43 protein-coding genes, 1 tRNA gene and 1 pseudogene (1 of these 45 cut by a window edge) are annotated in these 57,126 nt (G+C 47.4%); 17 read left to right on the top strand and 28 right to left on the bottom strand.

Going from position 1 to position 57,126, the window contains the following annotated elements; genetic code table 11:
- Window positions 1–122: 122 nt before the first annotated feature.
- The 3 genes from JK130_RS10845 to mutY form a co-directional block, all read right to left on the bottom strand.
- A tRNA-Phe gene (locus JK130_RS10845) sits at window positions 123–198 on the bottom strand.
- A gap of 137 nt (window positions 199–335) precedes the next feature.
- Window positions 336–608 carry an oxidative damage protection protein gene (locus JK130_RS10840; protein WP_218354344.1) on the bottom strand — a complete coding sequence of 91 codons (273 nt, stop codon included), beginning with the start codon at window positions 606–608 and terminating at the stop codon, window positions 336–338.
- A 35-nt stretch (window positions 609–643) separates the two neighbouring features.
- Entirely contained in the window at window positions 644–1,687 is a 1,044-nt protein-coding gene (gene mutY / locus JK130_RS10835; protein WP_218354343.1) for an A/G-specific adenine glycosylase, read from the bottom strand.
- Window positions 1,688–1,766: 79 nt separating this feature from the next.
- Here mutY and JK130_RS10830 point away from each other — a divergent pair, with 79 nt between their 5' ends.
- The 5 genes from JK130_RS10830 to arcA all read left to right on the top strand — a co-directional run bounded on the left by JK130_RS10830 (window position 1,767) and on the right by arcA (window position 7,462).
- Window positions 1,767–2,465, top strand: a complete 699-nt coding sequence (locus tag JK130_RS10830; RefSeq protein WP_218354342.1) for an alpha/beta fold hydrolase — start codon at window positions 1,767–1,769, stop codon at window positions 2,463–2,465.
- 144 nt (window positions 2,466–2,609) lie between these two features.
- On the top strand, window positions 2,610–3,329 hold the full coding sequence (gene trmB, locus JK130_RS10825; protein WP_218354341.1) for a tRNA (guanosine(46)-N7)-methyltransferase TrmB: 720 nt from the start codon (window positions 2,610–2,612) through the stop codon (window positions 3,327–3,329).
- Window positions 3,329–4,414: a methyltransferase gene (locus tag JK130_RS10820; RefSeq protein ID WP_220099530.1), complete on the top strand. Its 1,086-nt coding sequence runs from the start codon at window positions 3,329–3,331 to the stop codon at window positions 4,412–4,414. Before trmB ends, JK130_RS10820 begins: the two co-directional genes overlap by 1 nt.
- Before the next feature lie 111 nt (window positions 4,415–4,525).
- On the top strand, window positions 4,526–5,959 hold the full coding sequence (gene glgA / locus JK130_RS10815; protein ID WP_218354340.1) for a glycogen synthase GlgA: 1,434 nt from the start codon (window positions 4,526–4,528) through the stop codon (window positions 5,957–5,959).
- A gap of 795 nt (window positions 5,960–6,754) precedes the next feature.
- Window positions 6,755–7,462: a two-component system response regulator ArcA gene (arcA, locus tag JK130_RS10810; RefSeq protein ID WP_218354339.1), complete on the top strand. Its 708-nt coding sequence runs from the start codon at window positions 6,755–6,757 to the stop codon at window positions 7,460–7,462.
- Between the two features lie 81 nt (window positions 7,463–7,543).
- On the opposite strand, the gene pmbA is transcribed toward arcA, so the two are convergent.
- The gene (pmbA, locus tag JK130_RS10805) at window positions 7,544–8,875 is read right to left on the bottom strand and encodes a metalloprotease PmbA (RefSeq protein WP_218354338.1); all 1,332 of its coding nucleotides are present in this window, start codon (window positions 8,873–8,875) and stop codon (window positions 7,544–7,546) included.
- Between the two features lie 71 nt (window positions 8,876–8,946).
- Between pmbA and yjgA the strand changes: the two genes are divergently transcribed.
- Window positions 8,947–9,498 (top strand): ribosome biogenesis factor YjgA, encoded by a 552-nt coding sequence (yjgA, locus tag JK130_RS10800; protein WP_218354337.1) that lies wholly within the window; start codon window positions 8,947–8,949, stop codon window positions 9,496–9,498.
- A gap of 83 nt (window positions 9,499–9,581) precedes the next feature.
- Here the strand turns inward: yjgA and tldD are convergent, their stop codons facing one another.
- From tldD to JK130_RS10750, 10 genes are all read right to left on the bottom strand, one after another.
- Window positions 9,582–11,024 carry a metalloprotease TldD gene (gene tldD / locus JK130_RS10795; protein ID WP_218354336.1) on the bottom strand — a complete coding sequence of 481 codons (1,443 nt, stop codon included), beginning with the start codon at window positions 11,022–11,024 and terminating at the stop codon, window positions 9,582–9,584.
- Entirely contained in the window at window positions 11,014–11,835 is an 822-nt protein-coding gene (locus JK130_RS10790) for a carbon-nitrogen hydrolase family protein (RefSeq protein ID WP_218354335.1), read from the bottom strand. The genes tldD and JK130_RS10790 overlap by 11 nt, the downstream gene beginning before the upstream one ends.
- A gap of 24 nt (window positions 11,836–11,859) precedes the next feature.
- Window positions 11,860–15,756 carry a YhdP family protein gene (locus JK130_RS10785; RefSeq protein ID WP_218354334.1) on the bottom strand — a complete coding sequence of 1,299 codons (3,897 nt, stop codon included), beginning with the start codon at window positions 15,754–15,756 and terminating at the stop codon, window positions 11,860–11,862.
- 10 nt (window positions 15,757–15,766) lie between these two features.
- Window positions 15,767–17,233, bottom strand: a complete 1,467-nt coding sequence (gene rng, locus JK130_RS10780; RefSeq protein WP_218354333.1) for a ribonuclease G — start codon at window positions 17,231–17,233, stop codon at window positions 15,767–15,769.
- Complete coding sequence (locus tag JK130_RS10775; protein ID WP_218354332.1) at window positions 17,230–17,814, bottom strand: Maf family protein; 585 nt, start codon at window positions 17,812–17,814, stop codon at window positions 17,230–17,232. The genes rng and JK130_RS10775 overlap by 4 nt, the downstream gene beginning before the upstream one ends.
- A gap of 21 nt (window positions 17,815–17,835) precedes the next feature.
- Window positions 17,836–18,318 (bottom strand): rod shape-determining protein MreD, encoded by a 483-nt coding sequence (gene mreD / locus JK130_RS10770; protein ID WP_218354331.1) that lies wholly within the window; start codon window positions 18,316–18,318, stop codon window positions 17,836–17,838.
- A 3-nt stretch (window positions 18,319–18,321) separates the two neighbouring features.
- Entirely contained in the window at window positions 18,322–19,200 is an 879-nt protein-coding gene (gene mreC / locus JK130_RS10765) for a rod shape-determining protein MreC (RefSeq protein ID WP_218354330.1), read from the bottom strand.
- Between the two features lie 39 nt (window positions 19,201–19,239).
- On the bottom strand, window positions 19,240–20,283 hold the full coding sequence (locus JK130_RS10760; protein WP_218354329.1) for a rod shape-determining protein: 1,044 nt from the start codon (window positions 20,281–20,283) through the stop codon (window positions 19,240–19,242).
- 226 nt (window positions 20,284–20,509) lie between these two features.
- Window positions 20,510–21,007 (bottom strand): hypothetical protein, encoded by a 498-nt coding sequence (locus JK130_RS10755; RefSeq protein WP_218354328.1) that lies wholly within the window; start codon window positions 21,005–21,007, stop codon window positions 20,510–20,512.
- A gap of 116 nt (window positions 21,008–21,123) precedes the next feature.
- Entirely contained in the window at window positions 21,124–21,678 is a 555-nt protein-coding gene (locus tag JK130_RS10750; protein ID WP_218354327.1) for a histidine phosphatase family protein, read from the bottom strand.
- A gap of 424 nt (window positions 21,679–22,102) precedes the next feature.
- On the opposite strand from JK130_RS10750, the pseudogene JK130_RS16835 reads away from it, so the two are divergent.
- Window positions 22,103–22,219 (top strand): annotated as a pseudogene (locus JK130_RS16835) (DapH/DapD/GlmU-related protein); the annotation flags it as partial.
- Window positions 22,220–22,257: 38 nt separating this feature from the next.
- On the opposite strand, the gene JK130_RS10740 reads toward JK130_RS16835, so the two are convergent.
- The 4 genes from JK130_RS10740 to JK130_RS10725 form a co-directional block, all read right to left on the bottom strand.
- A complete protein-coding gene (locus JK130_RS10740) occupies window positions 22,258–24,147 on the bottom strand; it encodes an acyltransferase family protein (RefSeq protein ID WP_218354325.1) in 1,890 nt (629 codons plus the stop codon).
- Window positions 24,148–24,273: 126 nt separating this feature from the next.
- Entirely contained in the window at window positions 24,274–25,467 is a 1,194-nt protein-coding gene (locus JK130_RS10735) for an MFS transporter (protein ID WP_218354324.1), read from the bottom strand.
- A 570-nt stretch (window positions 25,468–26,037) separates the two neighbouring features.
- A complete protein-coding gene (locus JK130_RS10730) occupies window positions 26,038–28,566 on the bottom strand; it encodes a glycoside hydrolase family 3 protein (protein WP_218354323.1) in 2,529 nt (842 codons plus the stop codon).
- Window positions 28,563–29,807, bottom strand: coding sequence for a sugar MFS transporter (locus JK130_RS10725; protein ID WP_218354322.1), 1,245 nt, complete (start codon window positions 29,805–29,807; stop codon window positions 28,563–28,565). The genes JK130_RS10730 and JK130_RS10725 overlap by 4 nt, the downstream gene beginning before the upstream one ends.
- Window positions 29,808–30,366: 559 nt before the next feature.
- Between JK130_RS10725 and JK130_RS10720 the strand changes: the two genes are divergently transcribed.
- The 7 genes from JK130_RS10720 to JK130_RS10690 all read left to right on the top strand — a co-directional run bounded on the left by JK130_RS10720 (window position 30,367) and on the right by JK130_RS10690 (window position 41,623).
- Window positions 30,367–33,327: a TonB-dependent receptor gene (locus JK130_RS10720; RefSeq protein ID WP_218354321.1), complete on the top strand. Its 2,961-nt coding sequence runs from the start codon at window positions 30,367–30,369 to the stop codon at window positions 33,325–33,327.
- A gap of 167 nt (window positions 33,328–33,494) precedes the next feature.
- On the top strand, window positions 33,495–35,039 hold the full coding sequence (locus JK130_RS10715; protein ID WP_218354320.1) for a tryptophan halogenase family protein: 1,545 nt from the start codon (window positions 33,495–33,497) through the stop codon (window positions 35,037–35,039).
- A 30-nt stretch (window positions 35,040–35,069) separates the two neighbouring features.
- Complete coding sequence (locus JK130_RS10710) at window positions 35,070–35,780, top strand: SapC family protein (RefSeq protein ID WP_218354319.1); 711 nt, start codon at window positions 35,070–35,072, stop codon at window positions 35,778–35,780.
- A gap of 1 nt (window position 35,781) precedes the next feature.
- Window positions 35,782–36,786 carry a cupin-like domain-containing protein gene (locus tag JK130_RS10705; RefSeq protein ID WP_218354318.1) on the top strand — a complete coding sequence of 335 codons (1,005 nt, stop codon included), beginning with the start codon at window positions 35,782–35,784 and terminating at the stop codon, window positions 36,784–36,786.
- A 19-nt stretch (window positions 36,787–36,805) separates the two neighbouring features.
- Window positions 36,806–38,284 (top strand): tryptophan halogenase family protein, encoded by a 1,479-nt coding sequence (locus JK130_RS10700; RefSeq protein WP_218354317.1) that lies wholly within the window; start codon window positions 36,806–36,808, stop codon window positions 38,282–38,284.
- Between the two features lie 127 nt (window positions 38,285–38,411).
- Window positions 38,412–39,413: a LacI family DNA-binding transcriptional regulator gene (locus JK130_RS10695; protein ID WP_246587762.1), complete on the top strand. Its 1,002-nt coding sequence runs from the start codon at window positions 38,412–38,414 to the stop codon at window positions 39,411–39,413.
- A gap of 242 nt (window positions 39,414–39,655) precedes the next feature.
- Window positions 39,656–41,623: a BCCT family transporter gene (locus JK130_RS10690; protein ID WP_218354310.1), complete on the top strand. Its 1,968-nt coding sequence runs from the start codon at window positions 39,656–39,658 to the stop codon at window positions 41,621–41,623.
- Between the two features lie 619 nt (window positions 41,624–42,242).
- Here JK130_RS10690 and JK130_RS10685 read toward each other — a convergent pair.
- From JK130_RS10685 to JK130_RS10655, 7 genes are all read right to left on the bottom strand, one after another.
- Window positions 42,243–43,181, bottom strand: a complete 939-nt coding sequence (locus tag JK130_RS10685) for a transposase (RefSeq protein WP_218354308.1) — start codon at window positions 43,179–43,181, stop codon at window positions 42,243–42,245.
- A gap of 318 nt (window positions 43,182–43,499) precedes the next feature.
- The gene (locus JK130_RS10680; protein WP_218354307.1) at window positions 43,500–44,093 is read right to left on the bottom strand and encodes a single-stranded DNA-binding protein; all 594 of its coding nucleotides are present in this window, start codon (window positions 44,091–44,093) and stop codon (window positions 43,500–43,502) included.
- 275 nt (window positions 44,094–44,368) lie between these two features.
- Window positions 44,369–46,477 (bottom strand): TonB-dependent receptor, encoded by a 2,109-nt coding sequence (locus JK130_RS10675; RefSeq protein WP_218354305.1) that lies wholly within the window; start codon window positions 46,475–46,477, stop codon window positions 44,369–44,371.
- 223 nt (window positions 46,478–46,700) lie between these two features.
- A complete protein-coding gene (locus JK130_RS10670) occupies window positions 46,701–48,263 on the bottom strand; it encodes a sodium/sugar symporter (RefSeq protein WP_218354304.1) in 1,563 nt (520 codons plus the stop codon).
- Window positions 48,264–48,312: 49 nt separating this feature from the next.
- On the bottom strand, window positions 48,313–49,455 hold the full coding sequence (gene galK / locus JK130_RS10665) for a galactokinase (protein ID WP_218354303.1): 1,143 nt from the start codon (window positions 49,453–49,455) through the stop codon (window positions 48,313–48,315).
- Window positions 49,445–50,500 (bottom strand): UDP-glucose--hexose-1-phosphate uridylyltransferase, encoded by a 1,056-nt coding sequence (locus tag JK130_RS10660; protein ID WP_218354302.1) that lies wholly within the window; start codon window positions 50,498–50,500, stop codon window positions 49,445–49,447. Before JK130_RS10660 ends, galK begins: the two co-directional genes overlap by 11 nt.
- A 115-nt stretch (window positions 50,501–50,615) precedes the next feature.
- Complete coding sequence (locus tag JK130_RS10655) at window positions 50,616–51,662, bottom strand: aldose epimerase family protein (RefSeq protein ID WP_218354301.1); 1,047 nt, start codon at window positions 51,660–51,662, stop codon at window positions 50,616–50,618.
- A gap of 298 nt (window positions 51,663–51,960) precedes the next feature.
- Here JK130_RS10655 and JK130_RS10650 point away from each other — a divergent pair, with 298 nt between their 5' ends.
- The 3 genes from JK130_RS10650 to JK130_RS10640 all read left to right on the top strand — a co-directional run bounded on the left by JK130_RS10650 (window position 51,961) and on the right by JK130_RS10640 (window position 55,241).
- Complete coding sequence (locus tag JK130_RS10650; RefSeq protein ID WP_218354300.1) at window positions 51,961–52,962, top strand: LacI family DNA-binding transcriptional regulator; 1,002 nt, start codon at window positions 51,961–51,963, stop codon at window positions 52,960–52,962.
- Window positions 52,963–53,047: 85 nt separating this feature from the next.
- Entirely contained in the window at window positions 53,048–53,698 is a 651-nt protein-coding gene (locus JK130_RS16670) for an RDD family protein (RefSeq protein WP_218354299.1), read from the top strand.
- Window positions 53,699–53,798: 100 nt separating this feature from the next.
- Entirely contained in the window at window positions 53,799–55,241 is a 1,443-nt protein-coding gene (locus tag JK130_RS10640) for a M20/M25/M40 family metallo-hydrolase (RefSeq protein ID WP_246587761.1), read from the top strand.
- On the opposite strand, the gene JK130_RS10635 is transcribed toward JK130_RS10640, so the two are convergent.
- The 3 genes from JK130_RS10635 to JK130_RS10625 all read right to left on the bottom strand — a co-directional run.
- Window positions 55,235–56,137, bottom strand: a complete 903-nt coding sequence (locus JK130_RS10635) for an alpha/beta hydrolase (RefSeq protein WP_218354298.1) — start codon at window positions 56,135–56,137, stop codon at window positions 55,235–55,237. The genes JK130_RS10640 and JK130_RS10635 overlap by 7 nt on opposite strands.
- A gap of 18 nt (window positions 56,138–56,155) precedes the next feature.
- The gene (locus JK130_RS10630; protein ID WP_218354297.1) at window positions 56,156–56,779 is read right to left on the bottom strand and encodes an HAD family hydrolase; all 624 of its coding nucleotides are present in this window, start codon (window positions 56,777–56,779) and stop codon (window positions 56,156–56,158) included.
- A gap of 67 nt (window positions 56,780–56,846) precedes the next feature.
- On the bottom strand, window positions 56,847–57,126 hold the 3' portion of the coding sequence (locus JK130_RS10625) for an MFS transporter (RefSeq protein ID WP_218354296.1). It continues 1,067 nt past the right edge of the window; 280 of the gene's 1,347 nt are visible here — the last part of the coding sequence; its start codon lies beyond the right edge, outside the window — the gene reads right to left on this strand; the stop codon is at window positions 56,847–56,849.

Raw genomic sequence — 57,126 nt, 5'->3', positions numbered from 1 at the left:
CCTTTAGAATAATGGTGCCTCGACCCGGGATTGTAACGCGTGGTGCAGCCACAGGGGTACGCCAGCGTGTTCCGATAACCCAGATCTAAAAAAGCCCGCATAGATGCGGGCCTTTAGAATAATGGTGCCTCGACCCGGGATCGAACCAGGGACACGCGGATTTTCAATCCGCTGCTCTACCAACTGAGCTATCGAGGCAAAACTGTTTAGCGTTGGGGCATTACTGCCTCTCTCGCTGTGGGTGTGCATTAAACGGATTTCCGACCTTTAAGTCAACCGTTTTTTAAAAACTTTTTACTGTTTGCGCACAATCTGTTCGATATCTGTTATTTTGATTATTTTTCAGGCGGCACATAGCCTTCGATGGTCGGCTCTTCACCCCGAAACAGATACCCTTCCATCTGTTCTTCCAAAAATTTACGCGCGTTGGGTTCCATCATATTCAGTTTGTTTTCATTGATCAGCATGGTTTGCTTTTTTTGCCAGTCGGTCCACGCTTCTTTAGATATATTCTCATAAATACGCTTGCCCAGTTCACCGGGGTAAAGCTGAAAATCCAGTCCTTCGGCTTCTTTGTTCAGACGTTGACAATGTACGGTTCTGCTCATGGCGAATTCCTATTTAAGCGATTAGAAAGCGAAATCTACAGCATACGCTGAATTTGTTCGATAATTTTCTTGGTGGGTGCAGCCAAACCTACTTCAATAGGTTCATTAAGAGGAAACCAGCGTGCGGACAACTCTTCAGCCACGTTCATAATATTTTGCTGCTGTGCGATTAACAACACCGGGGTAATGTCCAGATGAAAATGGCTAAAAGTATGCCTGAAGCTGGTTAATGTATGCTGGTTAAAGTTGGTGAGGCCATATTCTTTAGCCACCTGCTCTACCGACTGCTGAGATTCAATAAAGCCATACAATCCACCCCATAATCCGGATAAGGGTCTTTGGATCAAGTATATCTGGCCGGCAACCAACAACGCTACCAAATTAGTGTTTTTTACAGGTTTGTCTTTTTTAGGTTTTTTACCCGGAAAATCAGCTTGTCGGCCTTGAGCATACGCCAGGCATTCAGACTGCAGTGGACACGCATCACATTTCGGACGGCTGCGGGTACAAACCATTGCGCCCAGGTCCATCATTGCCTGAGTATAATGCTGACACCGTTCTGATGGCAGGTTTTGTTCGGCTAACGACCATAGAGTATTTTCTACTTTCTTTTGCCCAGGCCAGCCTTCTATGGCGTAGTAGCGAGCCAACACCCGCTTTACGTTCCCGTCGAGAATGGCGTGGCGCTGCGCACAAGCCAGCGACAATACCGCACCGGCGGTAGAACGACCAATGCCCGGCAAAGCTATCACCTGCTCCAGGGTTTGCGGAAATTTACCGTTATGGTCCTCAACAATCTGCTTTGCGGCCTTATGCAAATTGCGAGCGCGAGCATAGTAGCCCAACCCGGTCCAGTGATGAAGCACATCATCTACCGGCGCCGCGGCCAACGTCTGAACATCAGCAAACGAGGTCATAAACCGTTCATAATAAGGAATTACTGTAGCAACCTGAGTTTGTTGCAACATAATTTCAGATACCCAGACGCGATAAGGCGTAACCTGTTGTTGCCATGGCAGATGTTTACGGCCATAAATGTCGTACCAGTTAAGTACCTGATTTGAAAAGGTGTGAGTCATTAAACCATATCGTCGAATCTTAAATACTAACACCTATGATATCATGACTGTCTATTAGGTCGGGACAAACGGAGGACGCGTGACAGACGCACCGGTTTTATTTTTGCCAGGAACGCTGTGTGATGAACGGGTTTGGTTGCCTGTGTGGCGCCAAATGTCACTTTCGAATCGTCGTTATGTGCCGCTACAATGGGCGTCGAGCTTCGATGAAATGCTGGCATTAACCGACGATCGCGTTTTGCCCGACGAAAAAGTACATGTCGTTGGCTTTTCTATGGGCGGGTATGTGGCAGCTAGTTGGGCGTTACAAAATCCGGCTAACGTGGCCTCACTCACATTAATCGGATACAACCCGGAAGGGCTTGGAAGCGATGAAATAAAGCGGCGCCGAGAGCTTGTTGCTGCACTACAAAAAGGCCAACCGATAGTACAAAGCCCTGCCTACACAGCGCAGTTTGTTTCGTCTGACTTTATTGACGATCCTCTGGTTGCCGGAGTTATGCAACAAATGGGACAGGATTTGGGCACCAGCACGTTATTGGCGCACATGCAAAGTACCACGCCGCGCGAAGATTTAACGCCCAGACTAAGAAAAGCCCCCTTTGCAATTAACCTGATTGCAGCTCGTCACGATCTTATTGCGCGGTACGATATCCTAAGTGCTATCGCTACCCAATTGAACGACTGTACGTTGTTTTCAATCGAAGATTCGGCGCACATGATGTTGTTAGAGCGCCCCGGCGAGGTCAGCTCTGCGCTTAATCAAATACTGTCTTAAAAAGACAAAATTGTGTTTAAAAAGACCTTTGCCGTTTATTCAGAATGTTTATTAACTCGCTTATAAGCTCGAGGTGTTGCTTGCAATGTCCCGGTTAGGCTGGATAATGCGCTACATTCACATTTTTGCCATCGTACAGTTATTATGGGTCAATACAAAAACGAACACGAAGCCGCTGCCGCTGGTGTTTATGTTAGCAAAGTCAGAAGTTTTGTTAAGCGCGAGGGTCGACTGACTCGAGGACAAGCCAAAGCACTTGAAGATCACTGGCCGGCTATGGGCATCGAATATACAGGTCAACCTCTTGATTTAACCGAAGTGTTTGGCCGAAGTGCACCGGTAATACTAGAGATTGGTTTTGGGATGGGCAAGTCTCTGGTTGAGATGGCAGCCAACGCTCCTGAGCAGAACTTTATTGGTATTGAAGTGCACCGGCCTGGCGTAGGCGCAGCGCTGGCCGAAGCTGGCGAGCGGGGACTTACAAATTTGCGGGTCATGGAGCATGACGCGGTAGAAGTGCTGAATCATATGTTGCCTGCCGAGTCTTTACGTCGTCTGCAATTGTATTTTCCCGACCCATGGCATAAAAAACGTCATCATAAAAGACGTATTGTACAACCTGAATTTGCGCAAACGATTCGTCGCTGTCTGGCTATTGGTGGGCATTTTCATATGGCTACTGATTGGGAAAACTACGCCCAATACATGGCAGAGGTTATGAGTCAGGCACCGGGTTACGTTAATACCGCTGAATCCGGTGACTATGTCGCCCGTCCAGATTACCGCCCTATTACTAAGTTTGAAGTTCGGGGCCAAAAACTGGGCCACGGGGTCTGGGATCTTATTTATGAGCGTACCGAATAATGCTAAGTCCACAAAGCCAACTGCTTGAACGCAACATCGAACTATTCCAGGAAGGCAAATGGTTACTTGTTAATCCCGCAGATGCCTACTTTACTGATCAGCTAACCGACTATCCACTTGATATATTACACCAGTACTATGATGTATATTCAGAAAGTGTTCGGGTAAATTCAGCGCATACCTTTGATAGCCGTGATGTAGCCAGTGACCCTGACGGATTTTGCCTTAATCAGCAAATTGGAGAGCATCGACATACTTTCGCACCCTTTGCAGACAGTAAAAAATCTTATACCGATGTGCTGATTTATTTGCCTAAAGCCAAGGCGCATCTTGCTATGTTGTTACAAATGGCTGCCAGCGTATTGAGCCCGAACGGTCGCGTGCATTTAGTAGGCGAAAACAAAGGTGGCATTAAAAGCGCAGATAAACTGACCTCCCAGTACGGGTCTACCGAAAAAATTGATTCGGCCCGCCACTGTAGTTTATTAACCACGCATATAGAACAAGAAGTCGAATTTTCTGCGGCCAGCTGGCTTGATACCAACACTTTTTCGATAGGTGACAATGAGCTTCAGGTGGTATCGATGCCAGGCGTATTTAGTCACAACCAGCTGGATGAAGGAACTGAGTTACTTTTACAAAAACTGCCTTCATCGCTGCGCTCTAAAGTTCTTGATTTTGCCTGTGGTGGCGGGGTGATTGGTTCATATTTAAAGCAGCAGTACCCGCATTTTGATGTCACATTGCTTGACGTTAGTGCTTTGGCTCTGTATTGCACGGCACGCACGTTAGCGGCAAATCAGCTTACCGGAACACTTATTGGTGCAAATGGTTTGCACGGTGTCGAAGGCCGATTTGACCATATAATCACAAATCCACCCTTTCATACCGGGATAAAAACAGACTATAGTATCACTAAGCGCTTTATCAGTGATGCTAAGCGGGTGCTAGTAAAATCTGGCGCGTTGTATATGGTCGCTAATCGCTTTCTTCCCTATCCGGGTTTACTGGCTGAACATTTTTCTCAGGTTCGTACATTAGCCCAAACCTCTCGATTTTCAGTTTATCTGGCATTGGCGAAGTAGCGGGAGTGAGTATCAAATTTGGTGTAGAAGAATAGCGCTACTGACGTTGCAGGGGTTCACTGCACTGGTATCGCTTTTGTTATTATCGTAATTTGGGTCGAGGCTTTTACTGTGAAGATTATTTTTACAATTTCTGAGGTAGAGGAACTGGTAAAGACGGGCGGATTGGCGGATGTAGGCAAGGCACTGCCTTTAGCCCTTAAAGATGCTGGTCATGATGTCTCAATCATAATGCCTTATTATCAAGCCATTCGGCATCAGTTTACGCTGGCTACAGCCTGTACTCAACAAACGCTGTTTACACAAAACAAAGTTTATCCTTTTGATATTCGCCAGTTAAAATGGAATGATATCGATGTTTATTTTGTAGACTACCCACCTTACTTCGATCGTGGCGACTTATACAGCAGCACTTACCAAGCCTATCAGGATAACGGAGAGCGGTTTAGCTTTTTTTGTGGTGCAGCATTAATGACCATGCAATCGCTGGCCCTTAAGCCCGATATTATACATTGTCACGATTGGCACACGGCCATGCTGCCGTTTTTACTTAAACATGATAGCAGCGGTGAATTTACCCAAACCAAAAGCGTATTTACTATCCATAATGCCGCTTTTCAGGGTGTGCACCAGCTAGATAGCATTCCTTTTTTGCAGCAGCACCCGGCTATTTCAGCTCAGGTTCATGGCGGTTATATCAATATGCTGCAAACCGGCATTGAATACGCCGACAAAATCACAACGGTAAGCCCCAACTATGCTCAGGAACTATTAACCAACTTAGGCAGTCATGGTTTACACGATCGTTTGGTTACCCGACACAAGGATTTATCGGGTATTTTGAATGGTTGTGATTATACCCAGTGGAACCCGGCAACCGACCCCCACCTGCCAAAAAACTACAGTGCTGACGATATAAGTGGCAAGCAGTATTGCAAGCAAATACTACAACAACAAACCGGACTGCCTGATAAACCCCACACACCGCTTATTGGTATGGTATGTCGTCTTACCGAGCAAAAGGGCTTTGGCTATATACTGCCCATGTTAGATGAATTAATGGAACACAATGTTCAGCTGGTTATTGTAGGCACGGGCGACCCCAGTGTTTGTATGGACCTGGACGAATATGCCCATAATCATCCTCACCAGTTTGCTTTTATCAACGGCTTTAGCACCGAACATGCTCATTGGGTAGAAGCCGGCGCTGACTTCTTTTTAATGCCTTCGCAATTTGAGCCCTGCGGATTAAACCAGATGTATAGTCTAGCCTACGGTACGTTGCCGATTGTGCGTGCAGTAGGCGGACTCAAAGATACCGTTATCGATCCTAAGGATGATGCGCAAAACGCCACAGGCTTTGCGTTTTCCTTGCCCAGTCCTGAAGGTCTTTTAACCTGTATTCGTCGTGCTTTATTGTTTTACTACGAACACCCTGATCGTTTCAAAGCAATGCAGCAACGTGCTATGCATACCCGCTTTACCTGGCAAAAAGCAGCCAGCGAATACTCATCGCTGTATCAACAAATGCAACCTGACGAATAAAAACTTTCATGCTTGCGTCTTTTCATCGCCGATACCGGTTAACATGGTGAAAAGGCGCATTATGCCAACACCGCTTTGACGCTCTCCTTATCATCAATCCTGTAGCACTTTTTAAAAATACAAAACTTTGCGAGTCAAATTGCATAACTAATGCAGGTAGTTTGGTTGCTACAAAGCAAATATCCGGGAACCTTTTGCGTTTCGCAGCAAATTAATGAGATACTAATGGCTACTGGGGCCGCGGTTGAAGCAGCTTGGTTATTTTATTTTAAAATAAGATACAATTCCGTCCACACGATTAATTCAGAAGCAGGCTTAGGCAGATACATCCTGATCACTCGCTTCGTAGTTCATGTTTTAGACAATTAATTACAAAGTTTGTAAACTCGATAGCAAAGTTAAACCTGATTGGAACACATTAATCTGGACAACGGGTTTATAGCCGAACGCTTTAGCAAATTGCTTTATGGCAGAATTGTACGGCACAGTTATAGGTCGTAAATTTGGGCGAAACCAATATGCCCAGTAAATTTCAGCAATTTCAAAAACCTAACGGTTTTAATTTGCCTTTTTAACCTGCTTAAAAGACTGATGGAATTTGTAGTTGTTTTGCCTGTCCAACATAGCATAGTGAAAAAAGCCACCGGATTAACTGTTGTTGCCCTTGTAAATTAGTTACAAACCCTTATACCGTAGGTCAGTATTTAATTCGGCATTGACTTGCAAACACCGTTATAAAGAATAAAACTTAAACAGATTGTTGCTTAAACCGATTGTTAAAGAGTGTGAAATATCATGCAGACGCCAAATGTATTAATTGTTGAAGATGAAGTGGTAACTCGTACCACCCTAAAAAGCTTGTTTGAAGCTGAAGGCTATAATGTTTTTGAGGCCGAGAACGGCGACCAAATGCATGATTTTTTCGAAAACCACGCCATCAACCTGGTGATTATGGATATCAACCTACCAGGTAAAAACGGCCTGATTCTAGCGCGCGAAGTTCGCGATCGTAAAAATGTCGGCCTTATCTTTTTGACCGGTCGTGACAATGATGTCGATCGTATTTTAGGGCTTGAAATTGGTGCAGATGATTATCTGACGAAACCTTTTAACCCACGCGAGCTGACAATTCGGGCGCGTAACTTACTGACTCGTACTACCAACACCGCCGAAGACGATGACCTGCCTAGCCGCGTAAGCTTTAATGGCTGGACACTAGACGGCGACAGTCGTTCGCTAATATCTCCAAGTGGTAAAGAATTCCGCCTGCCGCGCAGCGAGTTCAGAGCATTGCATTTATTTCTAAGTAATCCGGGTAAGATTTTAACCCGTGAACAGCTAATTATGGAAATGACGGGTCGCGAGCTACGTCCTAACGACCGTACGGTTGATGTGACAATTCGCCGCATTCGTAAACACTTCGAGTCAGATCCAAGTGATGAAGAATTGATTGTAACCATTCACGGTGAAGGCTACCGTTTTTGTGGTTCAGTAGACAGCTAAGCAACCGCTAAAGCTTTATTTCAATAAAAAACGCAGCTTTACGCTGCGTTTTTTATTGGCTTTGTTTCTACAAGCGTTCGTTTAGTTTCCGGCAATTTTCATATTGTCGATTAACACTGAACCGGTTTGTACCCCACCGCGTACATCTCGGTCGCTGCCAATAGCACGAATATTAGCAAACATATCTTTTAAATTTCCGGCGATAGTGATTTCGTGTACAGGATATTGAATCACACCATTTTCGACCCAGAAACCTGCTGCGCCACGAGAATAGTCACCGGTTACGGTACTTACTCCCTGCCCCATTAGTTCGGTAACAAGCAACCCTGTATCCATTTCTTTTAACAGCTGGGCATCGGTGTGGCCGGTATCGCCCACAATCCAGTTATGTATGCCGCCGGCATGCCCCGTAGACTGCGTATTCATTTTACGCGAGGAATACGTGGTAAATAAATACTGGGCTAAACATCCCTGATCAACCACTGTGGCATCGTGAGTAGCTACGCCTTCAGCATCAAAGTTGGCACTGGCTAAACCGCCTTTTAAACGCGGCTTTTCTTCAATATTCAGCCACTGCGGAAAAATTTGCTCGCCAAGTTTATCCAGCAAAAAGCTTGAACGACGATACAGGCTGCCACCACTGATAGCACCAACGTAGTGACCAAACAGCGACGAGGCTACGTCTTTTTGCATAATGACCGGTACATTGGCGGTATTGATTTTTTGTGCGCCCAAACGTGCGATGGTCGCTTCAGAAGCCTCGCGTCCAATTTTTGTCGCAGCGTCCAAACCATCAGGTTTACGGCTGATAGTATAGGCGTAGTCACGCTGCATATCATCGCTCTGAGCGCCAATCATCATACAGCTCAGGCTATAGCGGGTACTTGGGTAACCTGCATTGATACCGTGTGTATTACCATATACCCGCATGCCGTGATTAGCATTGTAGCTGGCGCCATCTGAATTAATAATGCGCGGGTCATAATCCAAAGCCGCAGCTTCGGTTTCAATAGCCAACTGCATGGCATGCTGAGGATCTAATTCTTGTGGGTGGTACAAGTCAAGATCAGGAAATTCTGTTGCCATTAACTCGGCGTCTGCTAACCCGGTACACGGGTCTTCGCTAGTGTAACGGGCTATGTCGATGGCTTTTTCTACGGTTAGGGCGAGCGCCTGGGGGCTAAGGTCAGCCGTTGAAGCGCTGCCTTTATGTTTTCCAACATAAACGCTGATACCCAGGCCACCATCGTTGGTGAACTCCACATTCTCGACTTCTTTCATACGCGATGATACAGCAATGCCCTGCACTTTTGACATACTGGCTTCGGCTTGGGTTGCCCCTTTGCTTGTCGCCATTTTCAGTACATCGTCTACTACGTTTTGAATTTCTGCGATTTGCTGTTCAATTTGCATAGTCAGTTTCGCTATCCCAGTCTGTGTGTCACAATTAGAAGTATTAATAGTGTAACACTTATGAGACCCAAATGAGCGACCGCAAGCATCATTCACCAGAAGATTCTTTTTCGACTTTCAAAGAGACGAACGAGAATGAAGAGCCGCTGAGTAAAACCGAATTAAAGCGTCAGTCGGCCCAGTTTCAAAAGCTTGGCGAGCAGCTGGTAAAACTCACACCCGCGCATCTTGAAACCATTCCTATGGACGAGCAGCTGGAAGAAGCGGTAATGATTGCCCGTTCGGTAAACCGTAAGAAAGACGGTTATCGGCGGCAGCTGCAGTTTATCGGAAAATTACTGCGCCAGCGCGATGTAACCCCGATTAATCAAGCGTTGTTGATGTTAACGCATCAGCATCAGGCCAATAATGCGGCTTTCCACGAACTTGAAAAAGCCCGTGATGATGTAGCCAAAAATGGTGATGAAGCCATTCAGCAATTGCTCGAAGAATACCCCGAACTGGACCGTCAAAAATTGCGTCAGTTTCATCGGCAGATAAACAAAGAACAAGAAAAAAACGCCGCGCCTAAAGCCTACCGCGAATTATTTCAATATTTAAAGCAGGTTATTGTCGAAGATTAGATTCTTGTGGCCAATACAAAAAACCGCCAGTACAACAATGTGCATGGCGGTTTTTTTATAACGCAGATAAAACGTAACGTATTTTAGGCGGTCCCACCTACCGTCAGTTTATCAATTTTCAGGGTTGGCTGACCAACCCCTACCGGCACTGACTGGCCGTCTTTACCGCATACACCCACACCCGAGTCCAGTTCGGCATCATTACCTATCATAGATATTTGCTGCATAACTTCTGGCCCGTTGCCAATAAGCGTTGCGCCTTTAACAGGAGCGGTAATTTTACCATTTTCGATAAGGTAGGCTTCAGCGCTTGAGAACACAAATTTTCCTGAAGTAATATCCACCTGACCACCAGCAAAATTCGGTGCGTAAATGCCCTTATCGATGGTCTGGATAATTTCCTGCGGGTTGTACTGGCCGCCCATCATGAAGGTATTGGTCATGCGCGGCATCGGCAAGTGCGCATATGACTCTCGACGGCCGTTACCGGTAGGCTTCACACCCATTAAACGCGCGTTCATTTTGTCCTGCATGTAGCCGGTTAATATGCCATCTTCAATCAGTACGTTACGCTGAGTCGGTGTGCCTTCATCATCGACTGATAACGAACCTCGGCGGTCTTGCATGGTTCCATCGTCGACTACCGTGACGCCCTTAGCCGCCACCTGCTGGCCCATTTTACCGCTAAACGTCGACGCCCCTTTACGGTTAAAATCGCCTTCAAGGCCATGGCCTACAGCTTCGTGCAGCAACACGCCTGGCCAGCCATTACCAAGTACCACGGGCATAGCGCCCGCCGGTGAAGCTATTGCCTGCATGTTTACCCGCGCCATGTGCAGGGCATCATCGGCCAGCTTTTCGTAAACCGGGCGCCCATCGGCCTGTGAAGCAAAGAAGTCGTAGGTATGGCGGCCACCGGCGCCGGCACTGCCCCGCTCGCGACGGTCGCCTTTTTCCAGTAACACAGAACAATTAAGTCTGACCAATGGACGAATATCGGTAGCCAGCGTGCCATCTGATGCCGCCACTAATATTTCTTCATAGACACCGCTAAGGCTAACCACTACCTGGTTAATCCCTTGCTCTTGCTTTCGAATATAAGCATCAACCGCTTTGAGCAAAGCAACTTTGTCGGCCTCGACCATCCCCAAAATAGGATTTTTTTCATCGTATCTTGCCGGGTAGCTTTGCTGATGCAAACTACTTACCTGATGCGTGCCACCAGCCGGAGCGATAGTCCGTGCTGCCTGGCATGCTTTTTCAAGCGCTGCCGGGCTAATCTCATCAGAGTAAGCAAAACCTGTTTTTTCGCCACTGATAGCCCGCACGCCAACACCGCGCTCAATATTGTAGCTGCCTTCCTTGATAATACCGTCTTCCAGTACCCAGCTTTCGTGTTGACTTGACTGAAAGTAAAGATCTGCATAATCGGTATCATGACGATGAATCTGACCCAACGCCTGTTCCAGCGAAGAAAGCTCCAGACCCGAGTCGGTAAGTAAGTGCCTTGCTACGTTATTTAACAAAATCGCTCCTGAATTTATTGTGTTGCGCCACTGGCATATTTTGCTTCAGTAGGTCGCGATCACCAAGATTTACCGATGTGCTTACCACGCCCGGCTCTAAAGTTCGCTCGGCCAGTATTTCGCCCCATGGCGAGTAAATAATACTATGCCCAAAGGTTTCACGGTCATTCGCATGGTCACCCGTTTGATTAGGCGCTACCACGAAACATTGTTTTTCGATGGCTCTGGCGCGGACCAGGGTATGCCAGTGAGCATGACCAGTATACCGGGTAAATGCCGCTGGTAGCACCAGAATATCGACATCGCCCATAGCATTAAACAAGCCTGTAAAGCGAACATCATAACATACTGCCAGCCCTATGCGGCCGATTGGAGTATCACAGACCACGACTTTGTCGCCTGCCTGAGTATGTTTTGACTCTTTATAGCTACCTGTTTTGTCTTTTACCGAAACATCAAAAAGATGGATTTTTTTATACTCATCAATAACTTCTCCATCAGGTCCCACTAACAAACAAGACGCTGTAAATTTATCTTGCGTATCGCCTTGCAAAGGAAAAGTACCGGTAACCAGGTAAACCCCGTATTGTTTTGCCATTCGCTGCATGGCCTGGCCAATTTTTCCGGTGTAGCGCGGTTCGGCGATAGAAAGTAAAGTGCTGTCTTTGGTACCAAAGCAGGCAAAGCATTCAGGCAGTACGACCAGGGTGGGTTCCTGAGTGTCCAGTTGCGCTATTTGTTGTTCAACAAAGCGTAAGTTTTCATCCACATCAGGTTCAGATGTCATCTGAACGGCGACCAGATTTACCATGTTATACCTCCAGTGTGATTGCTGTTAGTCAGGTTGTGCGCCAGAAACCGGTGTCGAAACCGACTTTTTCGATTGGGTAGGTAGCTCAATATCTTTACTGTCGCGGCCCACTTCCTTAAATTTCGGGTTAGTCCAGTTACCCGTTACTTTGTAATTTACGTTTGAAATAACCTTAGCTGAGGTGAGTACCTGATCTAAGGCCAGCGCCGCCAATGCCGTGGTGGGCGTAGCTAAAAAGTATACCAGTACCGGTAAATTGCCGGTGACATTGGGCGTAAATTCAACATTGTAATTAAGCTGCTGCGCCAGTAAATCGGTATAGCCTTTAATTTCTATCTCGCCAGCCCCTCCATCTATTATGGTGTCGCTGGTGGCGGCCTTCCCATCATGTACACTCAGGGTACCGCGCATATCGTCATAGAAAAACCCCTTAGCAAATACATCCCGAAAATCCAGGCTCAGTTTTCGCACTAATGAATTTAAACTGAATAACGTGAAAATACGCGACCCCTGATCACTCAAATCACTCAGATAACCATCAGAAAGTCGCCATTCGATCCCACCATCAATATGAGCTAAATCAAAGTCCATAGGAGACTGCGGCCAACCCAAACTAAATTTCATATCAGCGCCAGAGTCTTTAATGCCCGAATCAACGCCTAAATCAGCCAACAGCGCGCCAATATCGTTGCTGTTTACGGTGCCGCTTAGCTGAGTATGATTGTTTGCACCGTGCCATTGTCCGCTGGCTTTTAACAGGCCGTTGTCACTGTTAATTTCAAGGTTTTGTATATGCATTCCGGCCGCACTGCGGGTAATGTTTAGCGTAACCTCTCCCAGCGGGCGCTCAAGCACTATGCATTGTTTGCAGTGAAAATTTATCGGTGGAAAGTTTGTAACGTCGAATACTGAGGCGCTGTTTTTCTCGGGCTTTGATTGAGCGTTATAGGTTTCTGTTTGCTCAAAATCTGCCGTGTTTTTCCAGTCACCCAGGTCAATGTAATCTGCCTCAACTTTTATGCCCCGCTCAAGCCAGTCATTATACAGAGCTATTTGTGCTTTAAGCTGTTTGGCATCAATGTCTAAATTCCAATCAAGATTGCTTTGTTTGGCGGTAATATTGACAGCTTCAAGCTGTTGTCCGGCGATAAGCAGTGTCGGGGTTTGTATAAACAAACGCTCGGGTACACCAAATAACGGCGGCTTCGTCGGCCTACTGGTATTTGCTGTAAGATTAGTGGTATCCGAACTCTGATTTAGCAGTAATTTGACCGTATCGTACCATTTACTGAAATTGACCTCAGGCAGGTTAGCCGAAACACTGAACCCTATCCCCATGCCATCAAAATCGCTGTTACCCAACGCTAAATGAGCACGTGAAAATTGCATTTGCGCATGCGGTAAAATTCCGTCAAAGACAATCTCCTGACCCAGCTTTGCATGAATAGTTGAGGCTTTCTGATTGCCCTGGCTACTTAAAGCCAAACGCTTGATGCTGTCTTGCTGTTTGGTAAAAGGAGTGGGTAACGACGAGCTAATGCCGGTTAGCTCAGATTGTATGCTGGCGCTGTAGTTAAAACCTGTTTCGGGCAGCTGCAGCGTGACATTCCCTTTCCATTGCGAGTGGCCATCAACATAGCGCTCAAAATCCGGGTTTAAATACGCCAGTAATGGTTGTATTTGCCAGTCTCCGCCAATACCAATATCGACCTGGTAGGCGTTGTTCTGCATCCCGCCGGTCACATCTAGTTCAACAGGCTGCCCAAACAGATTACCGCTAAAATCATCTGTATTGATGTTTTCGTTAATAAAGCGTACTTCACCACTTGCCTGATCAAGCGTTAAGCCGATACTGGCTATATGCACCTGATTGCCCTGAAGTCTGGCACTACCGGCTGCTACTACGTGGGGGTTACCAAACGGAATATCCAGATTCAGACTCGCCTGTACCTGTCCTGCTACCTGCACATGTTCATTTAGTACCATACCCAAAGAGTCACTCAGCGAGCTATTAACCATCAGATTCGTTAATTGAGCTCCTGTACCCACGCCCTGAGCGTCAATAAGCAAGTGCGCGCCTTTTGCCAGGCGCGGAATACGAGCGGTGAGATTTTGTACCCGGATATCATTCAGCCTGGCTTCGGGGCTGGTCATGGTTAACCCGTCGTTTTCAAACCACAGCTGAATATTGGCCTGTTGCAGCGCCGGCCAGTCTTCAGAAAATAAAAAGTCTGCTTGCTGTAACTCTACCGCCGCCTGAAACACTCCCTGATTGCGTTCAAACGGGTAATCTTTGGGCTGACCATGCCACAAGATGCTGGCTTGCTGAATATCGCCATTACCGGTAAGTGCTTTGGTTAGATAATCACTGGTATTCTGGCCCATCAGCGCCGCTGGAAAAAGCTTATAAGCCTGATTCAGGGGGATACCTTTTACTTGCGTTAGCAGCGACAAATCGGTGGATGAGGTATCAAGGCGTAAACTTTGGGTGAGTGAAAATTGATTGGTATCAAGCACCAAATCATCATAGCTGACCATCCACGCCGGCTTGGTTGTAGCGTTTCCGGACTGCTGATATACGTAAACTTTGGCGCGTAAGTCATTCAGTATTATATTTTCTGGCAGAAGATTGTCGGCCTCAATATGCCCGTCACGGGCGAACAGGTTCACCACCCCGTGATTTTGTTGCCAGTAAATGCCAATATCAATGGCATCTACCCCAGGAATACTGCCGTGTTGTTGCCAGCTGACATCAAGAAGTTTTGCACTTAAGGCCAGCCCATTTTCATCAGCCTGCAGCTGCATTGTCGCCAGTTGGCCGGTGGGGTTGAGTTCACGAACATCATCATCAGCGGTGTCGCTGGTGAACAAAGGCAGTAACACTAAAAAAGGATTCACCGGGGTAGGTTTCATGGTATTGAGTATGGCTTCACCATTTGCATTAATTTGCCCTACCAAATCGGTAACCAGCTGCTGCGAATTTGACTCTATAATGAGTTTATCAAGGCGCAGCAGCCAGCGATTGTCCACCGGCAGTGCTTGTAAGCTGCCGCCGCGAATCCCGGTGCTAACGCTCACTTCATCCTGACCGCCCCACTCTAACCGGCTTTCATCAAAGCGGGTGAAAAAGGCACTAAACTGGCTGTTTTCAAGCTGCGCCCACACCTCTAAATTTGCACGGCTTTCTTTTAAAGGCCGACGGGTGTCAATCAGTGCACTGGCCCAGGGCGAAATATCCATATCTTCGGCTTTGGCATACAGCACGCCACTTAAGGCGTCTTTATCGCCGGTCAAATCGATTTGAAAAGACGCAGAGTTGGTGGCCAGTTCACGCACCTGCAAAGCTCCGGCTCCTTGATGATGCCGACCCCGGTTAAGCCACCTTAAAGAAGAAACATCCACCATCTGGGTGCTGTTATTACGGGTAAGGTAAAGAGTACTGTCGGTAACTTCAAAATACTCAAGCTGCTCCAAAAACAAACGAGTAAGCGCATTTTGAATAGACGGTTGGGAGTTATCGCTTTGTCCAAGCCGGTCGGTATTAATTCGAAGCTGCAGGCCTGATAAAGTAAACTGGTTTGACGCCAACTGGCGTTGCCAAAGTGAGCGCCAGAAGTCCAGCTCAATATCAATATTTTTAATATCAAGCCCAATCGGCGACATCGCGCTTTGCTGCAGGCTGACCCCTTTTAGCACCATTGCCGGCCCGGTTTTTTGCCAGTCAGCCTGCAAAGAGTCTATGGTCAGGTTAACCGAATAACGCTGACTCAGGTAGTCTTCGATATGTTGCTTTTGTTGTTCCAGATGCGGCAACGCCAGACGCAAGCCACTGAGCAGCACCGCAAACAGTACCAGCAATACTGCCAGTACCAGCCATAGGGTTTTGATACCCAGGGCAAGATAATCAGAAAGCTTGTTCACACCCAGCCTTTTACATCATCACAACGTCGTATTTGTCCTGGTTGTACAAAGGCTCGGTTTGAACTTTAATTTGTTTAGATACAAACACTTCTAGTTCAGCCAGCATATGCGACTCTTCACCCAAAAGGGCTTCGGCCACGCTGGGTGAGGCATAGACCACAAATTTGTCTGCATCGTAAGCCCGGTTCACCCGAACAATTTCACGCATAATTTCAAAACAAATAGTTTCGATGGTCTTTACCGAACCGCGCCCCTTGCACACCGGGCATTCACCACACAGTACATGCTCAAGACTTTCACGGGTGCGTTTGCGAGTCATTTCAATTAACCCTAACGAGGTAAACCCATGGATATTTATCTTGGCACGATCTTTACTTGTGGACGTCTCCAGACTATGTAAGACCCGGCGCTTGTGATCAGGTTCAACCATATCGATAAAGTCGATAAGAATCATCCCTCCCAAATTTCGCAGACGCAGTTGCCGGGCAATCGCCAGGGTCGCTTCAATATTGGTATTAAAAATGGTTTCTTCTAAATTACGGTGCCCCACAAAGGCCCCGGTGTTAATATCAATGGTGGTCATGGCTTCGGTCTGGTCAATAATTAAATACCCCCCCGATTTCAAATCTACCCGCCGCTCTAAGGCTCGCTGGACCTCGTTTTCAACATCGTACAAATCAAAAATTGGCCGTTCACCGCGATAGTAATCAAGTTTGTTGCTTAATTCAGGCACGTATTCTTTGGTGAACTCAATAAGCTCCTGATACGACAACTTAGAATCAATACGTATTCGGTCAAGCTCGGTCCCCACAAAGTCTCTTAGTACTCGTCGGGCCAGCGGCAGATCTTCATACAGCACATTTGGCTTTTTCTTTTTCATACGCTGCTGAATTTTATTCCATAACCGGCGTAAAAAGGCAGCATCCTGTGCCAGCTCAGTTTTGCTCACACCTTCAGCGGCCGTTCGTAAAATAAAACCGCCCTCGTCATCGCAAAACTCTTGCACCAATTCTTTTAAACGTTCGCGCTCTGCTTCATCTTCAATGCGCTGTGACACACCCACATGGGTAACGCTGGGCATAAAGACCAAATACCGGGACGGAATAGTAATGTCTGTGGTCAGGCGTGCACCTTTGGTACCAATAGGGTCTTTAACCACCTGCACAACAATTTCCTGACCTTCACGAACCAGTTCGCGTATATCCTGTTTTTGAATATGCGACCCTGACATTTCGCCTTCTAACTCAGTATGCACAATAATGTCTGATGCATGTAAAAAGGCGGCTTTTTCAAGACCAATGTCTACAAAAGCGGCTTGCATGCCCGGTAATACGCGGCTTACTTTGCCCCGATACATGTTTCCTACCAGGCCTTTTTTAGTGTGCCGTTCAACATGAATTTCCTGCAAAATGCCATTTTCAATTAAAGCCACCCGAGACTCGGAAGGGGTGACATTAATCAGTAGTTCTGCGCTCATACGGTCACTCCAAACTGTTGTAATAACACCCGGGTTTCATACATGGGTAAGCCTATAACACTACTGACACTGCCTGTTACCGATTTGACAAACTGCCCACCGCGCCCCTGAATAGCATAGCTGCCTGCTTTGTCGGCCGGTTCACCTGATTGCCAGTACTGTTCTATGTCGGTCAGCGATAATTCAGCAAACTCAACCTGTGTAGTGACAATCAGCGACTGCTGGGTTTGTTCGTTGCGCGCATGCACAGCGGTTAATACCCGATGCGTATTGCCCGACAAACGGCTGAGTATGGCAATACTGTCAGATTTATCGACGGGTTTGCCCAGACTTTCACCGTCAAACTCAATAAGTGTGTCGCTGGCCAGGACTACAGCGCTGGTTTTCTCAGTAGTGGAGAGTCGCTGCCATGCTTCGGCGGCTTTTTCGCAAGCCAGGCGTGCAACCATATCTGCCGGCTTTTCTGCCGGCAATGCCGATTCATCAATATCAACCGGTAAACATCGGTGGCTGATGCCCATTTGGTCAAGCAAGGCCGTGCGGCGGGCCGACGCCGACGCCAGAATTAATTCAGGTGCCATGGCAACTCCTTGTAGGGTGGGTCAGGTGATACTAAGTTGACGACGGGCTTTGCGTAGCACCCAAAACATCCAGGGCCACAGTACCATTGATGAAATTACCGGCCACAGGTAGGCAAACTGAAATGGAATATCGGTAAGTAAATGCTGTAACCAGAACAGCATCAGGTGGTAAAACGAACTCAGTAAGCCAATAATAATAGCCTGTTGCCAAACAGAGTAGTTGCGCAAACGCTGATAATTGGCGGCAAGTACATACACCGCGACACTCAATGCAAAACTGTGGATGCCCAGCGCTGACCCCAGCAAAATATCCATGGCCAGCCCGGTTAAAAACGCTACACCTACATTTACCCGGTGCGGCAACGCCATCGCCCAGTAAACAAGAACAATAAGTACCCAGTCAGGGCGGTACAAATCAGCCTGAATAGGCAGCGGCATAATTTGCAGTACCAGCGCAATTAAAATACTCAGTAAAATAGCGTAATAACGAGCTTTTATAAGCATAGGTTAGCCTTTTGGTTGCCCCGTGACCTGACGCAATGCGCTGCCTTCAGGTTGACGAGGCGCATCGTGTGGCCACAACAGCAATAAGTATTTAAGCCGGTCTAGCTGGGCCAGCGGGCGCACTTTCACCGTAGCAAATGGACGGCTTTCATCATGCACTACCGACTCAACCTGAGCCACAGGATACCCGGCCGGAAAGACTTTTCCCAAACCAGACGACATCAGCATATCGCCTGGTTGGATATCTACGCTGTGCGGCACATGCTCTAAAAACAGCTCGTCCATATCGCCGTGGCCACTGGCGATAAACCGAATATTATTGCGTACCGAGCGTACAGGAATTGCGTGGGTGACATCTGAGATCAGCACAACCCGGCTATTGGTACTGCCTACTTCCATAACCTGCCCTACCACCCCGCGATCATCTAATACCGATTGGGATAAATACACCCCATCAATTGCGCCTTTGTTAATCACGATTTGCTGGCTGAATGGGTTGTTGTCTACGGCCATCAACTCCACCACCATTTTGTGTACCTTGGGCTCTACCGGCACATCAAGTAATTTGCGCAGCTGTTCATTTTCAGCCTGTAATATTTCAAACTGTTGTAGCTGCTCACGCATCATCAGATTTTGATTGGTCAGTCGGCTATTTTCAGATACCAGTGCCTGATTTGAGGTAAGCCGCTGTGCACTAAAGTTGAGCATAACACTGGGCAGGTTCGCCAGATACTGTAGCGGGCTCATTATAGAGTTAAGGTACACGCGGGTAGATTGAAATGCTGCCAGTTTATGGTCGGCCACGATCAACAAAACCGACAAGGCCAGGGCAAGCGCAAGTCGGTTGTTTAGCGACGGTCCGCGAGTAAATATAGTATCCATGACACCCGGTCAGGTTAGCGCCCGAAGACGCACCTGATGTTATTCGTAGGTGAACAGGTCGCCGCCGTGCAGGTCAATCATATCGAATGCCTTACCGCCGCCACGTGCTACACAGGTCAAGGGATCATCGGCAATTACCACCGGAATACCGGTTTCTTCCATTAATAGCCGGTCCAGATCTTTTAATAATGCCCCGCCTCCGGTCAGTACCATACCGCGCTCAGAAATATCCGATGCCAGCTCGGGTGGAGACTGCTCTAAGGCAACCATCACTGCTGAAACGATGCCGGTTAAAGGTTCTTGTAATGCTTCAAGAATCTCGTTCGAATTCAGTGTAAAGCCGCGTGGTACACCTTCAGCTAAGTTACGGCCTCGCACTTCAATCTCACGCACTTCTTCGCCTGGGTAGGCGGCGCCAATTTCATGTTTAATACGCTCGGCAGTGGCTTCACCAATTAACGACCCAAAATTACGGCGAACGTAATTAATAATGGCTTCGTCAAATTTGTCACCCCCAATGCGTACCGAAGAAGAATACACCACACCATTTAAAGAGATAATGGCAACTTCAGTGGTACCGCCACCAATATCGACCACCATTGAACCGGTGGCTTCTGATACCGGCAAACCAGCACCAATAGCTGCCGCCATGGGTTCGTCTATCAGGTAGACTTCACGCGCGCCAGCACCTAGTGCTGACTCACGAATGGCACGTCGCTCTACCTGAGTAGAGCCACATGGCACGCACACCAGAACCCGTGGGCTGGGACGCATAAAGTTATTGTCGTGAACTTGTTTAATGAAATGCTGAAGCATTTTTTCAGTTACAAAAAAGTCAGCAATTACGCCGTCCTTCATGGGCCGGATTGCGCGTATGTTACCCGGCGTACGACCTAACATACGTTTGGCTTCAGCACCTACGGCCGCCACACTTTTAGGGCCACCAGCGCGCTCTTGGCGAATAGCCACAACTGAAGGTTCGTTTAGTACAATACCCTGATCTTTAACGTAGATCAGCGTATTAGCTGTTCCGAGGTCGATGGACAAATCGTTCGAAAACATGCCCCGAAGCTTTTTAAACATGAAATGCTCATTCCTGTAACTGTATGCCGGGCGCTTGGTTCGGGTGAGGATTTTTAGCGCCCGCTAAGAAGAAGATACCGATTGTTACACTTTAACAACGGGGGCAGGTTTGGGCAAGCGAACACCTCAGGTAAGCAGGGTATTTACCCGTGTTTTTTCTGCGCTCAGTCGTTTTTGACGCTACCAGGTTTCAATGTGTTCAAAAAACAACCAACCAGCCTATTACCTAGCCGTTAAAAATGACCTGGCCGCGATCAATGACATAATCAAACCCACTACCCCGACTATAACCAAATCGACAAACTGCACCAGAGTTGGGCGTGTCACTATCGGCGGCTATATATTTGGCCCGAATTTTAAAGCCTTCTACCTGTAACGCGGTATTCGTTAACACCCGCCATAGGCGTTCGCACTGAGCATTGCCGGTAAGCACTTTAGGCAAACCATTGATTGCCACGTTTACGGGCTTTCGACCTACTTCCCTGCCCGCTTTGTTATAGTGAATCAGCATAATAGCGGGGGGCTGATTTTCAACCTGCCATTGATAACGGGTTCGGGTTGCACTGGTTTGCATTTTTTCAGACAACATTTTTAGCGTCCGGTACTTTGTGTTCGGTTCGGTGGTGTTCAGATAAACAATCAGTACCAATAAAATAGCGGCAAAAGTAGATACAACTATAATGTTGAGCCAAAAGCGGCGGGAGTCAGACCGAGTGCGTTTCATTTTCACACATTTTTTTACCCCTAAATTTGGGTGGTGTTATACCAAAGGAAGCCATTAGTGCTGCTCACAGGTTGAGTATATTAATCTCTGTCTTTTTTTGCACATGCAAACAAGCCTTATTTTTCTAATCGAATCACTCCCCAGTAGCGATGATCTTTTTCAGTGACCTTCCACCCCAAAGCCTGAAGGTAGCGTACCAGGAAACGATTGGTCAGTGCGTGGGCAAAAACACAAATTTTTGAATGCTGTTGTGCACGTACTTCTAACAGGTTTGCCGCCCGGTATATTCGTTGCCGGGCGTGCAGGTAAGACTCAAATGGGCCTGGGCGGCCCCCAAACCATAGCAACCGGTTTAAGTATACCCAGCTCCATGCTTTTATTTTAAGCGGAAGCCGATAGCGGGGTATCTGCATTTCATTAAGCAAAGCATTAATTTCTGTTATCGGGTGATGGGTATAGCGCGCTGCAGACAATTGCGCACGTCGCAGTTTACTGGCCATAATATAATGCTGACTTAAATTTCGCTGACACCGAGGCAGGCTATGTTGATGCAGTACAGCACGATTGTAGTTTCTAACCCAGTTTGAAAACCCCGCGCTGGACAGCCGGAAATTGTGTTCAGAAGCGGGTCGGCCATGACGTATCAGTAAAATTTCCTTTTTTTGATGCATCGCAAGTGGGTCAGGTGTTTTACAATGAAGACAAATGTACCTTACTTCAGATGTTATGCAAAATGCTTTGCCAGAACGTCGTCATGGCGATATTCCCTACTATATTCATCACTTTGAGCAAAGTGATCATGCGCACCAGATAAACGCGCAGCATTGGCGGGCTTTTAATTGCGCCAGTAAAACCCAGCGTGCGGCAATACAGCGCCAGATTTTTAGTCAGCATAACCCCGCTCTTATTGAGCCTGCTTTTTTTTGCGAAACGCCGGCCTTAATGCAATTTGGCCAATCGGTTTTTATAAACCACAATACCGCGCTGCTGGGCGCTCATTCTATATCGATGAATGACGGGGTTTTAATAGGCCCCAACTGCATTGTATCAAGCAGGCCTATAGCGGGCTATCCCGACCCGGCGGCCACTGTCACTATCGAGTCTGACGTATGGGTTGGTGCTAATGTATTGGTACTGCCTGGAGTGACTATTGGCAAACAGGCTATTATCGGTGCCGGCAGTGTGGTGAGTCAATGTGTAGCGGCGCACACTACATTTTACAATGCCTCGGTTTTTAAAGGCTGATGCCGCTATCTCAGCTTTTCAGGTAATAATTCAATAATACGCTGCGCGCCCGTTACCGAAGGATGATTGTCGTCAAAGTATAGTGCCTGGCCTGCGATAACAGCCATACACTTTTGCTTATTACACAAAGCCTTTACAGGGTTTAAAAATTTCACATTAGGCGGATACTGGGCTTGTTTAAAGTGCTGTAAAATAAACGCGTTTCGCTTTTGGTAATAGGCAATTGTGGCCCCGGGTAAATGCTCGGGGCTCTCGTCGGTAATTTGTATGTCAGCCAGCATTGACATCACCGGTTTGGGAAGCTCGGGAATCGGCAGGGTTATAAATACTGTTTGTTTTGCCGCAGCCAGGGTGTGAATAGTGGCGTCTAACGATTTCACAATTCGCTGCGCCCGGGCATTATTTTTGATAGCAGGTACTTTAGGGTAGACCTCACCATGCTCTCCCGCCAAACTCCAGGAATATCGGTGATTAATAAGCACATGCTCAATGCGGTTATCTTCAGCGATAGCTTTCACCGACTCCTTGTACCAGCGTGTACACCGGCTACTGCCCGCGGCGTGTAGCAACGATGGCGAGCAGCCTGAAAAGCTAAAATGCTTTATGCCCTGATCTTTTTGTTTTAACTGCAATGCCAGGGCGTAGGCAAGCTCTACGGTGTGGCTGTCTCCAAATACTGCCCAGCGTATGTCTTTTCCAAAATATTCACACGCTTCGGTTGGGTTCTGATATTCATCAATATGGCATTGTTCACGTTTGGGGCTGGCCGTGACCGAGTTTAACGCTTGTTGCATAGGCGCAGAAAACCGCTCAATTACGCCCTGATAAATGACTACGGTGCTGCCCATAATAATAACCAGCAAACCCAACCATAGTGGCTTGGCCTGCCATAGATCAAAAAGATGTTCTAACCGGCGCCACTTAATATTTTCGATAAACCGGTAGCTGATAAACCCCAACAGCACGCATACCAACATGCCCGGAATCCACCAGTAGGTAATGTCGTAACGATAACCCAGTACCACCACCGGCCAATGCCACAAATAGATAGAATAAGACCAGCGTCCCAGCGCCTGAAATGCCCTGTTGTTCGTTAATATACTGTCTTGACGCGCCGCAACGAGTACCAGATAAGTACCGGCCACCGGGACCAGTGCCATATACCCCGGCCAGCTTATCGACTCATCAACCAGAACATAGGCTGCCACAATCAGACCGATTCCTGATACATTGAATATACGGCTGTATTTTTGGTTTTGCGATAGCGGGTATAAAAACGCAAGTCCACCCAATAACAACTCCCACGCCCTGGCCGCGAGCAGATAATACGATGCACTGGGCCACAATACTGAAGTTAACGCGCTGTATATAAATAAACCACCGGTAAGCAGCAATACGCCACGTTTAATACCGGCGATTGCCCCCAGTCTGCTTAACCCCAGCAATACCAGCGGGTAAAGCAAGTAAAACTGCCATTCTACTGCCAGTGACCAGGTGTGTAATAACCATTTTTGATGCGAAGCTGCATCAAAATAACCGGCTTCCTGCCAATACATGAAGTTTGAGATGAACGCCACACTGCCCCAGGCATGTTTGCCCAGAGCGGCATATTCTTCTGGCAGTAAAATAAACCAGCCTAATACCAACAGTGTCAGGCAAAGTATCGCCAAAGCCGGAACAATACGGTTCGCCCGGGCCAGGTAAAACTTCAGCAGTCCAAATCTTTTTTCATCAATGGCTCTGACCACAATGCTGGTCATCAAAAAACCGGAGATAACAAAAAAAACATCTACCCCGGCAAAGCCGCCTGGCAACCATGCTGGTTTAAAGTGAAAAAGAACCACTGCAATAACGGCAATCGCTCTTAAGCCGTTAATATCGTAACGAAAGTTCAAAATGTATCAGGCCATTAATTGTAAAAAAGTTAAGCAATTAACTTTTGTTGATATGAATATAATACAGTGCATCAATTGGACCAGATTTATTGTCAGGCCCTACCCATACTACGCTTTAACAGAGTTTTAAGGTGTAAGCGGTAACTGTATGTTGCGTCCGACTTTAAGGCCAAGCAAAGCCTGACTGATACTAAAGGCCACACAAATAAACAAAGCTAATTGCCAGCCACCTACCCAGTCGTAGACAGCGCCTAAAGCAAACGGCCCGGTGGCTGCGACACAATAGCCGGTAGTCTGGGCCGCACTAGAAAGTGACGATGCCTGATCGCTGGTACGGGTACGCAGCCCAATAAAAGATAACGCCAGAATGAAATTGGCGCCAATTGCAAAACCAAGTACCGCTGACCAGGCATAAGCAAATTGGGGAAATAGCATTAATCCGGCAAATCCTACCAAATTCAGAGCTGTCATCGATACTGATAACCCGCGTTGGTCGTGCAGGCGCTTCATGGCAGGTACAATCACAAATCCGGGTAATGCACTGGCAAACTGAAAAATACCGTGAATATTACCGGCTTGGGCTTCACTAAAACCAGCCTCGTTCACTATTGCAGGAAGCCAGCTGACTACCGAATAGTACAAAAAGGCATTACAGCCGAAAAAACCACAAAGTTGCCAGGTCAGCCGATGACCAAAAATAGCTTTTCCGGCCCCCTTATGCGGACCTTCGTCAGGGGCACGTTGCTTAGCGTCTTTGAGTTGATTTAACCACAATAACGCCGAAACAACCGGCATTCCTACCATTGCCAGTAACGCAAACTCCCACTCGGGCCCGCCATTAGCCAGGGGGATGACCGCTGCAGACCAAGCCGCAGCGACTATCCCCATTGCCAGTACGTAGGATGACGTCAGCAGGGCTATATGGTTTGGAAAGCGTAATTTTACTACCCCGGGTAATAAAACATTCCCCGCCGCTATTCCGGCGCCAATTAATACCGTACCACCCAGCAACCCATACAATCCTGCGATAGAGCGCACCAGTACGCCTACCGCTATGACTACCAGTGCTAAAAACAGAGTACGTTCAATACCAAAGCGCCGTGATATGGCCGGTACCAGAGGCGACACCAGCATAAATACCAATAGTGGCAAGGTGATTAGTAACCCTACCGTAGATGCACTTAAGGTCAGCTCGTTTTGGATAGCCACCATTAAAGGCGCTACGCCCGTAAACGGGGCCCGCAAATTGGCTGCAATGAGCATAACCCCGGCAAACAGTACAAATGGAAAAGCAGAAGAAAAAGAGGAGCGCGGACTCATAAAGTGGTTTCATCACACCTAAATATAATAAGGGGCGTATTGTACTGGTTTACGCCGTAGCTGCACCTTTTTGTCGATAAGTTTACCGTGAGCCCTGATATCGCCAAGAATTTTGTTACGTGGATGTTGTTGCATGGACAGTCGCGTGTTACGTGGACAGTCACATAGTTTGAGTTATTGCTTGGACAGTCACCCGTTACCCACGTCGGCACGAGTTTGTCGACTGGACAGTCACATATTATTGGTGGAAATAGGACAGTCATATAAGAGCCTGTGCACCACTGGCGGAAATAGGACAGTCATAGCAGAACTCGTGCACCACGACCTATAATGAGACTTGTGTTACGTGGACAGTCACATAGTTTAAGTTGCTGCCTGGACAGTCATGCTACCTGGACACCCACCCCAAATGTTTTCTCTGGACAGTCATGTATTGCTGTCGCGAGTTATTGCCTGGACACGCATAGTTTGTTGCCTGGACAGTTTGTTGCCTGGACAGTCACTCATTACCCACGTCGATGAGTGTCAACAGCTACTAAAAACCCCGGTCAGAGCCGGGGTTTATCAGACTTACCGGGGGCAATCAGGCAAATTCTCAGCCTGTGGCTCCAGGCGCACATCAGAAATAGTGAGCGCGGTATCGGCTCCTGCTTTCAATGATAAGACTTCAAACACTTCGTCCAATGCCATACCGGCTTCAATCAAGCATTCGGTAGGCACGGTAACGGTCTGCCAGTTGGTAGTCGCCTGGCTGAAATCTGACAACTTAACATCCCCTGAACAGCCTTCACCGCAATGCATCGACAACACCACCTCCGTAGTGTTGCTTTGTTTTTTCACATCCAGCACCAGCGCAGACTTAGCGGTAGTGTAATCACGCAAATCTTCAGGGAACTGCGCCCCGAAGCTTACCGTGGCAGCCTGTTTCCAACTAATGGCCAGCGCGTCTTCCTGCACATTACGATCAGTAGTACGAATATCGATGCTGGCAGTAGACAAAGTATTGCTATTCATCACCTGCTCGCCCTCTTCGCCCCTGACCGTTAGCTTCCACGGCTTTTGAATACTACGTACAAAAACAGGATGGGTCATGACCAGTTCATTACCGGCACTGGCTTGTTCAGAAAAGGGCTGTGTCAGTGGATCCTGCTCACCATAGGCCAGCCCATAGCCATAGGCGAACAGCGGAGTCTGGCCGTCGCCTTTGTTCACAGTCTGAGTCGGGCTGGCAGGCCATGAGAATGACAATTTTCCCTGCATCGGATAACGTGCCTGTCCCTGGGCATCGGCAAACAGTACATCAGCCACGCCATGACCTTCTGTGCCTGGTAACCAGGCCACCACAAACGCATCACTGGCATTTAGCTCAGGATTAACCCACAACGGGCGTCCGGTAATGAAAACCGAAACCACCGGAATGTTTTGTTCCTGCAATGATTTCAGTATTGCCAAATCCTGCTTGTCACCACGCTGATATTCCAGGTTAGACAAGTCTCCGTTGCCTTCGGCATATGGGTTTTCACCAAATACCACAACGGCCACATCAGGGCGTTTCTCAAAGCTGCCATCTACCGACAGTTCGGTACTGCCACCCTGTGTGCTTACTGTCTGCTCAATGCCCTGGTAAATAGAGGTTGCACCGGGAAAGTCGCTATTCTGATTACCGGTTCCTTGCCAGGTAATGCTCCAGCCACCCGCTTGCTTTCCTATGTTGTCCGCAGCATCACCCGCTACCAGAATGTGCTGGTCGGCCGCAAGTGGCAGCAATTGATCCTGATTTTTCAGCATAACCAGTGACTTGCGTACCGCTTCACGGGCGATAGCGCGATGCTCGGGGGCACCAATCAACTCAGCTTTTGCCGATAACGCACGCTTGGCCGGCGACGGTAAATCAAACAGTCCTACCCGCATTTTTACGCGCAGCACACGACGTACTGCGTCATTCAGTCGCTCTTTGGAAATTTCTCCGCTTTTAACCTGAGCGATGGTGTTTTGCATCAACGGCTTCCAGGCGTCGGTGGGCACCATATATACATCCAGGCCGGCATTAATAGCCTGTGGACAGCTTTGATTGGTGCAGCCTTCAATCTGGCCGTGGCCATTCCAGTCGCCTACCACAAAGCCATCGAAGCCCATTTTTTCTTTTAATACGTGCGTAAGTAAATATTTACTGCCGTGAATTTTATCGCCTTTCCAACTGTTAAACGATGCCATCACTGACTGTGACCCGGCATTTAACCCTTCAACATAACCCTGGCCATGGATTTCAAACAAGGTTTTCTCATCTGCGATATTATTGCCTTGATCATCACCCTCTTGGGTGCCCCCGTCGCCGATAAAATGCTTTACAGTTGACACCACATGAGAATCATCAATGTTACCGTCACTTAGATCGCCTTGCAGTCCGGTAACGATAGCCCGGGCGTATTCACCCACGACCTGCGGGTCTTCTGAATAAGACTCGTAGGTGCGTCCCCAGCGGTCATCACGGGCGGTGGCAACAGTAGGGGCGAAAATCCAGTCGATACCGGTTGCCCGCACTTCTTTAGCGGTCGCCGCGGCAATCTGCTCGACCAGACTGGCATCGCGCATAGCCCCTAAACCAATATTATGGGGGAATAAGGTGGCGCCAATAACGTTATTGTGACCATGCACTGCGTCGGTACCCCACATGGTCGGGATAGCCGACCCATCAATCGAGTCATCCACCGAGGCCTGATACATATTCTCGGCCAGGGCCACCCAGTCTTCCATCGAAGCCTGCTTGTCACCATTAGGAAATGAACCGCCGCCATTGAGGTATGAGCCAAATCCGTAACGGCGCATGTCTTCTACCGTAATATCCCGTATTTCCGGTTGCATCAGTTGGGCTACTTTTTGCTCCAGTGTCATGGTGCTCATGATGTCATCCACTCGCTGCTCAATCTCTTTGCTATTGGGAGTATCGAAGCGAATTTGGGGCCAGTAATCAGGTACGGTAACCGTGGAGTCGTCGGCTTTCACCGACTTAGATTCCGTTTGGCTGGCACTTTGCTGACAGCCATTTAAGGCCAAAGCTACGGCAATAAAACCTAATGAGTGCAAAAATGTTTTTTTCATGAATGAACTTCCTTACTGATGACCGGTTTGCTGCCTACCAACCCATAGTAGGCAATATAAAAGTAACAAATTAGAGGTAATAAAAAGGAGAGTTGCAGACCTATGCTGTCAGCCAGTGCGCCTTGCACTAGCGGTACGATTGCACCACCCACAATAGCCAGACACAACATGCCCGAGCCCTGTGCGGTTTGCTGACCCAGCCCTTTAAGTGCCAGGCTGAAAATAGTGGGGAACATAATTGAGTTACATAAACCGACAGCCAGAATACTCCACATTGCCAATAAACCATCGCTGGATACTGATAAAATAATCAGGCCACAAGACAACGCGCTATTAAAGGCTAATAACTTCCCGGCAGACACTTTTTGCATTACTATCGCGCCGATAAAACGCCCTACCATTGCCCCGCCCCAGTAGTAAGCAATATATTTTGAGGCCTGGCTTTCGCCCATCCCCATAACATTGTCCAGTCCCAGATAATTCACCAGAAAGCTTCCGATGGTTACCTCAGCCCCGACATATGTAAACAAACCAATAACCCCCAGCGCCAGATGTCGATGTTTTAGTACCGAACTGTCAGCTGAGGTGGGCAGCTCTGTGTTGTCGGTAGGTGGCGTTGGCATTGCGATTTTCAGCATAACAACCGCCATAATTAACAGCGCGGCTGCCAGTGCAAGGTACGGCAGAATAACGGAATCGGCATTAGTCTCTACTGCCTCGCCATGCGAAGAGAACAACAACATACCGCCAATGATAGGGGCGACGGTGGTACCCAGCGAATTGAATGCCTGCGTCATCGTCAGACGGCTGGAGGCGGTATCTGGGTCACCCATGACAGTCACCAGCGGATTGGCCGCGACCTGTAATACGGTTACACCACTGGCTAACACAAACAAAGACGCCAGAAACATACTGTACTGGGCTAAAAATGCCGACGGTATAAACATTACGCATCCGATGGCGGCGGTGGTCAACCCAACGGCAATCCCTTTTTGGTAGCCAATTTTACTAACCAGCTTACCTGCGGGAATCGATACCAAAAAATAGGCACCAAAAAAGCAAAACTGTACCAGCATAGCCTGGGTGTAGCTTAACGCGAACAACGATTTAAGATGTGGAATTAGTACATCGTTCATAGCGGTTATAAACCCCCACATAAAGAACAATGATGTGAGTGCCCACAGAGCAAAACGTGTTGTAGACGGCTGCGCAAGTATGGAAGTTTGTGCCGATGTATTCATGAGGCTGCCTCTATAATAAACAACTTATCAGACCCAGAATCGACCTCTTCCAGGTTATATATTTGTTGTTAATAAACGTTAACAATGCGTAGCAGTATAAAGCGCTTTCGCCCCAATGCAAGCGCTTACATTTGAGAAGTTAAATTTTTGGTTTTCTCGTTTCCTCATTAAATATTAATACCAGGTTACTTAGGGATGGTGGTTCGTACCGCACCAAAACGATATAATCGGCTGGTCTATTGATGAATAAATATAATATCATCAATGTGTTAGTTCAATTTTTAATCGATAGCGTCTTTTCGAATAAAGAATCGAACCAGGCGCGTCCCGCCATTAACAAGTTAAAAACACTTGCATTACAATTAACATCTTCGTAAAGTATTATGAAAGCGCTTACAGAGAAACCGTCTTAGTTTGCGTTTTTACAATTACGTTGCCGACACGAAGACTTACATCCGGGTTATTTGATCTATCGATTAAGAGCCTCATAGCATTTGCAGATAGCTATAAATGTAAGCGCTTCACATTGGCGATGTTATTCATAAGGCTGGGGAAACCAATGAAAACACACACATTCTCAAAAACACGTATTGCATCGTGTCTGTCATTAGTGATGGGCGCGGTCGCCTCTTACCCTGTACTGGCCCAAGAAACTGAAGAAAAAGAAATTCAGGCCGGCAACTTTGAGGTTATTGAAGTAAGCGGGATCCGCGAAAGTCTGACCAAATCGATGCTCACCAAAAAAGCAGCATCAGGCGTGGTCGATGCTATCTCTGCCGAAGACATCGGTAAATTTCCAGATACTAACCTGGCTGAGTCGCTGCAGCGGATTACCGGTGTAGCGATTGACCGTAATAACGGTGAAGGCAGTCGAATTACAGTACGTGGGTTTGGCCCCGACTATAATCTGGTGACTCTGAACGGTCGTCAGATGCCGGCGGCGAATATTGAAGCCACCAGTGCTTCATCTTCACGCTCTTATGATTTTGGAAACCTGGCCTCAGAAGGCGTGGCTGCGGTAGAAGTCTACAAAACCAGTCTGGCCAACCAGCCTACCGGTGGTATCGGTTCTACGGTGAACCTGGTAACAGCAAAACCATTAAGTAACCCCGGCAAAAAAGCCAGTGTTGGCTTAAAAGGCGTCATCGACAACTCGACCGAAACCGGCAATGACATCACTCCGGAAGTTTCGGGTATCTACAGCCAGACATTCAATGATGACAAGTTTGGTGTGCAGATTATCGGTTCTTATCAGGAGCGCGACAGCGGCTCTTCTCAGGCTGAAACCGGCAATGGCTGGTACACCATCAAAGGTGATGGTGGCGACTGGGGATCATTGCCACGCGATGGCAGTTTTACCGGATTGCCGGGTGAAAATGACCTGTATGCAGTACCCCGTAACCTGGCGTATAACTTCAATGAAGTTCGCCGCACCCGCACTAATGGTCAGCTGACCTTACAATATCGTCCTGTGGATGATGTGACAGCCACCCTGGATTACACCTATTCAGAGCTGGAAACCCAAACCATGCGTCAGCAACTGTCGACCTGGTTTAATGGCGTACCGGCGTATGGTGCGTATACCGAAGGTACTAACGAGCCAGGCTCGGTAATTGGTCCGATCATTTATGCCGACAATACCTGTTGCGATGTAGGCCTGGGTACCAGCGATTACACTACCATTAATGAAAACAAATCACTGGGCGCCAACATTGAGTGGATTGCTACCGATAATCTGACTTTAGAGTTGGATTTTCACACCTCTACTGCTGAAGCCGGGCCTGAAAATGACCTGGGCAGTAACAATGTGGTCAGTGCAGTTCAGTTTGAACGCGCTCAAACCGAAGTGGATTATTCACAAGACTTCCCAGTCATGGACATCCGTTTCGCCGATGGCGTCACCGGCTTAGACCCGGCACTAATGAGCACCTCGGGCAGCTCGTTTCGTAACAGCTTTATGAAATCGGAAATTGACCAACTGCAATTTCGCGGTAATTACTATTTAGATGAAGGTATTATCACCAGCATCGACTTTGGTTTATCGGGCATCGAAGTGAAAAACCGCTCTGCCTACTCGGTGGCGCAACGTGATACCTGGGGCGGGTATGGTACAGCTGAAGATTATCCGGATGATATTTTCCTGCAACAGGATCTTCCCGGTCGCTTTGATGACACCTTAGGCAGTAATGCCGCCGAACTGGAACCATTTTATTATGCCTCCAGCATGGGCGATTTAATCAGTGCGATATCGTCTATTGCCGCTGCTAATGGCGAGACCATCAGTCCGTGTGGCACGGTGCTGTGCGCGCCTTCTACTTACGATACCGATCGCCGGGTAACAGAAAAACAGTGGGCGGTTTATGCCCAGGCTAATATGCAGTTTGATATTGGTGATATGCCGGCCTGGTTGTCTGTAGGCGTGCGTTATGAAGACACCACGGTAGATTCTGAAGCCAAAGTACCGCAGATAGATTATCTGCGCTGGTCTGGTGCTAATGAATTCAGCATTGTTCAGGTTGATGGTGCTTCACAATTCACATCGCTGGATGGTGGCTATAGTCATTTCCTTCCTTCGGTCGACTTTAAGTTAGAGCTAATGGAAGACTGGTTTATTCGCTCATCGTACAGCCAAACCATTACCCGTCCTGGATATGCTGACCTGCAAGGCGGTTTGACGGTCGATCTGGGTGCACGCTTTAACGGCGGTACCGGTAACGCTGGCAACCCGAATCTGGAGCCGTTTGAGTCAACCAACATCGATATTTCGACCGAATACTACTACGGCGAAGGCAGTTATGTATCGATTGGTTACTTTGATAAGAAAGTAGACAACTTTATTGGTACCGATACGTACACCGATACCCTGTTTGATATCGCCACCCCTGTGGGTGGGCCACGTTACAATGAAGCGGTCGCGGCTGTGGGCGAAGATGCTGCCGCGGTGCGCCAGTACTTCTTTGATCAGGGCTATACCAACGCCGCTGGTGAAATTGTTGGTATCGACGGCGAAGATCCACTGTTACCTATTACAATTAACCAACCGGTTAACTCTGATACTAGCCGCTCTGTAGATGGTATGGAGTTTGCGGTACAACATTTATTTGGTGACAGCGGCTTTGGCACTGTAGTGAACTACACCATGGTCGACGGCGATGTTGAATATGATAATTACAGCACCGACACCCAGTTCGTACTGTTGGGACTAAGTGATACCGCCAATGCTGTATTGTTCTATGAAATGGATGCCTGGGAAGTGCGTGCGGCCTGGAACTGGCGTGACAAATTTTTGGCTGCAACCGTTGACGGTAACGGCAACCAAAATCCAACCTATGTTGAAGCTTACGACCAGTTTGACGTGAATGTTCGCTACCAGGTGAATGAACAGCTTGAAGTATTTGTGGAAGGTATCAATATTACCGGCGAATACCAGCGTGCTCATGCGCGTCACCCCAACATGGTGGTGAACCTTACCGACCAGGAAGCGCGTTATAATATCGGCTTGCGTTACAATTTCTGGTAGGCTGTTAAACGGACTGACCTCCTTCGATACCGTGTGGCGATCTTTGGCCGCACGGTATCTATTCTGGCAAAATCATTTTAAACAAACGGCTGCCTATTAGCGGCGGTTTGTTTAAGATTGTTTTTCTTTTCTTGGCGCTTGCCAAGAGCTTTGACAAGGCAAATGTGGTGCACGAAAACTCCCCGGCAATACAATCTGTAGTCATTATGGGCGGCGGTGCGGCCGGTTGGTTGACTGCCGCCATACTTGCCTCCTCAGCCGCGGTTAAAGCGCGTAATGTGAAGATTACCTTAATTGAATCGCCCGATGTGGGTATTTTGGGGGTGGGTGAAGGCACCTGGCCGACCATGCGCGACACACTGCGAAAAATTGGTCTCGATGAAGCCACGGTGATTCGTCAGTGCGATGCATCCTTTAAGCAAGGCACCTGCTTTAACCAGTGGCACCATACCGGCACCGATGACACGTATTACCATCCTTTCGAGCTACCGGCCGGAATGTTCGACACCGACCCTATGGCGTGGTGGGCAGCACACCGTTCAAATAGTTCGTTTGCCGAATTGTTTACCGCGCACCCACAGCTAAGCCAGGCAGCAAAGGCACCAAAACAACCACAAACCCCAGACTATGCAGCGGTGGCTAACTATGGCTATCATCTGGACGCGCACAAATTTGCTAACCTGTTAAAACAGCATTGTCAGCAATATTTGGGCGTACAACTTATTAGCATGCATGTTACCGATATTATCAGTAACGAGTCAGGTGATATTCACTCACTGGCCAACGAGGCTCAGACGGTGCCTGGTGATTTATTTGTTGATTGCAGCGGTTTTTCGGCGCAGCTGATTGGTCAGCACTATCAAATATCCTTGCAAGACCAGGCCTCGGTATTACCTAATGACAGTGCGCTGGCGATACAAGCCCGATATGTAAGTAATGAAACCCCTATCGCCTCCAACACGCACTCTACAGCCCATGCCAATGGCTGGTTGTGGGATATTGCACTGCCCCACCGTAAAGGTGTGGGCTGTGTTTATAGTAGCCAGTATTGTGATGAGGCCACCGCCAGAGCCACCTTGCTGGATTATCTTGAGCGCGATACCACTACCGCCCCGGTAGATGAAGCCGACATCCGAAAATTATCTTTTACCCCAGGCTACCGTAAGACCCCGTGGGTAAAAAACTGTATCGCTATTGGGGGCTCGGCGGGTTTTTTAGAACCCTTAGAAGCTTCTGCGCTGGTCATGATAGAGTTGGCCGCAAGCAAGCTGGCGGCGCAACTGCCGGCCTGTCGAAACAACCTGGCGCCTCTGGCTCGCCAGTACAATCAGTCAATGGTGGCAAAGTGGCAGCGTATTGTCGACTTTCTGAAGCTACATTATGTATTAAGCGATCGTCGCGATAGCGCCTACTGGCGTGCGGTAAGTAACACCAGCAGTGCATCTGAGCAGTTAAATGACTGGTTGTGCTTGTGGCAGCATCGAACACCCAACCTGCATGACTTTTGTTATCAGGATGAAATTTTTCCACTGGCCAGCTACTGGTTTATCCTGTGTGGCATGAACTTTGTGCCGCAAAGCCCTGGTAATCCAGATGAGCAGGCCCAGACGTGGGTACAAAAAAATCGCCAGCGTAGCCGCCAGTTGCTGGCCGGTCTGCCCGGTAACCGACAGCTTATTGAACACATTATTAAACAAAATAATCAGGGTTGAGACTCAGGTCTGCAGTCCCGGGGAGTAACAATGGCGAATCATGTATTACTAAATAATGTTGAACACAAAAACCTGAAAATTCAGCCCGAGCTGGTGACTCAACCCTATCAGCAGGCCATGTGTATTCCGGTGTATCCTGCCGAAGCCCGATTGGCCCAGGCCCATTATCCGTTGCTGTTTGCTCGCAATGAACAAGGCGCCTTCCAGCTGGTGGCTCTGACCGGTGTAAAGCAGGGTGAAAATGTATTTATTAAAGCAGGCCAGTGGGATGCCCCTTACCGGCCGCTGGTCGTCGAAAAAGGCCCGTTTTTAATTGGCCGTAACGCACCTGACAGCGAACAACTGTCGATTCATGTAGACATGGATCATCCATGTGTGAGCGAAGAACATGGCGAACCGGTATTCTTATCCCATGGAGGCAATACCGACTATATCGATCATATCGGTAATATTTTGAGCACGTTACATGAAAATCAGCCCAAACATCAGTTGCTGGTCGATCTGTGCGACGAGCTGCAGCTGATTGAATCCATGGTACTGGATATTGAGCACCCGGGACAAAGTCCCCACCGGTTATCCGGCTTTTTCACGATTAATGAAGAAGCCCTGGCGGCCTTAGGGGGCGAACAACTTAACTTACTGCACGAACAAGGCCTGCTGGAAATTGTGTATATGTTGCTGGCATCACAGGCACAAATTAACACCCTGATGCACCGCCGCGCCGACCGTCGAGAAACCTGATATGAGCCAGCCGGTTGTGCGTGAAGGCTGCCCCGCCGCCAACGATTTATTATCGGCATTACGGGCCTGGGATAGCCCAAGAGTGTTACCGGGGTTGGTGCGCCACTGGCCGGTGGTTCAGGCCGCGAATACCAGTAATCAGGCATTGGTCACCTATTTAAAACAATTTGACGCCAGCAAGCAGGTGGATTGTATGCACCTGCCCTTTGCCGAAGACGGCAGAATGTTTTACAACCGCACCATGACCGGCTTTAATTTTTCCCGCCATAGGGCGCCGTTTACCCAGGTGCTGGATGAACTGTTACAGCGTGCTGAGCAGACTCATCCCGACTCGTTGTATATCGGCTCCACCAGCGTAGAGTCCTGCCTGCCCGGCTTTTTGCAGCATAATAGTCTGCCCCTCACCGAAGCCGAACCTTTGGCCACGTTATGGATCGGCAATAAAAGCCGTATTGCAGCCCATTACGATGTTCCGGACAACATTATTTGTGTGACCGCCGGCAAGCGTAAAGTTACACTTTTTGCCCCCGAACAAGTGAAAAATCTGTATATCGGGCCGCTGCACCTGACGCCGGCCGGTCAGGCAATCAGTATGGTCGATTTTACCGCACCTGACTTGCAGCGGTTTCCACGTTTTCAGCATGCGCTGGACAACGCCTACACGGTAGAGTTAAACCCCGGCGATGCGTTATATATCCCCTCGATGTGGTGGCATCATATTGAGGGAATCGAAGCGGTGAATATGCTGGTTAATTTTTGGTGGCGAGATGTCCCGGCCTTTATCGGTCGCAGCGAAAATACGCTGTATCATGCGCTTCTCACCCTGGCCCAGTTACCCGCTCACGAGCGCAAGGCCTGGCAGGCGCTGTTTGATCATTATGTGTTCAATCCCGAACCTGACCAATATCACTATATTGAAAAGCACGCCCGGGGGCCTTTAGGTACGCTTGACGAAGCTACCATTCGGCAATTTAAAGCCTGGCTGGTCAATCATTTAAAGCATTAACATTCCAGAGACACAGATTATGGCTAAAACAGACAAGATACCGCGAATTGTGATTGCCGGAGGTGGCACGGCAGGCTGGATGGCAGCGGCAGCTTTCACCCGGGTTCTGGGTAAAAAGGTTGATGTAACCTTGATTGAAAGCTCGCAGATTGGGACTGTTGGCGTGGGTGAGGCCACCATTCCTACCCTGGTGTTTTTTCATAAGCTGTTGAAAGTCAGCGAACAGGAATTTATGCGGGCCACGAATGCCACGTTTAAGCTGGGCATTAATTTTGAAAACTGGAAACAACGCGATCACAGCTACCTGCATGCTTTTGGTGTCACCGGTAAAGATTGCTGGGCCGCCGGGTTTCAACACTTCTGGTTGCGGGGGTTGCAAGAAGGTCTGAGCACCGACTTTGGCGACTACTGCTTAGAACGCCAGGCCGCTGAAGCACACCGGTTTGCCCACCTGCCTAATAACGGGCTTAATTATGCTTATCACATCGATGCCGCCAGTTATGCCAAATTTTTACGCAAGCTGGCTGAAAAAGAAGGGCTGCGTCGTATTGATGCCAAAATTAATTCGGTCAGGCTGCGCCCGGAAGATGGTCATATTGAGCAGCTGATTTTAGATGATGGTCAGCACATTGACGGCGACATGTTTATCGACTGCACGGGTTTTCAGGGTTTGCTGATTGAAAAAGCCATGCACACCGGTTACGAGGATTGGTCGCACTGGTTACCCTGTGACAGCGCCGTGGCCGTACAAACTGAAGCCACCCAGGAACCGCTGCCGTATACCCGCTGTATTGCTCACGATGCTGGCTGGCAATGGCGAATCCCGCTGCAGCATCGGGTGGGCAATGGCATGGTATTTTGTAGCCAGTATGTCAGTGATGATGCCATGAAGCAGACCTTGTTGAACAAGGTTGAGGGTAAGGTGCTAAACGACCCCAAGGTGATCCATTTTCGGACCGGACGGCGACGCAAACAATGGAACCGAAACTGTCTGGCGCTGGGATTAGCCAGCGGGTTTCTGGAACCACTGGAGTCCACCAGCATCCATCTTATTCAGCAAGGTATTGTACGCTTTTTGCGAATGTTCCCGGTAAATGGTGACATTATCGAGCAAGACGTGGTCGAATATAATCGTCAGGCCGATTTTGATATTGAACATATTCGCGACTTCATTATTTTGCATTATCATGTTACCGAGCGCACTGATACCCCATTTTGGCGCCATTGTCGTCAGATGGATGTGCCAGACAGCTTAAGGCATCGTATCGACTTGTTCACCGAAACTGGTAGAGTGTTTCGCGAGGGCAGTGAGTTATTTGATGACTCATGGCAGCAGGTGATGATTGGCCAGGGTTTAATGCCAAAGCGGTACCATCCACTGGTCGATACTATGAGTAAAGCCGAGTTAGAAACGTTGCTGAACCAAATTAAACAGCAGATCGAGCGTACGGTCGACAAATTGCCTGGGCATCAGCAGTATCTGAATCGTTTTTTGTAATTAATTGTAAAGGCCGGCGTATAGTAGCCTTCAGGGCAGTGACGAACCGGTCAGGCAGTGCAATAAGGAACTTGTTGTCCCTACCTTATACCCAATCTATTGGACATAAGGTAGGGACATCCACATTATGATGGTAACAATTAAACAGGTAAGTGAGCTGGCCGGAGTTTCATCGGCAACAGTCTCCCGAGTTATCAACAATACTGACACCGTAAAACAAAAGACCCGAGAACTTGTGCTTAACGCCATGACAGAGCTTGGCTACCGGCACAACACTATTGCAGCATCACTGGCTTCTAATAAAACAAATACGGTAGGCCTGGTTGTTCCTGAACTACATGGATCGTTTTTCGGCTCTATGATGAGTGGTGCAGAGCAGGTGCTCAGAAAAGCAAATAAGCATATGTTCGTTGTCGCCGGACACAGTGATGACACCATGGAACGCAACGAGATTGACGCATTGCTTAGTCGACGGTGCGATGCGCTGATTTTACATGTCGAAGCGGTAAGTGATGAATATTTAATCACTCTAGCCAAGCAGAATATCCCACTGGTCGTAGTCAGCCGGTTTATAGATGCCATTGGTGATAAATGCATTAGCCTGGATAATCATGTTGGGGGGTATCTTGCTACCCGACATTTGCTGGATTTAGGCCATCGGTCCATCGCCTGTATTACGGGTGCCTTATTTAAAGCCGACGGGGTCAATCGTTTAGCCGGCCACAAATCTGCGTTGCAAGAAGCTGGACTCAGACCTGACGAACGCATAATTGAAGAAGGTAACTTTCAGGCTGATTCTGGTGAAAGGTGTATGGAAGCTATTTTAGCTCAGCAAGTTCCCTTTTCTGCCGTGGTGTGCGGTAACGATGAAATGGCTACCGGGGCGATTAATGTTTTACGAAGCCATGGCTTACGGGTGCCTGAAGATATATCTGTAGTGGGCTATGACAATATCGATTATGCCAGCTACCTCACCCCTAAACTCACCACCATCGATTACCCTATCAAAGACATTGGCCAGATGGCCGCTCGCTGGATTGTAAATCAGGCCTATGGCGATGGCACACAATCTCTTACTCCAGTATTAACACCAAAGTTGATAGAACGCGGTACCACCCGCTCAATTTGACCCCGTTGAGGCGTGAGAGAGTTTACTACTTACTGCAGATTGACATTATGCGTAAGAAAATATTGTATTAAAACGCTCCCTTTTGATACTTAATTCGTAGGAATGTTCAGTCTGTCTTAGAACCAATTTGTACATATGCGATCAGGACCGCTATTTTAGCAACGGGTATTGAGCCCAGGGTCGTATTTGCGCTGTATAGTCGTTCCAGGCAATTAAACTTTAATAACAATTACGGGGTTCGTATGCAGGAAAAAAATCCGCGAGGAAAACTCAACCCGCCGGTGTTTTATACCGCAACCGCTTTAGTTTCAATAATAGTTTTCTTTTCTTCTTTTTTTCCCAAAAGAGCAGAAGAGTTTTTCAATGGTCTGCAGGCCACTATTGTTACTAATGGCAGTTGGTTTTATGTACTTACCGTAGGTATTATCTTAATTACTGTTGTTTACCTTGGGCTTTCAAGATACGGCGAAATAAAGCTCGGGCCCGATCACTCTACTCCCGACTATAGCTACATCACCTGGTTTGCTATGCTCTTTTCTGCAGGTATGGGTATTGGTTTGATGTTCTTTGGGGTCGCTGAGCCGGTAATGCACTTTATGAATCCCCCTCTGGGCGATGCAGAAACGGTTAGTGCTGCGCGCGAAGCCATGAAACTTACCTTCTTCCATTGGGGCCTGCATGCATGGGCCATTTACGCCATTGTGGCGCTCATCCTGGCGTTTTTCAGCTATCGGCACGGTTTGCCTCTGACATTGCGCTCAGCCTTATACCCAATGATAGGCGATAAAATTTATGGCCCGATTGGTCATGCGGTGGATATTTTTGCTGTTATCGGAACGGTATTTGGTGTAGCTACGTCGCTAGGCTATGGCGTGATGCAGGTCAACTCTGGCCTTAATTACTTATTCGAGATTCCGGTAGGTATAACTACCCAGGTATTGCTGATTGTGGGGGTCACACTGCTGGCAGTTATCTCAGTAACTACCGGTTTAGACAAAGGCATTCGCAGATTATCTGAGCTCAATATGGGGCTGGCGGTACTGCTGCTTTTGATTATCTTAATTGTAGGCCCGACGGTTTATTTACTTCAGGCCTTTGTGCAAAATACCGGGGCTTACGTATCAGATCTGGTTAGTATTACCTTCAATTTATTTGCCTATGAAAAGACCGACTGGCAGGGCGGCTGGACCATTTTGTACTGGGGCTGGTGGATGTCGTGGGCTCCTTTTGTAGGTCTGTTTATTGCCCGTGTTTCGCGCGGAAGAACCATTCGTGAATTTGCTATGGGCGTATTGTTTATTCCAAGTGGTTTTACCCTATTATGGATGACAGTTTTTGGTAACTCAGCCATAGATTTGATTATCAATCAGGGTCAAACCGCATTGGCTGAGGCCGTTTCTAACGATGTGGCCATATCATTATTTGCATTCTTAGAGAACTTCCCGTTTGCTACTGCTTTATCGTTTATCGGTACGCTGATGGTTATTGTATTCTTTGTTACCTCATCTGATTCGGGCTCTATGGTTGTTGATATGCTGTGTTCAAACGGAAACGACAACACGCCTGTTTGGCAACGTATATTCTGGGCCAGTGTAGAAGGTATAGTCGCCGCCGTGTTATTGGTAGCCGGGGGCTTAGGAGCTCTACAAACCATGACTATTGCTAGTGCATTACCCTTCGCGGTCGTGCTACTTGTGGCGACTTACGGACTTCTGAAAGCATTGAAAGTCGATATTGTGAAACGGGACAGTTTGCTTTTAAATGTCAGCCCGGTGGTTATCGGACACAGTGATAATGCTACCTGGGAAAATCGTCTGGCCAGTATTTTAGATTATCCCAACAAGAAAAATGTAAATAACTTTATCGACTCAGTGGTTAAAAGTGCTATGCGTCGGGTTGTGCAACAACTTAAAGAACATAACGTCGATGCGAACATTGAAGAAATCCAGAACGGCAGGGTAATCTTCACTATCGAATTCGAAGATAATTTCGACTTCCATTATGAAGTGCGTCGTTTCTCTTATGACCGCCCTGATCATGTAACTGAGGACGACGACGATGGCGCTGATGAACAGTACTATCGAGCAGAGGTACATTTACGCGAAGGCGGTCAGGATTACGATATTATGGGCTGGCCCGAAGAAGCCGTTATCAATGATATAGTTGAGCACTATCAAAAGCACCTACACTTTTTGCATTCATTACGCTGATTGCTCAGGCGTATCTTTGGTTTAAAGCCCTGCCTCTGTGCAGGGCTTTTTTATGAACTCTGCCTCCTGCCCCCTTTCAGGCTGAAGCTTTACGTAAAAACTTGTTCAACGAGACCAGTTGTTGTGACATGTTGTAAACTTGTTGGACACCCACACTGTGAACTTGTTGGACACCCACACTGTGAACTTGTTGGACACCCACATGAATAAACTTGTTGGACACCCACATGAAAGTTCAAGCCAAATTTGAAACCTAGATTGTTTGTTAACCAAAGAATTCTCGCATGTTTATAAATAGTGAAAGCCGGAGCTGTTGGACACCCACATGAAAGCCGGAGCTGTTGGACACCCACATGAAAGTTTAAGCCAAATTTGAAACCTAAATTGTTTGTTAACCAGAGAATTCTCGCATGTTTATAAATAGTGAAAATTAAGATATAGGTCATAGCGTTTGCGTAAGAAATGCCGGACTGATTCTATCTTCTATTGAGTATTTCGTGCACTAAGACAACGTATACGAACTTTGAGATTTAGCCGAAAGCGAGTATTTAGTGTAGCGGACGATGTTTTGCTAAGAAGTGAAGAATAAAAAATATTAGGGCGTATTTTAATAATTTTTTTAAGCTACTTTTTGTTTTTTTAGTTTTTGGTCTGCCTGAATTAGACTCACACGCGAGGTGAACCTGGTTTCGATATTTTTGACTAGCCAGATCCAGTCTGTATTTGAAAGGCCTGTGTTTTCTGTTATGCGTAGGGAGCTTGTTATTCGTCCCCATTTTCGGGGCTGAAATTGTCGACCAGTTTGTTCGACTAACTCGATATAATCTTTAAGCAGAAAAGGCAGGCCGGTAAGCCTGTTATTTTGGGTAGAGCCTATAAAAGGACTAAGCTTACGCGGTTGTTTATTTTGCTTTGCAGCCTTCAACCGCTTTTGAATACTGGTATGCGCCGATTGCTTCGGTGATGTTGCCAGCCCCGCTCGTATAGGATTTAAATCAACATACACCATACACGCAGCCAGTGCGGTTTCATCCAACAGAGCCTGAGATTTAAACCGGCCTTCCCAAAAGCGACCGGTACACTCATCTTCTTTATTTGCCCGACGGGCAATGTACTCGTTCAATAGCCGCATAAACCAACTGATATCGTATAGTCGCTCTCGATAAACTGCGGCGGTGCTTTCTACAGCATTAATTTCAGCGCCAGACATTGTGCTTCTGTCTGTCGGATTCAGATAGCGGTTTGTTAAAATCGTGCCTTTATGAAGTCGATGCCACCGTTTTAATACCTGCTCGGTAGACCACTGTTGTGCCGCGGCTTTATTAACATGCAATACCACATGAGTATGATTGCTCATTACCGCAAATGCACAAATATCGATGCCAAACACAGATCCTAAGAACAACAAGCGGTCTTCCACCCATTGACGACGGTGCTCATAACTTTGGCCGCTGAACCTGTCTTTGCCACACAAAAATGCGCGCCGAACGCAGCGCGATACACAATGATAATAAGGCGTATCGGATAAAGAAATCAGGCTTTTTCTGGGTCTGGGCATAACAGGTAGTTCACGGGTTAAAAAGAATAATATAATGCCCTGATAGCGACCTGCTGGCTACTGTCCACAAAGACAGGTTGTGGGTGTCCAAAATGGAAGGTGGGTGTCTTAAATCTAAGGTGTGGGTGTCCTGCAGCAAAGAAAGTAAAGAATAGGTGTCATCGGTTGTTCTCGCGGCGCTGACAAATCTCTAAACTATCTGCGGTTCAAAGCAGGCTGGTACATTGAGTCTGACTGGGTACAAAAAACAAAAAGGGCCTGCAACAACAGACCCTTTATACTTTCATCACACCATTTCAATTTTATTATATTTTCTATCTAAAACGGTATGTCATCATCAAAATCAAAATCGGGTTCAGCCATTGGTGGTTTAGCTTGTCCGCCTTGCTGATTACCTTGCCCCTGACTTTGTGAGCGATTTTGTCCGCCCTGAGCCTGACCGCCGCTTTGGGGTGCATTTTGATTGTAACCCTGGTTTTGTGCTGGAGGCTGTTGATAGCCTCCTTGCTGCTGGCCGTAGTTGCCCTGATTATTCTGCGAACGCTGCTGTGAGCCACCGCCATTGCCGCCACCTGTATTGCCACCCAGCATTTGCATCTGATCAACAATAATTTCGGTCGTGTAACGGTCCTGACCTTGCTGGTCTTGCCATTTGCGTGTTTGAAGCTTACCTTCTACGTAAATTTGCGAACCTTTTTTCAGGTATTCACCAGCAACTTCAGCAAGCCGGCGATACATTGTCAACCGGTGCCATTCTGTGCGCTCCTGCATTTGACCTTGCTGGTCTTTCCAACTTTCACTGGTTGCCAGGCTAAGATTGGCTACGGCATTACCGTTAGGCATGTATCTAACTTCAGGGTCTGTACCAAGGTTTCCAACCAGGATCACCTTGTTTACGCCTCTACTTGCCATCGATATCTCCTGTTTATGTCTTTAGGGTTGCAAGCGTTACTGTTTGTGGTCCGTTGCAAATTCAAGCTCTGCACGGACTAACCGGCTGTTCCGATTTGCTTAAGCCAGCCATTATAACGAAAAATTACACTCTGTAGATGAAAATTGTTGAGCTCATTTTCAGCTTACTGATTTTAAAGCTTAATAAAAAGAAGGGAAGAAAACTGCTGGGCTATAGATCAGAAAAAATGTTGCCATAGCAGTCGTTCAAACTGCTATGGCATTTTACCGCATTATTAAAACTTGTATTGCATGCTAAGACGAGCGTTTACCGGCTCGCCAGTACCGATGTTGTTGGCATTATGCGCAGACGGAAAATATTCTTCGTCAAACACATTCTCAACATTCAACTGAACTTGCATTTTGTCACTGTAGTCATAATAAACCGCAGCATCTACACGCCAAAAGTCAGGCAATTCGACCTCGTTATTCAGCGTGGCATATTGTTCTGACTGATACAATACACCCAGGCCAAGACGCCAATCGTTGGTCAATGAGTACTGGTTCCACAGAGTGAATTTATGTTCTGGCAGTTGAGCTAAGTCCCGGTTAGCAATTTCGCCGTCCACTACGCGGCCAAGTTCTTCACCATCTAAGTTGCTGTAACCCGCGTTAATTTCCCACTGTTTGGTAATTTGACCCACCATTTGAATTTCAAAACCTGTGGTTTCAGTGCCAGTTAAAATAGAACGCTCTGGATTGTTCGGATCCTGGGTAACGCCATTTTCACGCTCAACTTCAAATACGGCAGCATTGACACTCAGTGCATTGCTGATGTTCCATTTTACGCCCAACTCACGGTTTTCAAACTCTTCTGCATCTAACGCCTGAGAGGTCAATGATAAAGACAAAAATTGGTCGCCTGAACGAGGTAAGAACGACTTACTGTAACTTGCGTATAATGAGATGTTTTCCATCGGCTTATAAATTAAGCCTAAACGTGGCGACATCTCAGTATCTGAGCTGCTTAATAAACCATTATTACCATCTTGACTGCCATTAGCAGCCTCAATTTTATCAGCAACATCAATATCGAAATTGTCATAACGTAAACCTGCGACAACCATCCATTGTTCGGTCAGCTCAACCTCATCCTGAACAAACAGAGAGGTGAAAGTAACTTCAGATGCACGGTCGCGAACCGGATCGGTCAGACTCATTTGTGGGATATCCAGCGGATTGCTGAACATAAAAGTAACCTGATCGTCCTGCGACTGGTCGAAAAACGCATCACGACGTGCGTTTTCTGTGTCCTGATCGCCATATTCTGCACCCATTAGTAAGGTGTGCGCTACACCGAAGCCGTCGAGCTGACCTACCAGGTTAACCTGCAACAATGTATTTTGGCGTGAGGTGGTATCTTTATAGCCGTCCAGGGTTACGGTGCCTGCGGTATCATCAAAATTGACCGGATACAGATTTTGGTACAACTTGTCATAATCGGCGTATTGCAAGGTTGCATTACTGGTCCAGCTGTTATTAATGCGATGTTCAACTCGCACTTTAGCAATATGGGCCTCTAAAGTGGTGTTATTAAAATCCGGTTTACCGAAGTAGGTATCCTGTGCATTCATAAGCGGCTCGCCATCTAACGAAGGTACGCCGCGATCCACAACCCGGTCATCATCAACATATTCGTAAGACGCACGTAATACAGTGTTGCTATCGACCTGCCAGCTATAGGTAGGATTAAGGGCAAAACGTTCGCCATCTTTAAAGTCGCGATGGTTATCAATGGTATCGAACACGCCGTTAAAGCGAAATGCCTGATTGTTTTCAAGTATTTTGTTGCTATCGATACTAATTGAGCCTGCTGAGAAAGTATCGATGCCAGCGCTTAGCGTTGTAAAATCTTCATCTAGTTCGGCCACTTTTGTAACACGGTTAACAACACCACCGCCGCCTCCGCGACCAAATAACAAGGCATTAGCACCGCGTAGTACTTCAACACGCTCTAAGTTATAAAGAGGACGAAAATACTGCACATCATCGCGTAAACCATCTACAAAAAAGTCGGCGGTTGTATTTTGGCCACGAATAGTAATTTGGTCGCGATGATCTTCTCCCAGCCCCACGCTGACGCCTGGCGTGTATTGCATAACATCTGCAACACTGAATAGTGCCTGCTCGTCAATTTGCTCTTCGCTGATAACTGATACCGACTGAGGTACATTGATAAGTAAGGTGGGTGTCTTAACTGCGTCTGCAACCTGTTGGCCGAAGAAGGCGCCACGAACAGTAATACGTTCCAGATCCGACTCTTTAGCTGTCGTCTCTGTTTGAGCGTGAGCAGTGCTCAGGGTCATGGCCAAGCCTACTGCGATGGATAATGTGTGCTTTTTCACTCAGTGTCCTCTCAAATTTCTATATGCGAATGATAAGAATTATTATTTGCGAAAGATAATAAACACTTTTATTGAGGAAGAAAAGACCCAAACCTAAATTAGAATAAGAATAATTATCATCTAGATGTGGAACGGACGAAAACACCTCCCTCCTAAAACAAATCTCAGGCAGCCATAATAAAAAACGCCGCAAATGCGGCGTTTTTTAAAGCTATCGGCAGCGCTACCACCAGGTAGCATAGAAAGCGATTAAAATTGCTATCACCGCCACAGACGACAAATTGAAGCTGGTGCGTGTCTTAAACTCCACTTCATTAATATTGACCGCCCGAGGATTATCACCTTGGTTTTGCACCAACGAAATAACAATCGCCAGCCCCGAGCATAATAAAAATACAATGCCTACACGGTCGATAAATGGAATGTCAGGTAAAAACAACCAGAACAACAAGCTAAAGACAAACGAGCCTAGTGCTGCGACTAACCCACCGGTTGCCGTCGTTTTTTTCCAGAACATACCCAAAATAAATAAGGCCACGATGCCCGGAGTAAAGAAGCCGGTAAATTCCTGAATATACTGAAATGCCTGGTCGAAGTTACCTAACAATGGCTTGGCAACTACCATCGCAATTATTAAAGAAACCAGGCTTACAATTCGTCCTACTGTCACATAGTGGTGCTGACTTTCATTGGGTTTACTATCACGATAAATATCCATAGTGAAAATAGTAGAAACACTGTTGGTCATAGAGGCAAGAGACGACACGATCGCCGCTACCAGAGCGGCAAAGATAAGGCCTTTGAGACCTACCGGCATCAGGGTCATCATTGACGGGTAAGCCTGGTCGGCTTTATCCAGGTCGGGCGACAAGATAACCGCGGCAATTCCTGGCAATACCACAATAAGGGGCATCATCAGTTTTAGGAATGCAGCAAATACAATACCTTTTTGTGCTTCCGCAAGATTTTTAGCCGCCAAAGTTCGCTGAATAATATATTGATTAAAGCCCCAGTAAGATAAGTTCATTATCCACATACCGCCAATAAGTACCGATATGCCTGGCAGGCTGTCATAATGTGAGCTGTCCTCAGACAAAATCATATCGAATTTTTCAGGTAAACGATTTGTTATCTCAACAAAGCCTTGCCATGCCCCATTTCCGTCACTAATCAGATTTAGTGTGGTGTAAGACAAAAATAAGCCTCCAATAACCAACAATACCACCTGAATAATGTCGGTCATGGCCACCGCTTTTAATCCGCCATATAGCGAATAAGCCAGTGAAAAAGCCCCCAGAAAAATCATTCCGTAGATTAAGTCAACACCTGCAATGGTATTGATGGCCAAGGCTCCGAGCCATAATACCGCCGTGAGGTTAACGAAGATATATACCCCAATCCAGAAGATAGCCATCACCTTTCGCACGCGGTGATCATAGCGCTGTTCCAGAAACTGCGGCATGGTATAAATTTTGTGTTTTAAAAATATCGGTAAAAAGAATTTACCCACAATAATAAGCGTGAGTGCAGCCATCCATTCGTACGATGCGATGGCAAGCCCTATTTGATAGCCCGAGCCTGACATGCCGATAATTTGCTCAGCCGATATATTGGCGGCAATCAGTGATGCGCCAATGGCCCACCATGGCAAGCTAGAGCCGGCTAAAAAGTAATCGTTAGTGTCTTTTGCGTGACCTTTTTTCTCGCGTGAAACCCAGCCGGCAATGCCAATAAGTGCAATAACGTAAATAACGAATACTGCGAGATCTAATGTCTCGATGTTCATAGTGTCCCTGCGATTTTATTGTTGTATTTTTTGATTTAGCCTACCGCGATCAGGCAAAAGCCCCCCGCTCTGCTGAGCACACGTAAATAGCAGCGGTTAGCCCAGTGTGACTATGATAAAAGTTATTGACCGTATCTGACACCTTTTCTACTAACTTTTTTGGAATCAGTGCTACCACGCAGCCTCCAAAGCCGCCCCCTGTCATTCTGACGCCTCCTTTGTCACCCACAACCTGAGCTATCTGCTCTACCAGAAAATCGATTTGCGGGACTGTAATTTCAAAGTCATCGCGCATAGAAACATGAGATTCAGCCATCACCTGGCTTACCTTGGCAATATCCCCCGCTTCTAATGCATCGAACATAGCAAGAGTACGGGCATTTTCAGTAATGACATGATGAGCTCGCTGGTACACAGTGTTTTTAAGCTCAGGCTTGTGCTGTTCTAATTGCTCTAACGTTGCATGGCGTAAGCTGGTCACCTGCAACACACCGGCTGCTTCTTCGCACTGCTCGCGGCGAATATTGTATTCACTATCGACCAAACCTCGTTTTACATTTGAGTTGATAATGACAATGGCAAGGTCGTCGGGTAATGTTGTATGTCGGTAGGTGAGGGCCTCACAATCAAGCAGCATAGCCTGATCTTCTCCCCCCAATGCGCTAACAAGCTGATCCATGATACCGCACGAACATCCCACAAAGTCGTTTTCTGCCTTTTGCCCTAACAACGCCGCTTCAACGCCTGTTAGTGATAAACCGTAAGCGTCGCTAAATGCCCGCAACAAGGCGATTTCGAATGAAGCTGACGAACTTAGCCCGGCGCCTTGCGGTACATTGCCGGTTATCATAAGACTCATGCCATTAATGTCGGGGTATGCCTGTTGCAGCATTTTTACCACCCCCCGTACATAGTTAGCCCAACTCTGATTATGATCGAACTGAATATCATCAAGGTTAAATGAATTTTCATTACCATTAATATCCATGGCTACCGCAACAACCTGATTATCGCTGCGTTTACATGCAGCAATCCAGGTTCCGAAGTTAATAGCTGCAGGAAAAACAAATCCGCCATTGTAATCGGTATGCTCGCCAATAAGATTAACCCGCCCCGGGGCGTGTACCGTTAAAGCTGCGGGTTGTCCAAAATGACTTAAAAACGCATCCTGTAATTCTTGCCTATTTAGCATTTGAGCGCGACTCCTTGTAATGAACACCAGGTTGAGCCTTAAGCCGTTCGGCGGCTTGTTCGGGGGTTAAATCGCGCTGGGCCTCGGCAAGCATTTCGTAGCCTACCATGAATTTTTTAACCTCTGCAGAGCGCAGTAACGGCGGAAAAAAGTGAGCATGCAAACCCCAGCCGCTATGCTCATCATTAGTTGCCGGGGCACTATGCCACCCCATCGAATAAGGAAACGAAGTAGTAAACAAGTTGTCATAGCAAATTGTAATCTGACCCACAATGTCAGCCAGACTTTGCTGTTGTTTTTCACTTAACTGAGTAATAGAGGCCACCTCAAAACGCGGTAATAATAATATTTCAAAGGGCCAGGCTGCCCAATACGGCACAATAGCCGCCCAATCGTCATTCAATCTGACCACCCGCTTCTGGGCGGTAATTTCACGCTCGACATAATCGGCCAGCAAGCTACGTTTATGCTGTGAAAAATACGCTTTAAATTGAGTCAGCTTTTTTTCAGCCTGAGTTGGCAGATGTTGCTGAGCCCATATTTGTCCATGGGGATGAGGATTAGAACACCCCATCGCTGCGCCTTTGTTCTCGAAAATTTGTACCCACTCATAGCGCTGCGATAACGCCTGCGCTTGCTCTACCCAGGTTTTAACCACCGAAGCTCGTTCAGAATTGGTGAGCTCTGGTAAGGTTTTGCTGTGATCCGGCGAAAAACATATTACTTTGCTACAGCCTTGTTCAGAATGCATTGAAAAGAGCGGATCGTCGTGGCGAGCCTCAGGGGTGTGTTCCTGCAATGCCGCAAAGTCGTTCTGAAATACAAAGGTAGATGAATAATCAGGGTTTTTTTCACCATTGATGCGAGTATTTCCGGGGCATAAATAGCATGCCGGGTCGTATTCAGGTTGCTCAGCTTGCGCCGGCGCTTCAGACTGACCCTGCCACGGCCTCTTGGCCCGATGGGGCGAGACCAAAACCCACTCACCTAATAAAGGATTGAACCGGCGGTGAGGGTGCTCAGTTGGATCGAAGTTAACGGTCATAAAATTCTCTTTCAATAGTTGTTGCAAACGATTTTCGTCGTAATTTCACACCCACGCTTAGGTAAACGATTACCCCTCACTCGTAGCACAATGGGTAATACCTGTTGGCTGTACCTTATAAGGTGCTGAATTTATACACTATCTGGTTTTCATATTTTTCGCCGGGTCGCAATACCGGGTTTGGGAACGCCGGCTGATTCGGGGCATCTGGAAACTGTTGAGGCTCCAGGGCGAAAGCCTCGCGGTCTTGATAGTACTCACCCTGTCGGTTTGGCCCGCACCCCGACAAATAATTTGCCGAATAAAACTGTACGCCCGGGCTGGTGGTGAAAAGCTCTAATATCCTTCCCGAATAAGGCTCAGTCACTGTAGCTATTGGCATGTTGCCATTGCGATACACATCGGGGATAACAAATGTATGATCGTAGCCATTACCCAATTTAAGCTGAGGGTGGGCCGCCTCTATTTGCCCGCCAATAGCACGCGGCTGACGAAAATCAAATGGCGAATCTGCGACGTGGGCTGGTGTTTGCTCTGGAATAAGCGCCGTGTCTACGGGTAAAAAATGTTCAGCTTTCAGCATAAGAGTGTGAGACATAGCCGTACCGCGCCCCGCCAAATTAAAATAGCTGTGTCCGGTCAGACTTACCGGTGTAGCCTGGTCGGTAGTGGCTTCCAGCAAAAGGCGAAGTTCGTTGTGATTATTTAATGTATAGGTTGCCGTTATTTCCAGATTACCCGGAAAACCGCCTTCTTTGTCCTGACTCGTCGTTGCCAGCTTTACCGAAGCTTCATCTGCAGTGCAGATGGGTGTCGCATGCCATAGTTTTTTGTGCACGCCGGCAACAGAACTATGTAATGTGTTATCACCTTCGTTATTATGTAGCGAAAAAAAACGTCCATCGAGCCAAAATCCTTTATTTCCTATACGGTTGGCATAGGGACCGACGATTGCTCCAAAACATGCATCATCGTTGATGTAGTCAGACAAATTACTAAGTCCCGCTACAACATTCGCTGTCACGCCGTGCTTGTCTGGAACTTCAAGCGCAGTAATAATGCCACCAAAGTTTGTAATACTCACTTGCATACCGTGGGTATTTTTCAGTGTAAACAAATCAACAGTTTCGGTGCCGATGGTTCCGAAATTTGATTTTGACACCGTACATCCGCTCGTTTTTTTATGATTCTGCAATGTTTCCTGCGCCATATTCACCTTCTGATTCGTCTGCAGACTTCACCATACTATGTAGGTTTTGAATTTCGATAAAGTGGTATACACTGACCGCCTAGGTTATACGTTTTCCCTGCTGGTGAAAAGCGTGAAATTAAGATTCTTTGCTAAAAAATAATTTTATAGGGAAAATTTTTTCCTGATACCCGGTTAATTTTTTATTGTTCGTGCTAACCTCCCTTTCGCCAATAACTTTTACTGTTTAAAAAGGATACCCGGACGTTTCATGGCTACCATTAAAGACATTGCTAATGCCGCTGGCGTTTCGCTGGCCACTGTGTCGCGCGTTATTAATAACGGGCCCAAAGTTGGGGATAAAACCCGCGAACGGGTCAAAAAAATTATGCTGGAAATGGGTTACCGGCCCAATGCAAATGCACGGGCATTGGTGACACAGAAAAGCGCCTCGCTAGGCGTAGTGATTGCCGAGCTTCTCGACCCCTTTTTTGCCACCCTGGCCCATGGCATCGAAACGGTTACCCGGCGACATAATGTTCAAATACTAATGAGCGCTGGCTCAATTGAGAAACAAACCGAGTTAAAGGCCATTGAAACCCTACTTGAACATCGGGTCGAAGCCATGGTTGTGCATAGTAAAGCCCTTGACGATGAGACACTTATTGAGTTTGCACGCCAGGTACCGGGGTTTGTGCTGATAAACCGGTATATTCCTGAAATTAGCCATCGCTGTGTGTGGTTGGACAATGTCACCGGCGGCCGTTTAATGGCCGAACACATGATAAAAAGCGGTCACAAAGATATCGCGGTAATAAGTAGTCGCTATCAAATTGTCGACCCTATTCAGCGTATTGAAGGTATTGAGCAAGCTTTCGCCCAGGCAGGTCTTACATTGCCAACAAGTCATATTGAATACGCCACCCCGGATCAGGAAGGCGGTGAAAAAGCGATGCAGAATCTGTTGGCAAAAAGCATCCCTTTTACCGGTGTGCTGGCTTACAACGATGCGATGGCCTCAGGCGCTATAACTATGCTGCAAGATCATCATGTAGATATACCCTCACAGGTTTCAATTATCGGCTATGACGATGTTCTGCTTGCCAAATATTGTCGCCCTAAGCTGACCACCTTGCGTTATCCGGTTGAAATGATGGCAGCAAAGGCCGCCGAACTGGCTTTGGCCTATGCGCGTGGCGAAAAGCCGCAAATGGGCAGCACCTATAAGTACACCCCGACTATTGTAAAACGTGAGTCGGTTGTTAATATTTAACCCAGGTTTCAAACCTTACAGGACTTTTGTTGGTCACCAGAGGTAAGGTACACTTATTAAACAATAAATAAGATAAAGGTGGCCTGTGACGTCTCCAAATTATACTGACTACTCGCTAGCCGAATTACGCGAAGCGCTGCTTGTTATCGACGCCGATGCTTACCCTGAACGCGCAGCTCAGTTAAAACAACGCATTAGCGAAGCGCAAGCTGCCCATCAGGAGCGTTTACAAAACGATGCTGAGCTTGACGAAATCAACGATATTCAGCGGTTTGCGGTAGCGCGCCGACGTGAACGTTTTGCCGCGGCGCTAATCGATATGCTCGTTAATGCGTTAGCCACCATCCCATTTTGGATTATTGCCTCCCCTCTGTTTCAACAGCTCAGCAATACTGAACAGAATGACTTGAGTGTCCTGACCCAGGCATTTTTCTGGGGGCTGGGTTACGGGATACTGATGTTTGTGATACTAAATGGCTATTTAATTGCGACCCGCGCCCAAACTATCGGTAAATATTTTTTAAATATTCAGGTGCAAACGTTAAACAGCCAGCCTGCCACATTCAGCCGCTATGTTTTCAGGCGCCACCTGCCCATTTTACTTGCCTATTCGTTGCCCGTAGTCGGTGCAGGTATCGCTTTGGTTGATATTCTGTTTATTTTTGGTAAACCCCGCCGGTGTTTGCATGACCATGTGGCCAACACCCAGGTAGGTTACATCGCGCAACCGAAGTAAGCCGTAAATAGTCAGAGGGTCATCGTATTAATGTTGCCCTTCAGCGCTGGATAACGTCACACTTAGGTTTTGGCATCTTATATTTGCAATAGGGATTTAAATGAAAATTAGTGTTCTCACTGTATCGATAGCAGGCTTAATGCTGTCGATGCTTATGGTTAATAAGGTTAGTCTTGCTGCTACCGGTCTTACCCAAACTCAAACCGAAACTTTGCAAACGCTGAAACAGCAAGCTTTGCAGGACGATCTTTCGTACCAGCTTATCGAGTCTTTAACTACCGAGGTAGGTGCCCGGCTGGTAGGCAGTGAAGGTGAAAAACGCTCAGTACAATGGGCGGTAGATAAAATGAAGTCGTTAGGTTTTGACAAAGTCTGGACCGAAGAAAGCGAAGCTCAGCTATGGCAACGTGGTGATATGCGCGCACAAATATCCAGCCCCTTTCCGCATTCAGTCGCGGCGCTGGCTTTGGGCAATAGTGTAGGTACTAATGGTAAAACCCTAAAAGCAGAAGTAGTAGAGTTTGCTGATTTGGCAGCACTTAAAGCGGCTTCAGAAGATGAACTGGAAGGTAAAATTGCGTTTATTTCCTACAAAATGGAGCGTCATAAAGACGGTCATGGTTATGGAAAAGCAGTGGGCGCACGCGTTGTTGGTGCTTCTGAAGCAGCTAAAAAAGGCGCGGTTGCCTTTATCATGCGTTCGGTGGGAACCGACTCAAACAAATTCGCGCATACCGGGGTTTCTCGCTATACCGAAGGCGTTAAAAAAATTCCGGCGGTAGCCATTTCTAATCCTGATGCCGACTTGCTGCAAAATGCTTTGAAACGCGGCAAGCCAGTCACTTTTTCGTTAACAACGAATGCCAGTGGCCCTACGGGCGAAACAACAACAATAGCTAATGTTATCGGTGAAGTTACTGGCAGTAAGATGCCTGAACAGCTGGTCACACTAGGCGCTCACCTGGACAGCTGGGATGTGGGCACCGGTGCAATAGACGATGGAATTGGTGTGGGTATTACCATGGCAGCAGGTCATTATATTGCTACGCTCAAACAACGCCCTGCCCGCACCCTAAGAGTGATTTTGTTTGCGGCCGAAGAAGTTGGACTTTTAGGCGCAAAAGACTATGTAAAACAACACAAAGATGAGATGAGTCAGCATGTTATCGGCGCCGAGTGGGACTTTGGTAATGGTAAAATTTATGAATTAGAACCGGGAATTAATCCTGATGCATTGCCTGCCATGTCGGCCTTTGCCAAAGAACTGGCATCACTTGGCGTAACTATGGCTGACACCAATACCGCCAAGGGGCAGTCGGATATGAGCGCACTGGGTGAAGCGGGCCAGCCGGCGGTAAACTTTAACCCTGATGGCAGCGACTATTTTGACTTTCACCACACCCGTAACGATACATTAGATAAGGTTGACCAGGAAGCATTGAAAACCAACACCGCCATTTATACTATGTTTGCTTTCTTCGCGACCTCGACCCCCACTGAGTTTCGTCACTCGCCCAGCACCAATAACAGCGATAGTCAGTAACCTGGGTATTGTTCGAAAGAGTTTAAAAACTCTCGATATCGGGGCACTACTTTGTAGTGCTCCATATTTTCGGCATGCCGGGCGCCCGGAACAATAATAATTTCCTTATTGTAGCTTGGCGACACATCATACAGCTCCCGACCAAATGAAACCGGGGTCAGCTCATCGTCGCGGCCTGCCAGTATCAACAGCGGGCCATGGTAATTGCGTATATAATCCGCGTTATCCACCATTGCCAGGTCTGCCGATACGGCGAGGTAGGTGAAGTACTTAGTCCACTCTGGCACCATATTTTGAGCCACATCAGTAATACGATTAACGGCGCCATCAAGTACTAGCCCATCGACTTCGCGCACCGATGCCACATAACTGGCTAAAATGCTGCCCATAGCCATACCATGCACTACCGTGGGTAACGTTTCGGGAAAAACGCTGTGTCCGTAGTCATAAACCTGCAATGCATCGGCTTTGATATTAGCCATGCGCATGCCTGAGGCTTTTTGACTGGCGCCCATCCCCTGATAATCTACCCATAAAATATTAGCGGGCAACTTGCCAAATCGATGGACCAAGCCTGACGATTTTGAAATCGTCGTTCCATTGCCTCCAAAAAAGACAATATTGACCACAGGGTTCGGGTACGAAACTGCGATGCCTTTAAGCTCTACGCCCTGCGCATTAGTCAGCTCGACCGAAGTTATCGAAACTTCTGCTTCATCGCGGTTAACCCGCTGATGGAGCTGAGTGGTATCAATTGGCGTGACTTTATTGTCCTGATGCACAAAGGTGGCCGTGCTTACATCAATAGCACAGCCGCCCATTATCAAAAGCATAAATGCTCCGGCCAGGCGAGAAATATAAACATTTCCCATTGTCTGTCGCACGGTACGCTGCATAGTTACTGACCAAACTTATTATTGTGACGTGTCATAGCATTTTGAAGATGTGTGGGGTATTTGAATAACGCCGCCGCGTACTAAAAAGCAATCCATATTCGCCCGCCGTGCTGCTTGCTGACCAATTTGAGTGTCCTCAAATACCACGCAGTGTTCGGGCGCTACGCCCAGATGCTTAGCAACCGTCAAAAAGGTTTCCGGGTGCGGTTTGCCCTGCTTCACATCACTTGAGGTGACCAGTACGTCAATACGCTCTAACAAGCCATGGTAAGTCAACAGCTCTTCAGCCTGACTGCGGCCTGCACCAGTGCCTACTCCAATTTTCATCGAGGGACGGTAGTATTCAAATACTTCCATGGTTTGTTCAATAAGCGTGGGGTTATGATCCAGCTTTGACCAGGCATCACTTTTGTAGCGGGCCACCGCTTCAGGAGAATGATCTAACTGGTATTTCTCGTTCAACATTTCTACCGTCGCGATACTGGGTACGCCCCCAAGGCTATGCAAGTATTCCCGGTCAAACGGGTAATCATAGTGTTCACAGGTTTGCTGCCACGCTTTAATATGAGAGCCCATTGAATCAAGCAATGTGCCATCCATATCAAACACAATTCCCTGATACTGAGATAAATCTACTTTCATGAAAACCCTTAGTCTTGCACAAACTGCTGTATGAATAACTTGCTTTTATGCTACAGACAATCGTCGATTAATGTTCAAAATGGCGCAGTGTTTCGGTCGCTTTTATGTGGTCGAAGTCGCGATTTACCTTCAGGTATACCACACCTTCTAATGCGTTGGTCTGACTTTCTTCCACCCCGGTTAATTGGGCCAGGGCAACCTCTAACTCTACTTCACGGTTAATCGCCACCGTCGTATGTAAAGCCACGCGTTTCAGACGTGACACCTCCCGCAATCCCGCTAAAACCCACAGCCAGATAACGGCGGCTACAGCCCCGACACCATACGCCGCGGCCGCGCTGAAGTAA

The organism is Alteromonas lipotrueiana, assembly GCF_019249245.1.
In the GTDB taxonomy this organism is placed as follows: domain Bacteria; phylum Pseudomonadota; class Gammaproteobacteria; order Enterobacterales; family Alteromonadaceae; genus Alteromonas; species Alteromonas lipotrueiana.
Note: the sequence above shows the minus strand (reverse complement) of the source record. Positions and strands in the feature narration are given on the sequence as shown.

Coding starts and splice junctions, on each gene's coding strand:
- JK130_RS10705 (WP_218354318.1), top strand. CDS start 35,782: ATGAGCCAGCCGGTTGTGCGTGAAGGCTGCCCCGCCGCCAACGATTTA.
- rng (WP_218354333.1), bottom strand. CDS start 17,233: ATGAGCGCAGAACTACTGATTAATGTCACCCCTTCCGAGTCTCGGGTG.
- galK (WP_218354303.1), bottom strand. CDS start 49,455: ATGCTAAATAGGCAAGAATTACAGGATGCGTTTTTAAGTCATTTTGGA.
- mreC (WP_218354330.1), bottom strand. CDS start 19,200: ATGGATACTATATTTACTCGCGGACCGTCGCTAAACAACCGACTTGCG.
- JK130_RS10725 (WP_218354322.1), bottom strand. CDS start 29,807: ATGAATACATCGGCACAAACTTCCATACTTGCGCAGCCGTCTACAACA.
- JK130_RS10730 (WP_218354323.1), bottom strand. CDS start 28,566: ATGAAAAAAACATTTTTGCACTCATTAGGTTTTATTGCCGTAGCTTTG.
- JK130_RS10760 (WP_218354329.1), bottom strand. CDS start 20,283: ATGTTTAAAAAGCTTCGGGGCATGTTTTCGAACGATTTGTCCATCGAC.
- JK130_RS10635 (WP_218354298.1), bottom strand. CDS start 56,137: ATGCAGCGTACCGTGCGACAGACAATGGGAAATGTTTATATTTCTCGC.
- trmB (WP_218354341.1), top strand. CDS start 2,610: ATGGGTCAATACAAAAACGAACACGAAGCCGCTGCCGCTGGTGTTTAT.
- yjgA (WP_218354337.1), top strand. CDS start 8,947: ATGAGCGACCGCAAGCATCATTCACCAGAAGATTCTTTTTCGACTTTC.
- JK130_RS10685 (WP_218354308.1), bottom strand. CDS start 43,181: ATGCCCAGACCCAGAAAAAGCCTGATTTCTTTATCCGATACGCCTTAT.
- JK130_RS10670 (WP_218354304.1), bottom strand. CDS start 48,263: ATGAACATCGAGACATTAGATCTCGCAGTATTCGTTATTTACGTTATT.
- JK130_RS10735 (WP_218354324.1), bottom strand. CDS start 25,467: ATGAGTCCGCGCTCCTCTTTTTCTTCTGCTTTTCCATTTGTACTGTTT.
- JK130_RS10650 (WP_218354300.1), top strand. CDS start 51,961: ATGGCTACCATTAAAGACATTGCTAATGCCGCTGGCGTTTCGCTGGCC.
- mutY (WP_218354343.1), bottom strand. CDS start 1,687: ATGACTCACACCTTTTCAAATCAGGTACTTAACTGGTACGACATTTAT.
- JK130_RS10700 (WP_218354317.1), top strand. CDS start 36,806: ATGGCTAAAACAGACAAGATACCGCGAATTGTGATTGCCGGAGGTGGC.
- JK130_RS10750 (WP_218354327.1), bottom strand. CDS start 21,678: ATGCATCAAAAAAAGGAAATTTTACTGATACGTCATGGCCGACCCGCT.
- mreD (WP_218354331.1), bottom strand. CDS start 18,318: ATGCTTATAAAAGCTCGTTATTACGCTATTTTACTGAGTATTTTAATT.
- JK130_RS10775 (WP_218354332.1), bottom strand. CDS start 17,814: ATGGCACCTGAATTAATTCTGGCGTCGGCGTCGGCCCGCCGCACGGCC.
- JK130_RS10820 (WP_220099530.1), top strand. CDS start 3,329: ATGCTAAGTCCACAAAGCCAACTGCTTGAACGCAACATCGAACTATTC.
- JK130_RS10695 (WP_246587762.1), top strand. CDS start 38,412: ATGATGGTAACAATTAAACAGGTAAGTGAGCTGGCCGGAGTTTCATCG.
- JK130_RS10680 (WP_218354307.1), bottom strand. CDS start 44,093: ATGGCAAGTAGAGGCGTAAACAAGGTGATCCTGGTTGGAAACCTTGGT.
- JK130_RS10690 (WP_218354310.1), top strand. CDS start 39,656: ATGCAGGAAAAAAATCCGCGAGGAAAACTCAACCCGCCGGTGTTTTAT.
- JK130_RS10710 (WP_218354319.1), top strand. CDS start 35,070: ATGGCGAATCATGTATTACTAAATAATGTTGAACACAAAAACCTGAAA.
- JK130_RS10755 (WP_218354328.1), bottom strand. CDS start 21,007: ATGAAACGCACTCGGTCTGACTCCCGCCGCTTTTGGCTCAACATTATA.
- arcA (WP_218354339.1), top strand. CDS start 6,755: ATGCAGACGCCAAATGTATTAATTGTTGAAGATGAAGTGGTAACTCGT.
- pmbA (WP_218354338.1), bottom strand. CDS start 8,875: ATGCAAATTGAACAGCAAATCGCAGAAATTCAAAACGTAGTAGACGAT.
- JK130_RS10630 (WP_218354297.1), bottom strand. CDS start 56,779: ATGAAAGTAGATTTATCTCAGTATCAGGGAATTGTGTTTGATATGGAT.
- JK130_RS10720 (WP_218354321.1), top strand. CDS start 30,367: ATGAAAACACACACATTCTCAAAAACACGTATTGCATCGTGTCTGTCA.
- JK130_RS10660 (WP_218354302.1), bottom strand. CDS start 50,500: ATGACCGTTAACTTCGATCCAACTGAGCACCCTCACCGCCGGTTCAAT.
- JK130_RS10640 (WP_246587761.1), top strand. CDS start 53,799: ATGAAAATTAGTGTTCTCACTGTATCGATAGCAGGCTTAATGCTGTCG.
- JK130_RS10790 (WP_218354335.1), bottom strand. CDS start 11,835: ATGGTAAATCTGGTCGCCGTTCAGATGACATCTGAACCTGATGTGGAT.
- JK130_RS10840 (WP_218354344.1), bottom strand. CDS start 608: ATGAGCAGAACCGTACATTGTCAACGTCTGAACAAAGAAGCCGAAGGA.